The following is a 56956-nucleotide window of genomic DNA, read 5'->3' on the forward strand; positions in this document are numbered from 1 at the left end:
ACCCCAGCCCGCCGAGGGTGAGCGCGGCGGCCGTGCACCGCGGCCGAGCCACGGCGGTCACGTGGAAGACCGCCACCATGGCCAGCCCGCAGGACACCGCGGCCAGCAGCGCCCAGGCGGCATCGCCAAGCGCGGCGGGGGCCACCCAGGACAGGGCACTGTGGATTACCAGCGCGGGCCCGTCTAGCTGCTGGTGGGCCGCCTGCCACGCGGGTGGAAGCGTCCCACCCGGCGGGGCGACGGCCCACCAGCCGGCCAGCGCCCCGGCGAAAACCAGCGCCGGGACCAAGGGGCGGGTCGCGGGTTGATAGATGACCAGCGCGGTGCCCAGGGCTAGCGCGATGGCGACCGCGGCGGAGGCGGGCAGCACGCCCGCGAGCAGGGCGGCGACGGCGACCAGCCCGATACCCGCCCAGACCGCGGCCAGCCCCGGCAGTTCCGAGGGGCGGCCGGCCGCCACGAGGGCCTCCGCCGAGTCGCGGATGACCGGCGCCGGGGTGTCCTCCTGCGGGGTGAGGATGACGACCGCGCCGTCCGTGAGCCGGGTGGCTGCAAGCGGCTGGGCCATGTCCAACCCGCGCCCGCCCGCGGTGGACGCCCGCCACGGCTTGGACAGCTGGGGCGCGTCGACCATATAGCCGATATCGTCAATCATCTCGCCTAAACTGCCGGTCACCGGCAAGGACAGGTCCGCTTCTTTCCGAAAATTACCTGCGTGGACGCGCACCGTCACGCGGACGGTATGCGGGATCGCAGCCGTCATAACACTTCACCCCCGAAGTAGTAGATCCCCGAATTCTCAGGCCGGTGGCCAAGAAAAATTTTCTTCCCCACCTTGCCCGTCGCGCTCAATTGTGGCTTACTGTGGGCAGCGTGTCCACCGCTAGGGGAGGTGGCCGCCAAAAACTTTTCGGGGGTGTATCAGCCGTGCTGGATCAGCGCGAGAGTATCCAAGTAATCGAGCCAACAACCTTAACGCAGCGCCAACCGGTGCCGCCGGCGCCGACCGGGACCATCACCGCAGAGGCGGTGCCGGAGGCCCAACGCAAACAACCCGTGCCGCTGGTGCGCATCATCATGCCCATCGTCATGGTCGCCGCCATGCTAGGCATGGTCGCGTTCATGGTCTTGAGCGGCGGGTCGGATCGGACCTTCAGCCCGCTCATGCTGATGTTTCCCATCATGATGCTGGCCAGCATGTTCATGATGTTCAGCCCGACCACCGGCGGCCAGGACCCGGACGAGACCCGGCGGACCTACCTGCGCCACCTCAAGGCGCTGCGCGAGAAGGCCCTGGACAACGGCGCCGCCCAGCGGGCCCACGAGCTGCACCGCCACCCGCCGGTCGAGCAGCTGCCCGCCTTCGTCCACAACCAGCGGCTGTGGGAGCGCAGCGCGGGCGACCCGGACGCGCTCGAGGTGCGCATTGGGGTGGGAGAGACCAAGCTCGCCACGGAAATCCAGGTGCCGGAGGCGGCCGCGGCCGAGGACCTCGACCCGGTGTGCGCGGTCAGCCTGCGCCGGACCATCCAGGCGGTCGAAACCCTGCCGGAGATGCCCGTGGTCATCCAGCTCCAGGCCTTCGGCGTGCTGGGGATCGCGGGCGCGGGTGCGGCGGACCTGGCTCGGGCCATCGTCATCCAGCTGGCCTGCGCGCATGGGCCCGACACCCTGGGCATTTCCGTGCGCTCCGTGCGCGGGGCCGGCTGGGAGTGGGTCAAGTGGCTGCCGCACGCCCGCCGGCCGGAGCAGGCGAACTACCGCGTGCTCATCGTCGACGGCGTGGCGACCACCGGGGTGGAAGACTTCCTCGACGAGGAGGGGGTAACCACCATCATCGATGTCGGGTCGCGGCGCAACACCGCACTCGGCCTGCGCGCCGAGCACGAGGGCCTGTGCCTGAGCCTGCGCGACGAGGCGGGCGGGGATGCGGGCACAACGCTGTTGGTCTCCACGGCCGCGGGCGAGGAAGAGTTGGGGCGCGCGGACCAGCTGGCCGAAGAGGGCGCGGTGCTCATCGCGCGCCGCATGGCCCGCTGCCGCCGCCCGTTGGCCGAGCCGGGGCCCAAGCTCGGCTCCGGCGGCGGCGACTTGGTGGCCCTGCTCGGGCACCGCGACATCGCCGAGCTGCGCGGCGAGAACCTCTGGCCAGGGCGCGCCGGGTCGCAGCGCCTGCACGTGCCGGTGGGGCTGGACCCTAGCGGCCAGCCGGTCTACCTCGACCTGAAGGAATCTGCCCAGGGCGGCATGGGCCCGCACGGTCTGTGTATCGGCGCCACCGGCAGCGGCAAATCGGAGTTGCTGCGCAGCCTGGTCACCGCGCTGGCGGCCACGCACTCGCCCGAGGAGCTGAACCTGGTGCTCGTGGATTTTAAAGGCGGGGCGACCTTCCTGGGCTGCGAGCAGCTGCCGCACACCGCGGCGGTGATTACCAACCTGGAGGAAGAATCCGTCCTGGTCGAGCGTATGTACGACGCCATCTCCGGGGAGATGAACCGCCGCCAGGAGATCCTGCGCCAGGCCGGCAACTTCGCCAACGTCGGCGACTACAACGCCGGCCGCGACCCGGACCAGTTCCCGCCGCTTCCCGCCCTGGTCATCGTGGTGGACGAGTTCTCCGAGCTGTTGGGCCAGCACCCGGACTTCGCCGATCTCTTCGTCGCCGTCGGCCGCCTGGGCCGTTCGCTGCACGTGCACCTGCTGCTGGCCTCCCAGCGGCTGGAGGAGGGCCGGCTGCGCGGGCTGGATTCGCACCTGTCCTACCGGATCGGGCTCAAGACCTTCTCCGCCGCGGAGTCCCGCCAGGTCTTAGGCGCTACCGATGCCTACCACCTGCCCGCCCGGCCGGGTGCCGGCTACCTGAAGACCAACGGCGACGCCCTCGAGCGCTTCCAGGCCACCTACGTCTCCGGGCCGCTCGCTCGCCCGGCCGAACCAGCCGAAGGGGAAAGCGTACCGCCGGCCCGGGTGTCCGTCTTCGACGGCTGGGACGCTCACACCACCGAGGACAGCGAGCCGGAGCTTGTCTGGGACGAGTCGACCACGCTGCTCAACGAGGTCGTGGCCGTCGCCCGCGCGGAGGCCGACCACCGCGGGCACAGCGCCCACCGCATCTGGCTGCCGCCGCTGCCCGCCGCGGTCGAGCTGCCCGAGATCCTGCACCGGGCCGGCCAGACCACCCACCTGCAGGCCGCGGTCGGGCTCATCGACCGTCCCTACCACCAGCGCCAGGATCCCCTGGTGGTCGACTTTTCCACCGCCGGTGGGCACGCGGCCGTCTGCGGCGGCCCGCAGACAGGCAAGTCCATGGCGCTGCGCACCATCGTCGGCTCCCTGGCCGCGACCCACGGCACCGAGGCCATCCGCTTCTACGTCATTGACCTGGGCGGCGGGGCGCTAGCCAACCTGGACCGCCTGCCGCACGTGGCGGGCGTGGCTGGCCGCGACGAGCCGGACACGGTCCGCCGCATCATCGACGAGGTCACCGGCCTGGTCGAGCGCCCCGAGCCCCGCCACACCTTCCTGGTGCTAGACGGCTGGCACCACGTGGGCACCGCCGGCGCGGAGTTCAACGATCTCACGGAGAAGATCACCGCCCTGGCCGCCGACGGCCCCAGCGCCCGCGTCCACCTGGTCTTGTCCACGCCGCGGTGGACCACCCTGCGCCCGTCGATTAGGGACCTCATCGCCCACCGGTTGGAGCTGCGCCTGGGGGAGGCCATGGAATCCCTGGTGGACCGCAAGGCCCAACAGAAGCTGCCGGCCCTGCCCGGCCGCGGGCTCACCGAGACCGGGGAGATGATGCTGCTGGCGCGCACCTCCAACCAGGACGTGGCACACCTGCAGTCCCGCGGCGGCGAGCCGGTGCCCCGGCTCAAGACCCTGCCCGCCCAGCTGCGCCCGGCCGACCTGCCCCGCCACGCGCTGACCGCCGGGCTGGTTTGGGGAATTGGCGGCCGCGACCTGGAACCGGTGGCCTGGGACCCGGCCACCAGCGCCCACGTGGTCTGCGTCGGCGCCAGCGGGTCCGGCAAGTCCACCTTCGTCCGGGTCATCGCTGATGCTGTGGCCGGCCTGCCCCGGGAGGACGCGCGCCTGGTGGTCATCGATCCGCGCCGGGCGCACCTGGGCGCGCTCGACGAGGACATGCTCGCCGCCTATGCCGCCACGCCCGCGGCGGCGGAGAAGGCCCTGCGCGATACCGCGGCGACTATGCGGCAGCGCCTGCCGGGGCCGGATATCACCCCGGCGCGCCTGCGCGCCCGCGATTGGTGGAGCGGCCCCGAGATCTACGTGGTCATCGACGACGCGGAGCTCACCAGCGAGGCCGCCCTGCACCCGCTGGTGGAGCTCATCCCGCACGCCCAGGACATCGGCCTGCACGTCATCTTCGCCCGCAAGGCCGGCGGCATCGGCCGCGCCATGTTCGGCAAGTTCTGCTCGGCGCTCAAAGATACCCAGCCGGCCGTCCTGCTCCTGGACGCCGACAAGGAGGAAGGCCCCATCTTCGGCATGAAGCCGAAGCGCCAGCCACCCGGCCGCGGCCGCTACCACCTCCGCGGCGAGGAACTGGGCCTGTGCCAAGTCATCCGCGCCGACGACCAAGAAGACACACCACCAGCCGCCGAAGAACGAGACGAGAGCCACCAAGCAGCAAGCAACCAAGCAGAAAGCAAGCGAAAGGACACGCCATGACGACCGCCGCACCCGCTTTGTTGACCATCACCATCTTGGATACCGCCACCATTTTCGAAGGCCCGGAAACCGTGTACCGCTACGACCTGCCCGGCACCGGGATTGTGGAGGGCTGGGCCCTGGACGGCGCGCTCGAGCAGGCGGAGAAGATCCTGGGCGCGCACTGGCCGGAAGCCCCCGTGAAGGTCTGCGCGGACTCCAGCGCGACTGCGGTCTCAGCGGAAGCCGTGAGCATCATTACCCGGCAGCTCGAGGGCCGGGAGGTGCCGGTGGTGGACACCGCCGAGCACGCGGTCTCCCACCCGGAGACCGAGGTCTTCGCCCCGCTCGCACCGGCTGCCGATGCCGCCGCTCCCGGCGGCTCACACCCGGACGCGCCGCGCGCCGAGCCGCTGCGCCCGAGCACGGACAACACCAGCAAGGGCGGGTGGTTCCAGCCCTTCTACGCGCTGCTGGCCGTGGTGGTGCTGATCGTGGCCGGCGTGGCCTGGTTCGTGGTCGGCCGCGGCGGCGATGCGAACGAGGAGAGCGCGGGCGGTGAGGCAACCGATAACGCGGTGGCGGCCGCCCCGGGCGGTCAGGACGGCGGCCCGCCGGCGCCCGGGGAGGCGGGCAGCGACGGGCCGGCAAACGAGCCGCCGCCCGCACCGGAGCAGTTAAGCGCGGCGGGACTGTCGGTGCAGCTGCCGCAGGGCTTTCACGCCGAGGAATCCGCCGAGGGCGATGGGCTGGTCACGGCCACGGGGCCGGACCCGGACCTGCGGGTGCTCTTTGCCGCGGATCCGCTCTATTCGGTGCCCGCGGACTACCTGCTGGAACAAATCCAGGAAGAAATCGCCGGCGACGACGCCCTGTCCCACCCGCAGGAGCACGACGGCCGGCTGACCTACGTGGAAAAGCCCGGGGACGACTCGCACGTTGTCTGGACGACGTGGGTGGACGGCGATCACCAGCTGTCCGTGGGCTGTCACACCCGCGAGCTGCCCAGCGTCGCGCAGAAGGCGGCCTGCCGCATGGCCGAAGAATCCCTGGTCCGTCAGGGCTAAAACTTTTTTAAAAACTCCGGGAACCGATTGCCCGGCGGGGCAGTCCAATAAAGATGAGGAAGGCACCGCGTCGGAAAGAACGCGGCGGCGGGGGACTTCCTCCACCAGTCTGACAAGTAACCGCGACACACAATCCGTGACACAAGACCGTGACACCACACTGTCAACCCGTTCGAGGAGGGGCGAACACTATGCACACTACGTTCAAGACCGAAGCCGAGGTCATGCAGGCCACGGCCGGGCATGTCGATTCGACCAATGAGGAAGTCCAGGGCGAGCTGACCCGCCTGCACAACGTTGTGGAGGGCACCCGCGCGAGCTGGGAGGGCCGCGCGCAGCTGTCCTTCGACAACCTCATGCAGCGCTACAACGCCTCCGCCCAGCAGCTGCGCGAGGCCCTGTCCGCCATCTCGGACAACATCCGCAGCAACGCCCGCAACTTCGACGACGTCGAGGCCCAGAACGCGCAGGTCCTCAACAACGTCGGCGGCGCCGGCTTGGCCCTGTAGCCGCCCGGCACAACACCCACCGCGCGAGCGCACACCAGATAAACACCAGGAAGGAAAAATTCCCGCATGACCGCTATCAAGTACGAATTCGGCGCCATCGAGGCCGCCGCTGCCGATATCAACTCCACCTCGGCCCGCATCAACGGCCTGCTGGACGAGCTCAAGTCCATCATCGAGCCCATGGCCGCCACCTGGGAGGGCGAGTCCGCAGCCGCCTACCAGCAGGCCCAGCGCAAGTGGGACAACGCCGCCCTGGAGCTCAACCAGGTGCTGATGACCATCTCCCGCACCGTCTCCGAGGGCAACGACGCCATGAGCGACGTCAACCGCCGCGCCGCCGCCAGCTGGGGCTAAACGCACCCACCACACAATCCCGTCTGTCACCCCGCCTTCCCCGGTAAATGGGGAAGGCGGGTTTTGTGTGTAGTGGGGGAGCGTCTCCGCCGTCTAACGGCGTTTTGGGATTTTGGGGCGAAACCACTAAAGTATTAGACCTATGTGTCTGAGCGAGACAGCCCTGCTTTGGGGCTGGACGCGGCGCCTAGTGCAGGTCTCCACCGGCCGCTGTATCTAGGGGCAGTCGAAGGACCATGGCGTTGGCCGGCAGTTCCGAGACAGACTTTCAAGGAGTCATTTTGTCTACTTTCCACCCTAAGAGCGGTGACATCACCCGCAAGTGGTACGTCATCGACGCTACTGACGTGGTGCTGGGCAAGCTCGCTTCCACCGTGGCAGACCTGCTGCGTGGCAAGCACAAGCCGCAGTTCGCACCGAACGTTGACTGTGGTGACCACGTCATCATCATCAACGCTGACAAGATCCACATCTCTTCCAACAAGCGTGACCGCGAAAAGCGCTACCGCCACTCCGGCTACCCGGGTGGTCTGAAGACCATGACCCTGGGTCAGTCTTTGGACGCCAACCCGGTTCGCGTTATCGAAGAAGCTGTCACCGGCATGATGCCGCACAACAAGCTTTCCCGTTCTTCCGCCCGCAAGCTGCACGTCTTTGCAGGCGAGGAGCACCCGTACGCCGGCCAGAAGCCGGAATCCTACGAGCTTAAGCAGGTGGCACAGTAATGACCGAGCAGAACAACATCGATAACAACGTGGCAGACGCTGCCGACATCGCAGCCGCAGCCGCCGCAACCGAAGAGTTCACCAACACCATCGGTGACGTCGTTGCTCCGGAAGCCGCTGAGGAGACCGAGGCTGCTGCCCCGGCTATCCACGAGGGCCCGATCCAGACCGTTGGTCGCCGTAAGCGCGCCATCGCTCGTGTCCGCCTGATCGCCGGCTCCGGCGAGATCGTGGTCAACGGCCGCACCCTGGATGACTACTTCCCGAACAAGCTGCACCAGCAGGACATCCTCACTCCGCTGACCCTGCTGGACCGCGAGAACCAGTTCGACATCAAGGTCACCGTCAACGGCGGCGGCCCGACCGGCCAGGCCGGCGCTCTGCGTCTGGCTATCGCCCGTGCACTCAACGTCTACAACCCGGCTGACCGCGCCGCCCTGAAGAAGGCCGGCCTGCTCACCCGTGACGCCCGTGCCGTCGAGCGCAAGAAGGCTGGTCTGCACAAGGCACGTCGTGCCCCGCAGTACTCCAAGCGTTAATTCTTCGCTGGTACTTACACTTACGCCGCTTGGGCCCTTCCCTTTGGGGAAGCCCAAGCGGCGTTTGTGTTTTCTAGTCCCGGGGTTGGCCGGGGCCTAGGACACCCGGGTCCTTTGCCGGGGCCTAGGACGGCGAGGGTCTAGAAGACCGAGTCGTTCCACCAGCGGCGTTCCGGGGTGCCGCAGCGGGAGCCGGTCTTGTCCAGCTTGATGCCTACGACCTGGTGGAGCTGGACGATGTTGTGCTCGAAGCCCCACTGGGAGCCGGCCATGTACATGCCCCACAGGCGGGCGGTCGGCAGGCCGACCAGGCTGACGGCCTCCTCCCAGTTGTCCTTGAGGTTTTCGCACCAGGCCGACAGCGTGCGCATGTAGTCGAAGCGCAGGTTTTCCTCGTGGAAGACCTCGAAGCCGTGGTCCTGCATCTTGCGGACGATGGTGCCCGAGCCGGTCAGCTCCCCGTCGGGGAAGATGTAGCGGTCGATGAAGGAACCGCGCGGGGTCTTGTGGTTGTCCGGGTAGGTGATGCAGTGGTTGACCATCACGCCGCCTTCGCGCAGCTTGCCGGACAAGAAGTCGAAGTAGCTGGCGTAGTTCTTCACGCCGATGTGCTCCATCAAGCCGATGGAGGAGATGGCGTCGAAGTTCTCCTCCGGCACGTCGCGGTAGTCCATGTAGCGGATCTCGGCCAGATCCTCGAGGCCTTCCTCCAGAATCTTCTTCTGGCCCCACTCGGCCTGCTCGCGCGAGAGCGTCACGCCGATGGACTTCACGCCCTGGCGGGCGGCGTAGCGGACCATGCCGCCCCAGCCGCAGCCGATGTCCAGGTGGCGGTCGCCTTCCTTCAGGTGCAGCTTCTCAAAGACCAGGCGGTACTTGTTGTCCTGGGCCTCGTCCAGCGACGCGTCCGGGCTGGGGTAGTAGGCGCAGGTATAGGTCATGGAGTCGCCCAGGAAGAGCTCGTAGAAGTCGTTGCCCACGTCGTAGTGATCGGAGATGACATCCGCGTCGCGTGCCTTGGAGTGCCGGGACAGGCCCTGGCGCAGCATGCGCTCGAAGCGGCCGGCGCGCTCGGCCTCCGGCACCGGCTGGATCTGGATAGCTCCCATCGACGCCAGCGAGCGCACGATCTTCAGCAGCGTGCTGGTATCCGGCCGCTCGAATTTCCGGTACATCTCGTGCAGGGCGTCGAAGATGCCGTAGGGGTGCGCCAGGTGCTCGCCCTTGACCGTGATGCCGTCGGTGACAAAGGCGCGGGCCAGGCCGACGTCGCCCGGGGCGGTGGCGATATAGGACAGGCCCTCTACGTTGTTGATGGACACGTGATACTGCGAGTCCGGGTTGCCGGTGGAAGAACCATCGAACGCGGTCCAGTAGAAGGGGTTGGCGGCGGGGACGAAGGCATCGATAATCTCGGCTACCGTCATCGGCTGAAACTTACCGGGCATGGATAGGGCTTCCTTTCGTTGGTTTAAGAGTTGTTCACGGTCTTGTCGTAGAGGGTGGGGAAACGGCCCGCCGGGTCGGCCTGCTGTTTCATCTTCTCCGGCAGGTCGCCGCCGTAGAGCTCGGCGAACTGCTCCGGGGTATAAAAGGCCTCGGAGTACAGGGACTTGTGCCCGCCCAGCTCGCTGACCTTGGCCTCGATGACCTTGTTGAAGGCGCCGGGCTCCTGTGCCGGGCTGACGTGGTCGGCCGGGACCCCGGACCAGAACCCGACGTTTACCCAGGTCGTTCCCGGCTTCAGGGGGTACAGCGGCCAGGGCGCGTCCGACTCAGCGGTAACCTCTCCGGTGCCGACTAGGTCCTCGACGCCGTCGCGCAGCCGGATGGGGCAGAGCCACACCGGCTGGATATCGCTGGCGGAAAAGAACCAGTCGAGCCACTGGGCGGTCTTGTCAGCGGTGACTTCCACGTCCTGGACCACCCGCTCGGAGGCCGGCAGGCCCTTGGGCTTTTTGAGGAAGTTGTATTCCAGCTGGTACTTGCGGTCCAGGCGCACGATCTTCCAGTAGAAGGAGCTGCGGCGCCACTGGCGCGGCCAGATCTTGCGCACCGTCGGGTTCTGCGCCCCGAAGGCCCGGGAGCACCAGAACCAGTCCGTGTCCCAGCGCCAGATGTAGTCGCGGATGCTCAGCAGGTCGTGGCTCGTGCCGTTAGGGTGCTGCAGGCTGCGGTAGTAGATGGCCTGGCCGGTGTAGTCCGAGGTGTGGACGGCGGCATCGCCAGCCGCGACCGCCAGCACCAGGTAGGCCTCCTGCGGGCTGAAGGCCACCCCGTCGAGGCCGTGCAGGCGGGTGCCGTCGAATTCCCCGCTGGCGGAGGCCTCGGCCAGGGCGTCCTGGAAGCTTTCCAGGTCGTGGAAGCGCACGGAGCGGACCTCGATGAGGGAGGGGACTTCCTCGAGCTCGATGGTCAGGCGGACCGCGTAGCCCAGCGAGCCGTAGGAGTTGGGGAAGGTGCGGAACAGGTCCACGTTTTCTTCCCGCGAGCAGGTCACGATCTGCCCGTTGCCGTCGAGGACGTCCATCTCCAGCACGGATTCGTGCGGCAGGCCGTTGCGGAAGGAGGTGGATTCCACCCCCATGCCGGTGACCGCCCCGCCCAGGGTGATGGTTTTCAGCTGCGGGACCACCAGCGGTGCCAGCCCGAAGGGCAGGGTCGCGTCCACCAGGTCCTCGTAGGTGCACATGCCCTGCACGTCGGCGGTCTGGGCCACCGGGTCGATGGCGATGACCCCGCCCAGGCCGCTCACGTCCAGCCCTGGGGTGGTGGACTCGCGGCCGCGGAAGAGGTTGGAGGTCTTCTTCGCCAGGCGCACCCGCTTGCCGGCGGGGACGGCCTGGAAGCTATCCAGCAGCCGGCGCACGCCTTCTGCGTGGCGGTGCCAGCCGATGGGTTGAATGCTTTCCGCGTCGACAGTGCGGCCGGGTAATGCGCTTGCTAGCGCATTAGTAGCTCGACCGGTGACGTTAATCAGTGATTCTCTTAAGGTTCCGCCTGCGCTCATATGGGGCCATTTTAAGCGTGTCCGGGCGCGGCGCTATTCGGTGCTGGCGCGGCTACCCCACTTTAGGTGAGTGGAACGAGTGGGAATAGGTCCGGTCCGGTCGCGCGAAGCATAACGCTAGGGGCATAATGTTGGACATGACTCGACTATTTGGCACCGACGGAGTACGGGGTCTGGCTAACCAGAAGCTGACCCCCATGCTGGCACTGAAACTTGGCCAAGCGGCGGCGGAGGTTTTTACCGCCAACCGGGAATCCTACGAGCGCCGCCCGCTCGCTATCATCGGCCGCGACCCGCGCGTGTCCGGGGAGATGCTCGACGCGGCGATCGCCTCCGGGCTCGCTTCCCGCGGCGTGGACGTGCTGCGCGTGGGCGTGCTGCCGACCCCGGCTATTGCCTTCCTCACCGATGACTACGGGGCGGACCTGGGCGTGATGATTTCCGCGTCGCACAACCCCATGCCGGACAACGGCATCAAGTTCTTCTCCGCCGGAGGGCGGAAGCTGCCGGACGCGGTGGAAGACGAAATCCAGCAGGCGATGGACACCCTGAGCGAGGAGGGCCCGACCGGCACCAAGCTGGGCCGCATCATCTCGGAGGCCCCCGATGCCCGCGAGCGCTACCTCAAGCACCTGGCCGAGGTCGTTACCGCCGACCTATCGGGTATCACCGTGGTGGTGGATACCGCCAACGGCGCCGCCTCCAAGGTCGCCCCGCAGGCCTACGAGGCCGCCGGCGCGACGGTGATTCCGATTCACCACAAGCCGAACGCCTTCAACATCAACGAGGACTGCGGCTCCACCCACATCGAGCAGGCCCAGAAGGCCGTCGTGGAGCACGGCGCGGATCTCGGCCTGGCCCACGATGGCGACGCCGACCGCTGCCTGGCTGTCGATGCCGCCGGCAACGTCGTCGACGGCGACCAGATCATGGCCATCCTGGCCGTCGGCATGCACGAGGACAACGACCTGCGCCACAAGACCCTGGTCGCTACCGTCATGTCCAACCTGGGCCTGACGCTGGCGATGCAAGAGCAGGGCATCGAGGTTGTCCAGACCAAGGTGGGCGACCGCTACGTGGTCGAAGAGCTCATCCGCGGCGACTTCTCCCTGGGCGGCGAGCAGTCCGGGCACATCGTCCTGCCCGACGACTGCACCACCGGCGACGGCACCCTGACCGGCCTGTCGCTCATGGCGCGCATGGCCCGTTCCGGTAAGTCCCTGCAGGAGCTGGCCAGCGTGATGAAGGTCCTGCCGCAGGTGCTCATCAACGTGCCGGTCTCCGACAAGTCCGCCATCATGGGCAACGACGAGGTGAAATCCGCCATCGCCCAGGCCGAGGAGGAACTCCACGGCACCGGCCGCGTGCTGCTGCGCCCGTCGGGCACCGAGGAACTCTTCCGCGTCATGGTCGAAGCCGCCGAGGAAGAGCAGGCCCGCAAGGTCGCCGGCCGGCTCGCCGCCGTGGTCGCCGGCGTCTAAACCACCCGCACCACCGGCACCCGAAACCCTAAAAAGTTCCCGCAGAAATTGGCGGGAACCGCCGGGGACTTCCGGCAGTCCAAATAAGGTGAAGCTGCTCCCACCGGGGCGGCCAAAACCTTAAAAAGACGAGACTGCAAGAAAGGGAGTCCCTCGGTGCCGGAAATCGAGTTCGACCACACTGATATTGTCGCTCGCCTCCGCCAGGTATCCACCGGCGTGAGCGCACAGCGCCAGGCCCACCTGCGCCGCGTGCCGGAGTACCCGCAGGCCGCCGCCGGCCGCGACTTCGCCGGCCACGGGCAGCGCATCCAGCAGTTGCTCAACCGCCTGCATGAGCAGGGCGGCTGGCGCATTAACAACATGGACGACACCGTGCGTGCCGCGGCCGACCAGTTCACCGCCCTCTACCGCGGTGACGACGCGTTCGGCGCCCGGCTGGGGCAGGGGGATAGCCATGAGTAGCACCAGCGCCATGGCCCGCAGCCAACTGGCCGATTATTCCCGCTCGGTAAGCAATTTCCAGCTAGCCAGCCAGGGCGCGTATTCCGGCCCCAGCCTGCCCGTCGGGGTGCTGCAGCGGATGGTCGCTTCCGTCGACGGGCTCAGCAGCGCCGACCTGGTGGCGGGCACCCGCGCGGCCGTGGGAGCGGACCGGCCCAACCGCGGCGGCGGGGAGCTGCGCGAATTCCTCTTCGGCGGCGGCTTCCTCGCCGCCGGCGATAAGCTGCTGGACCGCCTGCGCACCATCAACGACGACCACGAGGAGGACCGCACCCAGGCCGACGAGCTCGCCCGCGACGCGGAGCATTGCGCCCAGGCCATCGACGACGTGGTGCACATCTCCGACTCCGCGATTGGGGAGCTGCTCAGCGCCGCCATCGGGCTGCTGGACATCCTGGCCATGGTGCTGCGCCGCCACCCCGTGGCCCAGTTCCTCATCCCCGCCATCTCCGCCATCGGCGGCCGCGTCATCGAGGACACCAACAAGCAGGTCGCCGGCACCTGCCGGGAGCGTGACGAGGCCATCGACAGCTGCTACGAGGAATTCGAGCGCCGCTGCGAGTGCGCCTGCGAGCGCCCGCTACCACCCGAACCACCGCAAGCCCCCGCGGAAGCCGAGCCCTGCGCCGAGGGCCAGCCAGAGCCCAAGCCAGAGGCCGAGCCCAAGCCTAAACCAGAACCGCAACCCAAGCCCGAGCCCAAACCGCAGCCTCAGCCCGCTCCGGATGCCGGCCCACCACCGACCGAACCGTCGTCCCTGGACCCTGCGCCCAAGCCGGCCCCAGAGCCGGAACCAAAACCAGAGCCAGAAAAACAACCAGAACCGCAACCGCAGCCCAAACCTAAACCGGAACCCAAGCCTGAGCCCTGCCCGGAACCCGAGCCTGAGCCGTGCCCGGAGCCAGAACCTAAACCAGAGCCAGAACCCGAGCCTGAGCCCTGCCCGGAGCCGAAGCCAGCACCGGAGACCGAACCGGCCGGACAGCCCGCACCCGAGCCTGAACCCGAACCGGAACCTGAGCCAGCACCTGAGCCAGCACCCGAGCCCTGCCCGGAACCGGTCCCGTGCGAACCCGCACACAGCTGCTGCGGCGCACTCGGCGTCGCCGGCGCTGGCGTGGCCCTCATCGGGGCAGGCCTGCTGCTGGCGGCCGCGGCCGAGTGCCTGGAGGGCATGGACTGCCCGGAACCAGAACCAGCTCCTGAGCCAGAGCCAGAACTCGAGCCTTGCCCGGAGCCGGAGCCTAAACCACAACCCGAGCCGGAGCCTGCGCCTAAGCCGTCGCCGCCGGACCTGTCAGAGGTACCAGAGCCGGAACCGCCGGCAGGCAAGCTGGCCCATATGGATGCCGCGCCGCCGGCGCCTGAGCCGGCGCCTGAGCCGGCGCCCGAGCCTGCTGCCCAGCCGGTAGCGCCCGAACCGGCGACACCGCCGGCTGCGGACGCCGGTGGCCGGGCGGGCCCTGCCCCGCAAGAGCCGGAGGCGCCGGAGGAAGAAGCTGGAGATGAACCGCAAGAGCGAGCCCGAAAGGCAGGACGATGGTAAACGACTTCGACGAATTTGCCCGGCAGTTCCGCCAGCGCACCGCGGCGCGGCTGTTGGAATTTGAACGCACCCTGGCCAAGGCGCAGGAAGACTTAGAAAAGGCCGCGGACAATGCCAAGCACCAGGCCAGTGCCGAGGCGAAGGCGACCGGCAAGACGGCGCGGGCATCGGCGGCGCGGCCCGGGGTGGGGCGGGATGAACGCAGAAAGCCCCAGCGCACCAGTGCGCCGGGGCAGGTTAAATCCGTGCTGCGGAGGGGCTAGTCGTCGCGGGTGACGCCGGCCTTCTCACTGAGGTCTTCGCCGATGAAGCTCTCCACGTTCTTGCCGACGGCCTCCGGATCGGAGAAGTCGGAGTACTTGCTGTCGTTGTTGAGCTGGTGGAGGAAGAAACCGGTGATAAGGCCGCGGGCGGTCTCCGTGGGGCCGCCCTCAAAGGCTGGGGTGCCGAGCATGAGCTTGGTCAGGCGGTCTTCGCTAAAGCCCTGCTGGGTGCCCTTGGCGATCTCCCGGTAGGAGCAGTCGCCGGCCCAGTTGTAGGCCAACTTTGCCGGGTTGCCGGCGCTGAAGATATCGGAGCGGCCGGAGCCGATGACCAGGCCGGGGATCTCCAGGCGGCGGGCGGCGCGGGAGGCCGACGGGGCAGTGGAGGCGGGGTAAATGGCCGCGACAGCGCGCACCTTCTCGTTATCAACGCTGGCCAGGACTGCGGCGCCGCCGCCCATGCCGTGGCCGACCATGCCGAGCTTGCCCGGGCCGACGGAGATATTGCCCTGGCCCAGCTTCACGCCGGCGGCGATCTGCAGGGCGGTTTCCATGTCAGCGGCTAAGTTGCGGTGGTTCGGGTGAAAGCCGGTCTCCGTGTCCGGGGCGACCGCCACGATCCCCCACGAGGCCAGGTGGCGCAGCGTGGCGTGGTAGCTTTTCACCTTCTTCATCCAGTCGTGGCCGAAAGCCACGGCGGGCAACGCGTTGCCTTCGGCAGGGGCATACACCTTGCCGTTCAGGCCGGCGTACGACAGATCGCCGACGAGTACCCGGTGCGGGCCGCGCTTGGACAGGGTCGATAGATGCTTCTTCAAATTCGCAGACACATCTACCAGGATAGAGCAAACCTTGGCGCGGTAGCACCTGACCGGGGCCGAAAACTTCGGGCAATTATTACGGCGAGGTGAATATACAACCTGAATCCGTCGGAGTGCTGGATGATGCTGTAACATCTGGGGCTATGTGTGGAATCGTCGGATACGTTGGTCAATCGGGAAACGACCGTGAATATTTTGCCCTCGACGTCGTGCTGGAGGGGCTGCGCCGCCTGGAATACCGCGGCTATGACTCCGCCGGCATCGCGATGTACGCGGACGGGGAAATCAGTTGGCGCAAGAAGGCCGGCAAGGTAGCCGAGCTGGATAAGGAGCTGGCCAGCCGCCCGGTGCCGGACTCGGTCCTGGGTATCGGCCACACCCGCTGGGCCACCCACGGCGGCCCCACCGACATCAACGCCCACCCGCACGTCGTAGACGGCGGGAAGCTCGCCGTCGTGCACAACGGCATCATCGAGAACTTCTCCGAGCTGCGCACCGAGCTCATCGACAAGGGCGCCCACTTCGCGTCGGAGACCGACACCGAGGTCGCCGCCACGGTGCTCGCCGACGTCTTCCACGGCGAGGCCGAGGGTGACCTGACCCGCGCTATGCAGCTGGCTTGCCAGCGCTTCGAAGGCGCCTTCACGCTGCTGGCCATCCACGCGGATCAGCCGGACCGCATCGTGGCTGCCCGCCGCGACTCGCCGCTGGTCATCGGACTGGGCGAGGGCGAAAACTTCCTGGGCTCCGACGTGTCGGGCTTCATCGACTACACCAAGTCCGCCGTTGAGATCGATAACGACCGCGTCGTGACCATCACCGCGGACGAGGTCGCCATCACCGATTACGACGGCAACCCGGCCGAGGGCAAGCCGTTTGAAATCAAGTGGGACGCCGCCCAGGCAGAAAAGGGTGGCTTCGACTCCTTCATGGACAAGGAGATCCACGACCAGCCGAGCGCGGTCCGCGACACCCTGCTGGGCCGCTTCGACGAGTCCGGCAAGCTGATCCTGGACGAGCTGCGGATCGAGGAATCCGTGCTCAAGTCCATCGACAAGATCATCGTCATCGCCTGCGGCACCGCCGCCTACGCCGGCCACGTGGCCCGCTACGCCATCGAGCACTGGTGCCGCATCCCCACCGAGGTGGAGCTGGCGCACGAGTTCCGCTACCGCGATCCGATCGTCAACGAAAAGACGCTCGTGGTGGCCCTGTCCCAGTCCGGCGAGACCATGGACACCCTGATGGCCGTGCGGCACGCCCGCCAGCAGGGCGCGAAGGTCATCGCCATCTGCAACACCCAGGGCTCGTCCATCCCGCGTGAGTCCGACGCCGCGCTGTACACCCACGCCGGCCCGGAGATCGCGGTGGCCTCCACCAAGGCCTTCCTGGCGCAGATCACCGCCACCTACCTGCTGGGCCTGTACCTGGCGCAGCTGCGCGGCAACAAGTTTGCCGACGAGGTCGAATCCACCCTGCGCGAGCTGCGCGCCATGCCGGACAAGATCCAGGAGGTCATCGACGGCGAGCAGCAGGTCGCGGACCTGGCCAAGTCCATGCAGAACGCGACCTCCGTGCTCTTCCTGGGCCGCCACGTCGGCTTCCCCGTCGCCCTGGAGGGCGCGCTGAAGCTGAAGGAAATCGCCTACCTGCACGCCGAGGGCTTCGCCGCCGGCGAGCTCAAGCACGGCCCGATCGCGCTCATCGAGCAGGGCCAGCCGGTCTTCGTTATCGTGCCGTCCCCGCGCGGGCGCGACTCGCTGCACTCCAAGGTGGTCTCCAACATCCAGGAGATCCGCGCCCGCGGCGCCGTCACCGTGGTCATCGCCGAGGAAGGCGACACCGCGGTCGAGGACTACGCGGACTACATCATCCGCATCCCGCAGGCCCCGACCCTGATGCAGCCGCTGCTGGCTACCGTGCCGCTGCAGATCTTCGCCTGCAACGTCGCCGCCGCCAAGGGCTACGACGTGGACCAGCCGCGTAACCTCGCAAAGTCGGTGACGGTAGAGTAGCTTCCATGTCGTTACTCACCACCCGCATCGATTTGGATGCCATCGCCCACAATATTGCCTATCTCAAGGACAAAGTGGGACCGGGCACCCGGCTGATGTGCGTGGTGAAGGCGGACGCCTACGGGCATGGAATCGAGAAGGTGGCCCCCGTGATGGCAGCCGCCGGCGCGGACGCTTTCGGCGTGGCCACCACGGCGGAGGCCGTGCGCCTGCGCCAGGTCGGCGTCAACCAGCCGATCGCGGCGTGGATCTGGGCCCCCAGCGACGATCTCTCGGAGGTCTTAGCCCACGGGATCACCGTCGGCGTGCCCTCCCTGGAGCACGCCCGGGCACTCATCAACCAGGAGACCCCGGCCAGCGTCATCATCGGCGTGGAGACCGGGATGCACCGCTCCGGCATCCAGCGCGCGGACTGGGCGGAGGCCTTTGAGCTGCTGCGCGACTGCCCCTTCCTGGAGGTCACCGGCCTGATGTCGCACTTCGCGTGCGCCGATACCCCGGATCATCCGCACAATGACCACCAGGAACAGCAGTTCCGCGACGCGCTAGAGCAGGCGCGGTCGATGGGCCTGGAGTGCCCGGTCAACCACCTGGCGAATTCCCCGGCCACCCTGACCCGCCCGAGCGCCTACTTCGAGCAGGTGCGCGTGGGCCTGGCCTGCTACGGCCTGGAGCCCATCGAGGGCCTGGAACACGACCTGCGCCCGGCGATGACCTGGGCCGCCACCGTCATCAACGTCAAACCGATCGAGCCGGGGGAGGCCACCTGCTACGGCCTGACCTGGAGCGCGTCCGAGCCGGGTTACCTGGCCACCGTGCCCGCCGGCTACGCCGACGGCCTGCCGCGCAACTTCCAGGACAAGCTGGAGGTGGGCATCAACGGCCACCTCTACCCGCAGGTCGGCCGGGTGTGCATGGACCAGGTCGTGGTGGACCTAGGTTCCAACCCGCACGGGGTGGCCATCGGGGACGAGGCCGTGCTTTTTGGCACTGGCGGGCGCAGCGCCACGGATCTGGCGAACGCCGCCGGGACCATCAACTACGAGGTGGTCTGCCGGCCCACCGGGCGCACCCAGCGGACCTACCTGCCCCGGCAGGAGGCCTAGGATGCGCAGCGATTTTCCCGCCCAGGGCAGCGAGACCCTGAGCACCCGCGAGCAGACCCAGGATCTAGGTGCGCGGCTGGGACGCGCGCTGGAGGCCGGCGACGTGGTGATCCTGGACGGCCCGCTGGGCGCGGGCAAGACCACCCTGACCCAGGGCATCGCCGAAGGCATGGGTGTGAAAGGCCGGGTGACCTCGCCGACCTTCGTCATCGCCCGGGAGCACCGCGCGAAGCAGTCCGGCCCGAACCTGGTGCACGTGGACGCCTACCGCCTGCTGGATGACTTCGGCGCCGGCTCGGGCGACCCCATCGGGGACCTGGACGCGCTGGACCTGGACACGGAGCTGGCCGACGCCGTCGTCGTCGCCGAGTGGGGCGGCGGGCTGGTCGAGCAGCTCAGCGACGACTTCCTGCTCGTGCGCATCGACCGCGAGAGCGCCCGGGCCGACGATGCCCCGCTGGACGAGGACGGCCCCCGCGTCATTTCCTGGCAGTGGCACAGCCGCTAGCGGCCCGCGCCCGCGGCTACCGCGGAGGCGCCACACACTCGCGGAACCTGCACGATGTACCATTACAGGGCGTAAAAACAATGCCCAAGCCTGTCTAGGCACTTAATCCCCATAGAACTAATCCGATAGTCGGGCGTACGACTGTCGCGCAGAAGGAGTCACCATGATGAAACTGTCCAAGTCAGCCGCCGCACTGGTGGCCGTCGTCACCATCGGCTTCCTCATCGCCATCCTGGGCCTGGTCGGCTGGACCGCCGCCCGCGCAGACGAGCCGGTCGGCCGCGTGGGCCATATCCTGGAAGAGACCAAGAACAAGGGCCTGCACGGCACGGCCCTGTCCCCGGCGGATGTCTACGGCGAGGAGTGGAGCGCCGCGGCATTTGTCTGCCCGGGCGTTTCCGGCGATGAGCTGCAGGAGGCCTTCGGTCTGAACCCGGACAAGCTGGACCTGGTGGACGGCAAGGTCCCGGAGGACACCAACTACCTGGTGGCCCTGGACGAGGACCTGAACAGCTTCCCGGAGAAGCTGGACCGCAGCGAGGTTGACCTGTGCTCCCAGCAGGTCCCGCCGGTGATCAACGGCTTCTCCCTGCTGCCGTTCATGCAGAACCAAGACGGAACCTGGGTCCTGGCGTCCTAATGCGGGTTCTGTGCATCGACACCTCCACCACGGATCTGGTCACCGGTCTGGTGGACATCGACCCGGCCCAGCCGGGCAACGCGGCTGGTGCCCAACCGTCGGCGGTCCAGGACGCGACCGTTGAGGACACCCGCGCCCACAATGAGCTGCTGATGCCCACCATCGACCAGCTGCTGGGCGGGGACTATTCCCAGCTGGACGCCGTCGTGGCCGGCTGCGGTCCGGGGCCGTTTACCGGCCTGCGCGTCGGGATGGCCACGGCCTCGGCCCTGGCGCAGGCGCGCGGCATCCCGGTCTATGGGCTCTGCTCGCACGACGCCATCGCCGTGGCCGCAGCCGCCCAGGACAGCGGCGAGTTCGTGGTGGCTACCGATGCCCGCCGCAAGGAGATCTATTACTCCGTCTACCGCGGCACCGAGCGGGTCAGCGGGCCGGACGTGGCCCGGCCGGAGGAGGTGGACTTCCCGGATACCGTGACTGCCGTCTATATCCCGGCGGCGCTGGGGGAGCGGCTGCCGGAGAAGTGGCACGACGCCGTGCGCCCGGCGCTCAACCCGCGCCCGGCCGCGCTGGCAGCGGCCGTGGACTTTAGCGCGCAGCCGGAGCCGCTGGTGCCGCTGTACCTGCGCCGGCCCGACGCCAAGGAGCCGGCGCCGAAGCCGCGCTCGGCGGCCATCCCCGAGGTCGAGCTGTGAGCCTCGTCCTGCGGGAGTTAGAAGCATCCGACGCCGCCCGGTGCGCCGAGCTGGAAACCGTGCTCTTCCCGGGGGAGACCCCCTGGTCGCAAGAGGTCTTCCAGGCGGAGTTCCGCCAGCCGCACACCTTTTACCTAGGCGTGCAGGATACCGAGGCGGATCTGTTGGTCGGCTACGCGGGCATCGGGCGGATGGGCCCGGCCGATGACCCGGAGTACGAAATCCACACCATTGGCACGGATCCGGCGCACCAGCGCCGCGGTATTGGCCGGATGATGATGGACAATATCTGCTACATCGCCGACCGTGAGAAGGCCCCGATCTTTTTGGAAGTGCGCGTGGACAACGTGCCGGCGATTAGCCTGTACGAGGCCTATGGCTTTGACCGGCTGGGCGTGCGCCGCAACTATTACCAACCCTCCGGCGCGGATGCCTACACTTATAAGCGAGAAGGCGGGCAGCCCGCCAGCAACCAGAGAACCAGCAACTAGAGAACAACAACCAGCCTGGTGCCGGGCCCCAGCGCGGCCGGGTGGGAATGACAAGAAACTAAAGAAGGCGAACGGCAATGATCGTATTGGGAATCGAGTCCTCCTGCGACGAGACTGGCGTCGGCATCGTGGAGGTCGACGAGGCCGGGCAGATGCACGTGCTGGCGGACGCGGTGGCCTCGTCCATGCAGCAGCACGCCCGCTTCGGCGGCGTCGTGCCGGAGATCGCTTCCCGCGCCCACCTGGAGGCCATGCCCCAGGTGATGGAGGAGGCCCTGCGCCAGGCCGGTATTGAGCGCCCCGATGCCGTGGCCGCCACCGTAGGCCCGGGCCTGGCCGGCGCGCTGTTGGTCGGCGCCTCCGCGGCGAAGGCCTATGCCGCCGCCTGGGGCGTGCCCTTCTACGGGGTCAACCACCTGGGCGGCCACGTCGCCGTAGCCAACCTGGAGGGCAAGCCGCTGCCGCACGCGGTGGCCCTGTTGGTCTCCGGCGGGCACACCCAGCTGCTGGAGGTCGAAGCCGTCGGCCGCCCCATGCGGGAGCTAGGCACCACGCTTGACGATGCCGCCGGCGAGGCCTATGACAAAGTCTCCCGCCTGCTGGGCCTGGGGTATCCGGGCGGGCCAGTCATCGACAAGCTCGCCGCCCGCGGCGAGCCCACCATCATGTTCCCCCGCGGGCTGAGCAAGGCCGAGGATCTGCGCGGCGACCACCGCCACGACTTCTCCTTCTCCGGCTTAAAGACCGCCGTGGCCCGCTACGTCGAGCAGGCCGAGCGCAACGGCGAGGTCATCTCCGTGGAAGACACCTGCGCCTCCTTCCAGGAGGCCGTCTGCGACGTGCTCACCGCCAAGGCCGTGCGCGCCTGCCAGGACACCGGCGCCGGCGTCCTGCTGCTGGGCGGCGGAGTGGCCGCCAACTCCCGGCTGCGCGAACTGGCCGCCGAGCGCTGCGCCGCAGCCGGCATCGAGCTGCGCGTCCCAAGCTTCAAACTCTGCACCGACAACGGCGTCATGATCGCCGCCGTCGTCGCCCAACTCATCACCGAAGGCGCCGAGCCCTCCGGCCTCGCCACCGCCACGGACACCCAGCTGGAGGTTGAGACCCCGCTGGTGGTGGCGGGTTCCTAGACTCCTGATCTCTCTTTCGGAGTAGCCCCCTGGGGTATTGCGCGAGGCGCAGGCCCTCTTCGAGAAATTCCTATTGGAGGTTATCCCGAGGTGAACGAGGTTTCTGCTGGTTTCGACTCTTTAAGCAGATGTTGACTCGCGTGGGGAGTTGAGTTCTAGTTCGGTCTTCTGCTTGCTCAAATTTTCTTCTCTTAGCAGATGGGCGAAATGGCTAGCAGAAGATACTTTGTTCTGGTGGAGCACTTGTTTTTAGGGAGAGTGGCATGGAATCTGAATCGCTAGACCTTACTGGAAAAGTAGATAGCATTGAGCGAGGGCAAATGACGAAGCACCGTGTTGGTAAATGGGGATTGATCTTCTACCAAGTGTTTCTCTTTTTCTGGACCAACTTCGCCGCGTTTTTTAGTAATTGGTTTCTTGGGGATTGGGGCCGACAGCACTGGATCATCTTTGGTGTTGCCTCGTTGACATTAGCTATCGTAGCTTTCTGTTACTTTGGAGTGTCAATAGATCAGACCTCTGAAAGGGATCAGAATAGGCCCCCTATTACTTTGTTTTACTTTTAGCTTTAACGTTCTTGTCGGTAATTATTTCCTCGATAACACTGTCTTCGGCACCTTGGGTTTTGGTCAAACTTTTTCTGATGACTGCCACGTATTTATGGGCGGCCGTTGTGGCTTGGGACGCAGCAAACTATATACCTTCGAAGTTGGAAAGAGGGCTGAGTCAACAGGGGAATGTAGATGAGAACTCCAATGGCCAGTTTGCTGAACAGTCTGCTTCTGTCCGGAAGTGCGAGAAAGGAGTTACGGATACAGGCACCAGTGGTCTACGGATTGTTGGTATCTCTGCGTTTCTGTTTCTGGCTGGTCTCGTATTGACCCAGTTACAACGCAAGAAGGGCGATAAACCTGACAAGTAAATGGCGCTAGGAACCGCCGTGCCTGTGTCCCAAAGGATCAGTTCAAACTAGTTGTTTGCAATTGAGTATAAGAGAGTCTGCCGTCGAGATTATTGACCCCTGGTTCACGGAATGTTAACCCAAAGTTTTCCCTGCTCAGGGTGTGGTTTTCTGGTGGGCCGGCTAGTTTTAGGAATTATGACTATTGGATTCCTTGTCAACCCGGACCTGACCCGCCGCAAGATCACCTTCGAGCTGGAGCATGCTAACCAGTTCCTGGGTGGGGCCACTGAAGACCGCGTGGCGGTGGCCTTCCAGGAAGATGGCTCGACCTACGCTGCGCTGTTCAACCCGGATGCCCGCGCTGAGGGCGCGGAGCCGAACCCGGTGGCATCGTTGGCGCGTATTACCGCTGATACTGGCAACTCGGCCTTCCTGCAGGACCCGATTCGGGCGATTTCCGGCTCGGTGATCTTCGTGGGTGCCGAAGGCGACGACATCACTGATGACATCGTCGAAGGGGTGGAAAACTCCATTCGCGCCGTGCTGAACTACCGCGAGGACAACCCGGAGGAATACCAGCTCTGGCGCGCGGCCGTGATCAACACGGACAAGCAGGCCTAAGGCCGCGGGCGCGGTTTTGCTGCGTCGCGCGACCTTCACTCACCGGCTCCTGACAGGGGTCGGTGATAATTTTTGTGCAATTGGCGAAAGTGGCAGGTCAACGGCTCAAAAACTTGAGCTAGATGACAATCTGTTGCGAACGTGCCTAGCGTCGCTTTTGCCGTTAGGATGGGCGGTGAGAGGCGGCGCGCCCGGTCGCGATAATTTCTTCGCACCCCTACCTGGTTGCGGCAGGCGCGCGAGCCACGAGTGGAGCAACCAAAAGGAGTACCTCATGACCCTGACAGTGACTGACATCTTCAGTATCGGTATCGGCCCGTCGTCCTCGCACACGGTCGGCCCCATGCGCGCGGCCAAGGCCTTCGTGGACTCGCTGGTCGAATACCCGGCGCTGGTGCGCTGCGAGCTGCGCGGCTCCCTTTCGGCCACCGGCCTGGGACACGCCACGGACCGCGCGGTCATCCTCGGCATGGTGGGCTGGACTCCGCTGGACGTGCCGCTGGACGCGGAGCCGGTCGCCGGCACTAACATCCCGCGCGAGGGTAGTGTCACCGGCCCGACCGGGACCATGGACTACAGCCTGGTCTTCGACAACGAGCCCTTCCCGGGCCACCCGAACTGTATGTTGTTCTCGGCCTACGACGCCGACGGCAAGTGCATTGCTGAGGGCGTGCCGTACTTCTCCGTTGGCGGCGGCTTCATCCAGACCCGTGCGGAGCTGGAGGCGTCCAAGCTGGCCGCGGAGAACCCGACGCCCATGCCGGAGAACATGCGCGCGCCCTACGAGTTCGACACTGGCGATGAGCTGCTGGAGCTGTGCGAGAAGCACGACCTGGCAATCTGGGAGATCATGCTGGCTAACGAGGCCTTCCTCCACGCCGACGAAGGTGGCGAGGACTTCGTGCTGGCCCACCTGGACCAGGTCTGGGAGGTCATGCAGCAGGCCGTATCCCAGGGCATCGAGACCGACGGCATCCTGCCGGGCGGTCTCCTGGTCCCGCGCCGTGCGCCGAAGCTCTACCAGGACCTGCTGGCTCAGCGCGAGGAGGAGGACTCCGGCCTGGAGGCCATGGACTGGGTGGACCTCTACGCGCTGGCCGTCAACGAGCAGAACGCTGCCGGCGGCTGCGTGATTACTGCCCCGACCAACGGTGCCTGCGGCATCCTGCCGGCCGTGCTGCACTACGCGCGGGACTTCCAGCGCGGCTTCAACAAGCACAGCGTGCACCGCTACCTGCTGACTGCCGGCGCGGTGGCCATCATCATCAAGACGAACGCTTCTATCTCCGGCGCCGAGGTCGGCTGCCAGGGCGAGGTCGGCTCTGCTTCCTCCATGGCGGCCGCCGGCATGGCTGAGCTGCTGGGTGGCACGCCGGCCCAGGTGGAAAACGCCGCCGAGATCGCGCTCGAGCACAACCTCGGCCTGACCTGCGACCCCATCGGCGGTCTGGTGCAGATCCCCTGCATCGAGCGCAACGCCGTCGGCGCCGTCAAAGCCATCAACTCCGCCCGTCTGGCCAAGCGCGGCGAGGGCTCCCACGTTGTCTCCCTGGACAACGCGGTCACGACCATGGCAGAAACCGGCCGGGACATGCTCTCCAAGTACAAGGAGACCTCCCTGGGCGGGCTGGCCAAGACCATGGGCTTCACCGTCGCCCAGGTCTCCTGCTAGTAGCACCCTGACGGTTTAAAGCGCAGGGCTTGCTCTTGGCCCCGCTGGTGGCTTGCACGAGCTGCCGGCGGGGCTTTTTGCGTGTTTTGTTGGGCCGCGGCCGGGGAGGGACCCGGCAGTGTGGCTGGGTGGGGCAGTATGGCTTTGCGGCCCGGTGGTGCAGGGGAGTGGCGGGCGTGTGCGCGGCGGGGGAATGGTGTTGTTGTCGGTTAGCAGTCGCGCGGGTAGAGTGCTAGATAGGTTGTTTGACCCACAGTTGTTCACCCGCGACGACGGCTGTGCTGGCAATGCATGCAACCGGCACATACAACTCATTGATTCATAAACGGAGGAATCACACCATGGCAAACATCAAGCCGCTGGAAGATAAAGTTCTGGTCCAGATCGTCGAAGCGGAAACCACTACCGCTTCCGGCCTGGTAATCCCGGACTCGGCTAAGGAAAAGCCGCAAGAAGCGACCGTCATTGCCGTCGGCCCGGGCCGCACCAATGACAAGGGTGAGGTCGTCCCGGTGGGCGTCAACGAAGGCGACACCGTTATCTTCTCCAAGTTCGGTGGCACCGAGCTGAAATACGACGGCCAGGAGTACCTGCTGCTGTCCGCTCGCGACCTGCTCGCCGTTATCGAAAAGTAAAAGGTGGTGTAGCCACTAATGGCAAAACTCATTGCATTTGATCAGGAGGCCCGCGAGGGCATCCAGCGCGGCGTCGACACCCTGGCCGACGCCGTCAAGGTCACCCTGGGCCCGCGCGGCCGCAACGTGGTTCTGTCCAAGGCCTTCGGCGGCCCGACCGTCACCAACGACGGCGTGACCATCGCCCGCGACATCGACCTGGACGAGCCCTTCGCCAACCTGGGCGCCCAGCTGGTCAAGTCCGTGGCTGTCAAGACCAACGACATCGCCGGCGACGGCACCACGACCGCGACGCTTCTGGCCCAGGCGCTGGTCTTCGAAGGCCTGCGTAACGTGGCCGCCGGCGCTAACCCGGTCGAGCTGAACCGCGGCATTGCCGCGGCCGCCGAGAAGACCGTGGAAGAGCTCAAGAAACGCGCCACCCCGGTTAACTCCGCCTCCGAAATCGCCCAGGTCGCCACGGTTTCTTCCCGCGACCCGGAGATCGGCGAGATGGTCGCCGGCGCGATGGAAAAGGTCGGCAAGGACGGCGTGGTCACCGTGGAGGAATCCCAGACCATGGAGTCCACCGTGGATGTCACCGAAGGTATCTCCTTCGACAAGGGCTACCTCTCCCCGTACTTCGCGACGGAGGAAGAGACCAACCACGCCGTGCTCGACGACGCCCAGATCCTGCTGGTGCGCAACAAGATCTCCTCCCTGCCGGACTTCCTGCCGCTGCTGGAGAAGATCGCCGAGTCCGGCAAGCCGACCCTGATTATGGCCGAGGACATCGAGGGCGAGCCGCTGCAGGCCCTGGTGGTCAACTCCATCCGCAAGGTCCTGAAGGTCGTGGGCGTGAAGGCCCCGTACTTCGGCGACCGCCGCAAGGCCTTCATGGACGACCTGGCCGTCGTCACCGGCGCCACCGTCGTGGACCCGGAGCTGGGCATCAACCTCAACGAGGTGGGCCTCGAGGTTCTGGGCTCCGCACGCCGCGTGACCGTGACCAAGGAAGACACCGTCCTGGTCGACGGCGCCGGCACCGCCGAGGCCGTCGAGGAGCGCCGCGGCCAGATCCGCCGCGAGATCGAGCGCACCGACTCCACCTGGGACAAGGAAAAGCTCGAGGAGCGCCTGGCCAAGCTGTCCGGCGGCGTGGCCGTCATCCGCGTCGGCGCCGCCACCGAGACCGAGGTCAACGAGCGCAAGCTCCGCGTCGAGGACGCCATCAACGCCGCGCGCGCCGCGGTCGAGGAAGGCGTCATCGCCGGCGGCGGCTCCGCCCTGGTCCAGATCGCGCGCGAGCTGGAGACCTTCGCCCAGGACTTCGAGGGCGAGGCCAAGACCGGCGTGCTCTCCGTAGCCAAGGCGCTGTCCCGCCCGGCCTACTGGATCGCCACCAACGCCGGTGAGGACGGCGCCGTGGTCACCAACCGCGTGGCCGAGATGCCCAACGGTGAAGGCTTCAACGCCCACACCCTGGAGTACGGCAACCTCATCGACAACGGCATCATCGACCCGGTCAAGGTCACCCACTCCGCCGTCGTCAACGCCACCTCCGTGGCACGCATGGTGCTGACCACCGACGCTTCCGTCGTGGAAAAGCCCGCCGAGGAAGAAGAGTCCTCCCAGGGCCACCACCATCACTAAAACCGCGTGAGCTCACGCGCGCGGGAGACCGGCTCCGCCGAGTAATCGGCGGACCTTCCGCTTGAAAAGAGCCCGAGGGCCCCGCCCGGCTAGCCAGCCGGCGGGGCCCTTCATCGTGCTTTAAGCTATGTCTCGTGCCACAACAAGAATTCATCCGCGTCACCGGCGCGCGGGATAACAACCTGCGCGATATCAGCGTCGATATCCCGAAGCGCCAGCTGACCGTCTTCGTCGGGCTGTCGGGCTCCGGCAAATCCAGCCTGGTCTTCGACACCATCGCGGCCGAGTCCCAGCGGCTGGTCAATGAGACCTACCCCGGCTTCGTCCAAGGCTTTATGCCGCAGACCGCCCGCCCCGATGTCGACCGCCTCGAGGGCCTGACCGCCGCCATCGTGGTAGGCCAGGAGCCGCTGGCGGCCAACGCGCGCTCCACCTTCGGCACGGCCACGGATATCACCGGTATGCTGCGCGTGCTGTTCTCCCGCATCGCGGAGCCGAACGCCGGCGGCCCGGCCGCCTATTCCTTCAACGTGCCCTCCGTGAGCGCGCAGGGCGCCATCCAGGTCGAGAAGGCCGGCGCGAAGAAGGAAGTCACCCATTTCCAGCGCACCGGCGGCATGTGCCCGGACTGCAGCGGCACCGGCCGGGTCACCGACATTGATCTCACGGCGCTAGTGGATGAGACGCTCAGCCTCGACGACGGCGCCATCATCGTCCCGCGCCTCAAGGTCGGCTCCTGGACCTGGCAGAGCTACGCCCAGTCCGGGCTGTACCCCACGGACGTGCCCGTCGCCGAGTTCACCGACGAACAAAAGCACGCGCTGTACTACCTCGACGACGTCAAGGTGAAGGTCAACGGCATCAACATCTCCTACCAGGGCCTGGTACCGAGGCTGGAGGGCTCGACGCTGTCCAAAGACCCGCAGCAGCTGCCCAAACAGATGCGGGAGTTCGTCGAGCGCGCCGCCCGCTTCGTCGACTGCCCGGCCTGCGAGGGAACCCGCCTGGCCGAGCACGCCCGCCGGTCCTATATCGCGGGTGTTTCCCTCGCGGAGGTCTCCCAATGGGAGCTGACCGAGGTCTACTCCTGGCTGGAGAGCCTGGAAGATGCCCGCGTGGCCCCACTGGTGGACAACCTGCGCCAGGCGGTCAACAGCGCCGTGGAGATCGGCCTGGGCTACCTCAGCCTAGACCGGCCGGCGGGCACCCTCTCGGGCGGGGAAGCGCAGCGCACCCGCATGGTCCGGCACTTGGGCTCGGCGCTGACGGATATCACCTACGTCTTCGACGAGCCGACCGCGGGCCTGCACCCGCAGGACATCGAGCGCCTCAACCGCCTGCTGCTGCGCCTGCGGGACAAGGGCAATACCGTCCTCGTGGTCGAGCACAAGCGCGCGACCATCGACATCGCCGACTACGTGGTGGAGCTCGGCCCCGGCGCCGGGCAGAGCGGCGGCGAGGTCGTCTTCACCGGCACCGTCGAGCAACTCGCAAAGGCGGACACGGCTACCGCGCGGGCGCTGGGCCTGCAGACCGGCCTCAAGGAGGAGGTCCGCACGCCCACCGGGGCCATCGAGGTGCGCGGCGCGAGCGAAAACAACCTGCGCGACCTCGACGTCGACATCCCCACCGGGGTGCTCACCGCCATTACCGGCGTGGCCGGCTCGGGCAAGTCCTCGCTGCTGGCCTGCCTGCCGCAGCAGCTTATAGAGGACGGCCGCGTCCTCATGGTCGACCAAGCCACCATCACCGGGTCGAGGCGCTCGAACCCGGCGACTTACACGGGCGCGCTCGAGCCCATCCGCAAGGCCTTCGCCAAGGCGAACGAGGTTAAGCCCGCGCTGTTTTCGGCCAACTCCGCCGGCGCCTGCCCGAACTGCAACGGCGCCGGGGTGGTCTACGTGGAGCTGGGCGTGATGACCGGGGTCGACGTGCCCTGCGAGGTCTGCGAGGGTAAGCGCTTTTCCGCGGAGGTGCTGGCGTATACCTTCGGCGGCTTAAACATCGCCGAGGTCCTTGACATGCCCGCCGCGGAGGCCGCCGAGTTCTTCGCCGCCAAGGAATCCCGGGTGCCGGCCGCGGCGAAAATCTGCGAGATCCTGCGTACCGTCGGCCTGGGCTATATCCACCTAGGCCAGCCGCTCAACACCCTGTCGGGCGGGGAGCGCCAGCGGCTGAAGCTGGCCGTGCATATGGCCGATAAGAAGGCGACGGCCGACGTGCTCATCTTGGACGAGCCGACCACCGGCCTGCACCTGCTGGACACGCAGGTGCTGCTGGAGCTTTTGGACGAACTCGTCGACAGCGGGCACACCGTTGTCTGCGTCGAGCACCACCCGGCGGTTATCGCCCACGCCGATCACGTCATCGATTTGGGTCCCGGGGCCGGCTCGGCCGGCGGCCGCCTCGTGGCCAGCACGAGCCTGCGCGGGCTCACCGAAGTCGCGGACTCGGTCACCGGCAGCTACCTGGCCCGTTACCTGGCCCACGAGGTCTAGGCAGCCACAAAAAGGCGCCACCGGGCGCAGGGCAGCAGGCTGCACTATGGGGCAGCGCGGTGGCCTGTGCGCCAGTGGCGGTAGGGGTCAAGCCCTAACGGGAAACCGCCTAGACGGAAACCGGGGCGACCTTGGTGACCTGGGCGCGCTTGTTACGGGCGCGCAGGGCGTGGGAGCGCTCGGACTCGGACATGCCGCCCCAGACGCCGTAGGGCTCAGCGGACTGGAGGGCGTGCTCGCGGCACAGCTCGATGACCGGGCACGCGTTGCAGATGGCCTTCGCGCGGTTTTCACGCTGCGCGCGGGCACGGCCGCGTTCCCCGTCCGGGTGGTAGAAAACATCCGAGTTCTTCCCGCGGCATGCTCCATGCAGTTGCCATTCCCAAAAATCTGCGTTGGGTCCGGGAAGCAGATGCGGCTGTGACACGACGAAATCTCCTCAATTGGTTAATTCGGGACTTGAAGTATTCCGATTTGGCAGTGTGGTCCGGATTGGTAAACGTTTGGTTGCCAGCTGGTTGCCAGCTGGTTTTCTGGTTATGTAAATCTTGGTAATTAGTTGCCTGGCCTGGCCATATGTGCAAAGGTTAAAGTTTGGTGAACTTTGTCTACCACGGCGTGGGCTACTACCTTCGGGGTAGAAAGAGCCAGGTGGCAGACTCCGTGCCGTAACTAAAAGTAAAATCACGATGATGAATTAGACGCTGATCATCGGTATAGTTCTGAGACGGCTAATTTCCGAACCGAGCCCGCGCCCGCTCCCGCACCCCTTCCCGGGTGCCCGGGCCGAGGCGATGCTGTGAAACCGTAACTGAGAAAGTAGAGCCCAACCGTGAGTGATTCCGAGACCGAGCTAGCGGCCCTGGTGCCGTCGGCGGTATCGGGCGATCGCCGGGCTCTGCAAGAGGTCATCCGACTGATCCACCCCCAGGTGGTGCGGTACTGCCGCGCCCGGATCGGCGGTCACCGCCATCCGACGGCCGACGACGTGGCGCAAGAGGTCTGCCTCGCCGTGGCGACCTCCCTGCCCAAGTACGAGGACAAGGGGCGGCCGTTCATGGCCTACGTCTACGGCATCGCTTTTAACAAGGTGGCGGACGCGCACCGCAACTTGGGGCGCGACCACTCGGTGCCCACCGAGGACCTGCCGGAACAGACGGCCTCCGGCCACAGCCCGGAGGAATACGCGCTGGTTACAGATGGAAGTAACAGAGTTCGCGAGTTACTCGATACATTAAGTGAAAAGGCTCGCAACATTGTGATTTTAAGGGTGTTCGTGGGCCTTTCCGCGGAGGAAACAGCCGCAGCCGTAGGTTCTACTCCGGGCGCGGTCCGGGTAGCTCAGCACCGAGCCCTCGGGCAGTTGCGCAAGCGGCTGGCTGAATCTCAATAACAACTAAAAACCAGATTTTTTTAAAATATCCTGCACGGCAGGATCGGAAAGGAGGGATGATCATGTCAAAGCGACGTCGGCCCGATGACACTAATGACTTGGCCGATCAGCTGCAGCCCTTAGTTGATGACGATCACTTCCTGACCGATCTATCCGCAGGAAAAGACCCCAGTGACGGCAGCGACGAGCTAGCAGCGTTGTTCATGGACCTGCGTAACGAGGTCCACCGGCCGCTGCCGCCGGTGCCGGTGGTGGCTCCCCTCGAAGGCGCTGAGTCGGCCGAGGACGCGGGGAACGCCGCGGGGGCCTCCGTGGCCTCGCTGGCGGATCGCCGTAAGGCCAAGCGCCCGCGCCCGTTCGTCCACGGCCTCATTGGTGCGGCCGCGGCCACCCTGGTTATCGCCGGGGCCGGCGCGGTCGTCTACAACACCCAGGGCTTTGGTGCCCAGCACGATCCGCAGTCGGTCGAGCTGGCCGGCAAGCTGGATGAGATCGAGTCCCGCGCCGCCAGCGGCGACTGGGAGGGCGCGCAGTCCCTGCTGGCCGAGGCCCGCAAGATGCTCAACCTCGCTGAAGAGAAGGAAGCCGACGCCGAGGTCAAGCAGAACAAGGCCCGCTCGTCGCGGGTGGCCCGCCCGCGCCCGACGGAGACGGTGACCGAGACCCTGCCGCCCGAGCAGGACGCGGAGGCCAACAAGCCGGCTCCTGCCCCGGAGCCGACCACGGTGACGGAGAAGGCCACCCAGACCGTGACGGTTACGGTGACCGAGACCGGGCTGCCCAACCCGCTGCCCGCACCGGTAGAACCCACGGAGGAGCCGAGCGCTTCCCCGGAGGAAAACGACGGTGAACTCGCTCCGCCGCAGGTGCAGCAGTAGCAGCTAGGTCCTTTTAGAAAACGTCTTTTAACTAAACCGCTCTTGGCGGGGTGGGGTGGAGCCCACCTTTCGCCGGGGGCGGTTTTAGCGTGCGTCGAGGCCGTCCAGGTAGCCCAGGGCGTAGTCCCAGGGCACGTAGCGGTTCGGGTCCGGCTCAGCGCCCGGCTCGTGCACCGGGGCGAGCTCGTTGTTCAGGGTTGCCCGCATGTTGGCGGCCATGATGTCCCACTCGTAGAAGTGGTTTTCCTGGCAGTCCTCGCAGTAGAAGAAGATTCCGTCCACTCCGCGGGGCCCGAGCGCGCGGGCGAATTCCTGGACCAAGGCGAGGTCGTGGATCACGGCGGCGCGCTCCTCTTGGCTCAGCGGCTGTGCCTGCTCGTCTTCTTCCAGGAAGGAGGCGGGATCATTGGGGTCGTCGGCAAATGGGTCGCGGGGCATATTGGCGAAAAAGTTCACAGTTTAGAAGCCTATTTACTCAACCAGACTTAGGCAATTCTCCCCCGGACTCACGATGTGGCGCTAAAAGGCACTACAGTTAGGGTGCATACCACCAAAATTCGGCTTCGTGTTAAGGAGATGGGCACTCAAGATGACTGACAACCGCGTGCAAACTGGGGGAAACGACCCGGATAAGATCCTGCTCAATGGGCTGACCTTTGATGATGTGCTTCTGCTGCCGGCCGAATCCAATATCGTGCCTTCGGAGGTAGACACCTCGGCGCAGTTTACCCGCAACATCCGGCTGGGCATCCCGCTGTCCTCGGCGGCCATGGACACGGTCACGGAAGCGCGCATGGCTATCGCGATGGCCCGCCAGGGCGGCATCGGCGTGCTGCACCGCAACCTGTCGACCCAGGAGCAGGCCGAGCAGGTGGAAACGGTCAAGCGTTCCGAGTCCGGCATGGTTACCGACCCGGTGGTGGCCTCGCCGGACATGACCATCGAGGAAGTCGACGCCCTGTGCGCGCGGTTCCGCATCTCCGGCCTGCCGGTGGTCGATGACAAGGGTGTCCTGCTGGGCATCTGCACCAACCGCGACATGCGCTTCGAGCCGGACTTCCAGCGCAAGGTCTCGGACATCATGACCTCCATGCCGCTGGTGGTGGCCAAGGAGGGCGTGTCCAAGAGCGAGGCCCTGAAGCTGCTGTCGAACAACAAGGTCGAGAAGCTGCCCATCGTGGACGACAACAACGTGCTGGTCGGCCTCATCACCGTCAAGGACTTCGTGAAGTCCGAGCAGTACCCGAACGCCTCCAAGGATTCCTCCGGCCGCCTGCTGGTCGCCGCCGGCATCGGCACCGGCGAGGAGTCCTACGAGCGCGCCGGCGCCTTGGTGGACGCCGGCGTCGACGTGCTAGTCGTCGACTCCGCCCACGCCCACAACAACCGCGTGCTGGAGATGGTCTCCCGCGTGAAGAAGGACTTCGGCCACCGCGTCGACGTCGTGGGCGGCAACCTGGCCACCCGCGAGGCCGCCCAGGCCATGATCGACGCCGGGGCCGACGCCATCAAGGTCGGCATCGGCCCGGGCTCCATCTGCACCACCCGCGTGGTCGCCGGCGTGGGTGCGCCGCAGATCACCGCCATCATGGAGGCCGCCGCCGTAGCCGGCCCCGCCGGCGTTCCGATCATCGGTGACGGCGGCATGCAGTACTCCGGCGACGTCGCCAAGGCCCTGGCCGCCGGCGCCGACACCGTGATGCTGGGCTCCATGTTCGCCGGCACCAAGGAAGCCCCAGGCGACATCGTCGTCGTGGGCGGCAAGCAGTACAAGCGCTACCGCGGCATGGGCTCCATGGGAGCCATGCAGGGCCGCGGCCTGAGCGGCGAGAAGCGCTCCTACTCCAAGGACCGCTACTTCCAGGCCGACGTCAAGAGCGAGGACAAGCTGGTGCCGGAAGGCGTGGAAGGCAAGGTTCCTTACCGCGGCGAGATCGACGCGATCACCCACCAGATCATCGGCGGCCTGCGCGCGGCCATGGGCTACACCGGCTCGGCCTCCATCGCGGATCTCAAGACCAAGCGCTTCGTCCGCATCACCGCGGCCGGCCTGCGCGAGTCCCACCCGCACGATCTGCAGCAGACCGCCGAGGCCCCGAACTACCGCTAAGCAGCGCGTAGAAGACCCGTTAAACGACACGTAGCACTACCCGCAACGTCGCAACACTCACAGACAAGGAGCAGCACATGCGCGACTACGTAGAAATCGGACTGGGGCGGCAGGCGCAGCGCACCTACGACCTGGACGATATTTCCCTGGTGCCCACCCGGCGCACGCGGTCCTCGAAGGACGTGGACACCACCTGGCACATCGACGCCTACACCTTCGACATCCCGTTCGTCTCCCACCCGACCGACGCCCTGGCCACGCCGGAATTCGTCATCGAGATGGGCAAGCAGGGCGGCCTGGGCGTTATCAACGCCGAGGGCCTATGGGGCCGGCACGTGGACCTGGAGGCCGCGCTCGAGCAGGTCTATTCCCAGCCGGGGGATAACTCCGTGCTGCAGGAGCTGCACGCCGCGGACCTGGACACCGACCTGCTGACCGAGCGCATCCGCCAGGTGCGGGAGGCCGGCGTGACCGTGGCGGTGCGCGTGTCCCCGCAAAACGCCCGCGAGCTGGCCCCGGTGGTCATCGCGGCCGGCGCGGAGCTGCTGTTCATCCAGGGCACCCTGATCTCCGCCGAGCACGTCAGCACCGGCGGCGAGCCGCTGAACCTGAAGGAATTCATCGGTTCCCTGGACGTGCCGGTCATCGCCGGCGGCGTGGCGGACTACACCACGGCCCTGCACCTGATGCGCACCGGCGCGGCCGGCGTCATCGTGGGCGGCGGCGTGAACACCAACCCGGAGACCGTCGGCATCGACGTGCCCCTGGCCACCGCCGTGGCGGATGCCGCGGCCGCGCGCCGGGACTACCTGGACGAGACCGGCGGGCGCTACGTGCACCTGTTGGCCGACGGCGACTTCGTCAACTCCGCCGAGATCACCAAGGCCGTGGCCTGCGGCGCCGACGGCGTCGTCCTGGGCCCGCTTCTGGCCTCGGCCCGCGAGGCCGGCGGCAAGGGCTGGTACTGGCCGGCCGCGGCCGGCCACCCGCGCTTCCCGCGCGGCTTCGTGGACTACGCCGCCGCCGTCCCGGGCGACCTGGACGTCGACTTCCTGGACGGCGAGGTCGAGCACAACGCCCCGAGCCTCGAGGTGGTCCTGCACGGCCCGTCGAACGAGCCCTTCGGCCAGTTCAACCTGGTCGGCGGCCTCAAACGCGCCATGGCCAAGTGCGGCTACACGGACCTGAAGTCCTTCCAGAAGGTCAACCTCGCCATCCGCGGCTAAGCCGGGAAGGCACGCGGCACAAAGTACGACCCCGGAAAGCTAGAGCGCCCGAAACCCGGGAGGCACTGGTCGAGAAAGTAAAGGAGGGCATCGCCAAGCACGGCGATGCCCTCCTTCGCGTCTTTGCGCGCGGACTCCCGGGCCTGCGTGCAGACTCCCGGTCCAGTCGCGTCGGACCGTTTAAGCGCGGCGGCGGTCCTAGCTGCCGGCGACGATGTCCCAGGCGGAGACGGCCATGATGACAAGGCCCACAACGAAGACGAAGATGGTGTCCGGCCGGGTGGCGTAGTGCTTGAAGGCAGTGGCCTTGCGGAAGAGCAGCATGGGCACGATGTAGACCAAGAAGGCGACGAAGATGCCGCCGACGACGGAGATGAAGTCCAGGATGGACGGGTTGTAGACCGCCACGGCGACCGACCCGATAAAGACCATCACGTAGATGACGTAGGTGAGCTTTTTGCCCGTGAGCTTGTCCGCGGTGCGCGGGGCGAGCACGCGGAAGATGTACTTGGTGCCCTCCTCGGTGCCCAGCATGTGGCCGGAGAAGGACGAGGCGATGGCGCAGATGGCCACCACGGGGGCGAGGAAAGCCATGAACGGGGTGTGGGTAACGTTGGCGAAGTAGGACAGGATCGGGATGTTGGCCTCGCCCGCGGCGTCCATGCCTTCCGCGCCCATGGCCATGGAACAGGACCAGACGAAAAACATCGTGAAGGTCACCAGCAGGCAGGCGGTGATAAGTTCCACCCGGGAGACCTGGCGCTCGGTGCTGGCGACGTCATCGCCGTGGCCCTGCTGGGCATCAAGCGCGAACTGGGACAGCGCCGCCATGTGGCTAAAGGAGAAGACCAGCACCGGCAGGATAAGCAGCAGGGACTTCCACAGGGGCGTGTCCGACTGGTAGCTGTAGAAGCTGGCCAGGTCCCACTGCGGGATGAGGTAGATGGAGACCACCGCCAGGGCGATAATCAGCGGGTAGACCAGCGCGTTGCCCAGCCAGAGCACGGCCTTCTTGCCGGCGGCGAAGGCGAGGGTGAGCACGCCGATACAGACGCTGGCCAGCACCCAGCGGTTGATTTCCGGGCCGCCGAGCTGGTTGACGATGAAGCTGTCGACGGTGTTTGTGATACTGATGCCGTAGATCAGCACGGTGGGGTAGATGGCCAGCCAGTACAGCAGCGCCGTGGCTAGCCCGCGCTTGCGCCCGGTCAGCGCCGTGATGACCTGCAAAACGTCCAGGCCCTTGATGGGGGAGGCGGCGACGATGCGCGCGTAGGTGCGGTGGGAGAAAAACACCACGGGCCCGATGAAGGCGGTGGCGATAAGCAGCGGCCAGAAGCCGAAGCTGCCGGCGTTAATCGGCAAAAAGAGGATGCCCGCGCCGACCGCGGTGCCGAACAGGGTGATAGCCCACGTCAGATCGGAGCCGGCGGGGGAGTCTTCGCCCTCCACCGGGTCTTGGATGTCCTCTTCGTGGATGTGCTCTAAGTCGAATTCTTCGCGCGACTGCGCAATATGCTCCGGGCTATGTTGCTCAGGCAGCTCGTCGCCGTGGATGGGAGTGCTCATTACCTCTCCTCCTCGTCTGGTGTGAAATATGACACTCTAGCATAGACGAGTGATAAACCGCGGGGCATGAGTTCGGGGGAATTGCTTGATTCTGCAACCGGGCGCGAGGCGGGGAGGTTGCGGGGGATGGCCAGGCTATAGCGTCGGGCCGTCTATGCGTTAAACTGGCGGGGTGACTAAGCCTTCCACTACCCCTCGTCCAGTCCTCGTGGTGGATTTCGGGGCTCAGTACGCGCAGCTTATCGCCCGTCGCGTGCGCGAGGCCCAGATTTACTCCGAGGTAGTTCCCAACTCCGCCACCGTGGAGGAGATCAAGGCCAAGAACCCGGCCGCGCTGATCCTTTCCGGTGGTCCTTCCTCCGTCTACGCCGACGGCGCCCCGGCCCTGAAGCCGGAGCTGCTGGAGCTCGGCGTGCCGGTCTTCGGCATCTGCTACGGCTTCCAGGCCATGAACCACGCTTTGGGCGGCACCGTCTCCTCCACCGGGGAGCGCGAGTACGGCCGCACCGACCTGCACGTGGATGACCAGTCCGGCGTGCTGCACGCCGGTCTGGAAGCAACCCACAAGGTCTGGATGTCCCACGGCGACGCGGTCTCGGCCGCCCCGGAAGGCTTCACCGTGACCGCCTCCTCCGCGGGCGCCCCGGTGGCCGCCATGGAGTGCGTGGACAAGAAGATGGCCGGCGTCCAGTACCACCCGGAGGTGCTGCACTCGCCGCACGGCCAGGAAGTGCTGACCCGCTTTCTGACCGAGATCGCCGGCCTGGAGCAGAACTGGACCGCCGATAATATCGCCGAGCAGCTCATCGACGACGTCCGCGCTCAGGTCGGCGAGACCGGCCGGGCCATCTGCGGCCTGTCCGGCGGCGTGGACTCCGCCGTGGCCGCCGCCCTCGTGCAGCGCGCCATCGGCGACCGCCTGACCTGCGTCTTCGTGGACCACGGCCTGCTGCGCGCCGGGGAACGCGAACAGGTGGAAAAGGACTTCGTGGCCTCCACGGGCGCCAAGCTGGTCACCGTGGACGAGCGCGCCTCCTTCCTGGAGAAGCTGGCCGGCAAGACCGACCCGGAAGACAAGCGCAAGGCCATCGGCGCGGAATTCATCCGCTCCTTCGAGCGCGCCGTCGCCGGCGTGCTGGATGACGCCCCGGAAGGCTCCACCGTGGACTACCTGGTGCAGGGCACCCTGTACCCGGACGTCGTGGAATCCGGCGGCGGCGACGGCACCGCGAACATCAAATCCCACCACAACGTCGGCGGCCTGCCGGACGACGTGGAATTCGAGTTGGTCGAGCCGCTGCGCCTGTTGTTCAAGGACGAGGTCCGCGCCGTGGGCCGCGAGCTGGGCCTGCCGGAAGAGATTGTCAACCGCCAGCCCTTCCCGGGCCCGGGCCTGGGCATCCGCATCATCGGCGAGGTCACCGAGGACCGCCTGGAGACCCTGCGCCAGGCGGACCTCATCGCCCGCACCGAGCTGACCAACGCCGGCCTGGACGCTGAGATCTGGCAGTGCCCGGTGGTCCTGCTGGCGGACGTGCGCTCCGTCGGCGTCCAAGGCGATGGCCGTACCTACGGCCACCCGATCGTGCTGCGCCCGGTCTCCTCCGAGGACGCCATGACCGCGGACTGGACCCGCATCCCTTACGACGTGTTGGAGAAGATCTCCACCAAGATCACCAACGAGGTCGAGGAAGTCAACCGCGTCGTGCTCGACGTGACCTCCAAGCCGCCGGGAACCATCGAGTGGGAATAAGCCGGAAAGCTTAACCGGCTTCAGCTGAAGGCACGCGCCTTTCAGCATAAAAACCTGCCGCCGCTACCTCAGGAACGTGTCCTGGTAGCGGCGGCGGGTTTGTGTATTTTCGCGGTTTTAGCAGTCCGGCGGGGCCAGCTACTCGTACCGCAGGGCCTCAATGGGGTCGAGTTTAGCGGCCTTGCCGGCGGGGTAGTAGCCGAAGAACAGGCCGATGGCGAGGGCGAAGAGCAGGGAGATGACCACGGCGGACAGTGGCGGGAAGGCGAGGAGCCCCATCGCGGCGGAACCGGCCATGCCGGCTAGGGCGCCGAGGATGATGCCGATGACGCCGCCGACCAGGCAGACGATGATGGCCTCGGTGACGAACTGCCAGCGGATATCCCGGCGGGTTGCCCCCAGGGCCTTGCGCACGCCGATCTCCCGGGTGCGCTCGGTGACGGTGATCAGCATGATGTTCATGACCCCGATGCCGCCGACCAGCAGCGAGATGCCGCCGATGGCGGCCAGGCCAATGCTCAGCGAGGTAATGACCTGGTTGAAGCTGGCCATGTCCTGGCTAAAGTCCGTGACCTTGGCGTGGTAGGCGTCGTTGTCCGCGTAAATCTCGTCTAAGGCCGCGCGCAGGCGGTCGGCCGCGGCCTGCTTGTCGACCGAGTTGGCCACCTGGACCGTCAGGTGGTTGAAAGCCTCGCCGGCGCCGGGCTGCTTCGAGTAATTCGCCGCCAGCGGGTAGGGGACCGTCAGGCTGAGATCCTCGGCGTTGACGCTAAGCAGGCCGGCGGATTCCTCCCGGGCCTTTACACCGACGACCATCAGATCTACCGCGTTGCCTTCCTCCGGGGTAAATTCCACGAATTGGCCGAGCGCGTTGTGCGGGTCCGCGCCGAAGAGTTTTTCCGACAGGTCCGCGTTGAGCACGGCCACCGGGCGGGCGCCGTCGATGTCGGCGTCCTCGATGTCCCGGCCGGCCGCCAGCGGGTCGCCGTTAATCAGCGCCGTGTCCGGGTTGATGCCGCGGGTGGTCGCGGAGAACTCCTGGGGCACGAGCTGGTTGTCCATGGAGACCTTGCCGAAAGTGGCGGAGTTTTCTCCCACGCCGATCCCGGTGACCATGTCGCCCATGTGCTCCCGCAGCTGCTCGAGCTGATCGGGGCTAATCAGCGAGGCGCTATCGATGCTCTCGCCGGAGCCGTACATGGCCGCCGGGTCCTCGGCGTCCTCCTCCCCCTCGGCGGGGCGGGAGGTGACATCGACGTTGAGGTTGTTGATGCCCGCGTCGTCCAGGTTTTGCTGGAACTGGTTTTTCAGCGAGGCGCTCAGCGTCATGATGGCGATGACCGCGGCGATGCCGATGATGACCCCAGCAGCGTCAAAAACGAGCGCATCTTGTTGGTGCGCAGGCTGGTTAGCGCCAGGAAGACGGATTCCTTAATGCTCACGGGGCTCCTCCTGCAAAATGCCGTCGCGCATGGTGACGGTGCGTTCGGTCTCTTCGGCCAGTTCCGGGTTGTGGGTGATGAACACGATGGTCTTGCCGTGCTCGCGGTGCAGCGTGTGGAAAAGGTCCATCACGCGGCGGCCGGTGTGCGAGTCCAGCGCGCCGGTCGGCTCGTCGGCGAGCAGGATATCGGGGTCGTTGGCCAGCGCGCGGGCGATGGCCACGCGCTGCTTCTGCCCGCCGGACAGCTCGTTGGGCAGGTGGTGGGCGCGGTCGGCCATGCCGACGAGCTCGAGCAGCTCCGCGGCCCGCTGCGCGCGCTGCTTGGCGGGCACGCCGGCGTAGACTAGGGGCATTTCCACGTTCTTGGCGGCGCTGATGCGGCCGACCAGGTTGAAGTTCTGGAAGACGAAGCCGATGGCCTGGCTGCGGTAGTGCGCCAGCTGGTCGTCGGTGCTATCGAGCACGTCGATGCCGTCGAGCAGGTAGGTGCCCGCGCTCGGCCGGTCCAGCAGCCCGATGATGTTCATCAGGGTCGACTTGCCGGAACCGGAGGCGCCGACCACGGCGGTGAATTCCCCGCGGGGGACCTGGAAGTCGCAGCCCGGCAGGACGGTCAGTCCCCCTTCGGTGCCGACGTTGAAGCTTTTGACGATGCCGCGCATGTCGATGAGGGCGTGGTTCTCGGTCACTGTTGGCTGCCTTCGAATCCGGCGATGGTGACGTTCTGATCGACCAGATCCTCGTGGTCGCGGGTCTGGGTGAGCACGATCTCGCCGGGCTTGACCTCCGTGCCCTTGAGCTCCGCGGCGAAGGCACTGGTAATGCCCACGGTCACGGGGCGCTTGACCACGCGGTAGCCGTCCTCGTCTGGGTTGTCGCCGGCGGGCTCGGCCACGAGGACGAAGGCGCGCTGCCCCTCGCTGAGAATCGCGGTCAGCGGCACGGTGGGCACGTGTTTTTCCTCCGCGGAGACGATCTTGGTCTTTGCCGTGGAGCCGATGTGCAGGCCCTCGGTGTCGCGGTGACCTCGATGGTGACTGGGAAGGTCGCCTTGGTGGCCCCGCCCTGTCCGGCCAGCGCGGCGCTATCCCCGCCGGCGCCGGCGCCAGCGGCGGCCTTGGGCTGCTGGGCGACCGGAGAGATGCCGGTGACCTTGCCGGCAAATTCCTTGCCCGGGGCGCTCGGGGAGGTAAACGTCACCCGGTTGCCCGGGCGCAGGTTGGGCATGTCGACCTCGTTGACGGTGGTGCGGATTTCCAGCGTGGAGTCGTCCGCCACGGTGGCCACCGGCCCTTCCGCGGGGCTGCCTTCCCGGGCGTTCAGGGCGGTCACCACTCCCTCGAAGGGGGCGGACAGCGTGCCGGCGTTGATGGAGTTTTCCAGCCCGGCGTTGGCCAGGTTGGCCGACTCCTGCGCGGCAGAGACGTCCTCCTGGGCGCGGGCCAGGGCGCGTTCCTGGGCGGCGATCTGGGTCTGGATGTCGCCGGCTGCGGCGGCGGCGCCCTCCTCGCCCTCGCCGGTCGCCCCGGTCGCGGCGGATTCGGTCTCCCCGTTGGCGGCGGCGGTGTAGAGGCGATCCAGCTCGGCCTGGGCGTCGGCCACCTGGTTCTGGGCGGAGCGCAGCTCGGTGCGCTGGGTGGCGCGCTGGCCGGCCAGCTCCTGCTCCTCCGGGGTGGTGTCAATGACGGCCAGGGGCTGATGGGCCTGGACGCGGTCGCCCACGCGCACGCTGGAGACCGGGCCGGTCAGGCGCGTGGACAGTACGGCCTCTTCGCGGGCGGCCACGGTGCCGTTGGCGCTGACCGCGTTGGTGACGTCCCCGCGGGTGACCTCGGTGACGTCGTCGGCCTGCAGGACGCTCCCGCTGGCCACGCTGGCGTACCAGGACCAGGCAAGCGCGCCGAGGATGAGGACAACCACGGCGATAATGGCGCCGATGATCAGCGGCTTCTTGGTTTTCCTCTTAGCGGTAGCGGGCTCGATGGCCATAACAGCTAGTACTCCTTTTGAGTAAAGGCCTTGGGGCAAAGGCAGGATTTAAGGCTCTGGCACCGCGGGGGTGGCAGACGGGCAAGTTTTTGGCAGCTCCTAACTATGGACGCGAAAACCCTCACCTTAATCCTCCCTGAGAATGATTTCCCGGAAAAATACATAGCCGGGTGAAAATCACGTCGGGGAGGATGGGCGAGGGAGAGGGGCGTGAGGAATTGGGGAGCGGGAGCCGGACCGAGGGAAAGCCCGAGCCTAGGCGGAGGTTTTAAGAGCGGAGGGGTTAACCTGCGCGCCTAGGAATTGGCAGCGGCGGTGGGGTAGTCGATGGTGACGTTGCCAACGCCGGCGTCAACGTGGACGGCGAACTTGGCGTCGGGGTTGTCCTGCTCGCGGCAGTTGGTGGTACCCACGCCGTCGTCACAGGTCAGGCTGTAGGAGACCCCCTTCGGCAGGACGATGTCGAGGTTGCCAACCCCGGCGTCGATGGTGACCTCGGTGCGGTGGTTGAGCTGGTCCCAGTCGCGGATTTGGCTGAAGTCCACCTTGCCGTAGCCGACGGAGAAGTCGTAGGTCTGCGGCAGGCCGTTGACCGAGGTGGGAGTGTATTCGCGGTCGTCGAAGACGAAGCCGTCGGTGACCGTCAGCCCGTCGGTGGGGTTGTCGACGTGGCGGACCACCCCGAAGCCCACGGTGGCGGCGATGACGAGGGCGGCGGCCAGGGCCACGCCGAAGAAACTCAAGGCGATGACCAGGAGGGTCTTGAAGAGGGATCGCTTCTTCTTCGGCTGCTCGGCCGGGCGCGGGTCCGGCAAGTGCCAGGTGTCCGGGGCGGCGCCCAGCGGGTCCCAGGCCGGCGGGGTGTTCCGGCCCGGTGGGAAGGGGTAGCCGTCCACCGGGGTGAACATCGACATGTCCACCTCCGGGTCCGCGGCCGGCTGCGCCTGCTGCGCGTCGGTCTGGGCGAGCTGCCCGGCCGCCAAAAGTCCCGCCGGCGGGGTCGGGCGGTGGCGGTACAGGAAGAACCAGATGAGGCCGGTGAACAGGGCAATGCCTAGGGCCGAGGAGCTAAAGGAGGGGAAGAAGGAGTCTTCCATGATGGTTACCGACCAGGCCCCGGAGGTCATCAGGAAGCCGATGAGCAAGGCGATGGCAAGCCCCGACTCGGAAGTCTCCCCGTCCCGGCGGCCGAAGAGATCCTCGACCGGGGAAGAGGCCTTGGAATAGCGGGGCATCAGCGCCCAGGCTAAGAAGTAGGCCGCCAGCCCGCCGCCGAAGGCGAGGGTGGTGGCGACGAAGGCCACGCGGGGCAGGACCGGGTCGATGCCGAAGCGGGCGCCGATGCCCTCGCACACGCCGGCTATCTTGGCGTTGCCGCCCTGCTCGGCGGGGATGCGCGGCGGGCGGGTGGCCCACATGGCGCGCAGGGTCTCGCCCAGCCCGTCGGTGGAATCGGAGTGGGTGGGGGCGGAATAGGGGCTGGCGGGGGCATCGTTAGCGGAGGCGGCAGCGTGGGGATCCGAATGAGATTCGGAGTGGGGTTCGGAGCGGGGCGTGGAGTGGAAAGGCTCGTATGGGGAAGTCATGCTTTAAGTATGGTCTGCGTGCCTGCCCCGCACATCGGGGAGCGCCCTGATCTTTGCCCGGATTAGACCTCTCAGGGTGATCCCGGATGTGGTCTGCGCGGGAGCGTGGCACGATATTGATCTATGAGTACTCCCCCGTCCGAGCCCGCCGCGTATTCCCAGCGGCGCGCGGCACCCTACCCGGCCATGGTGCGCCCGCAGCAGGGCAAGATGGTCGCCGGCGTGGCCAGCGGTGTGGCCGAAAACCTAGGCGTGGACATCCTCTGGGTGCGCCTGGCGCTGGCCGGGCTGGCGCTGGTCTCCGGGGTGGGGCTGATTTTGTACGCGGGCCTGTGGATCTGCACCCCGGCCCGGGAGGGCGCCCAGGCCCCGGCCTCGCAGTGGGAGATCCCGCGCTGGGGCTGGGGGCTGGTGGTGGCCCTCGCGCTGGCGGCCGGGGTCGCAATCGCGACGGTGGTGCTGGGCGTGCCGCCGCAGGTGCTGATGCCGCTGGCTTTCGTCGCGGTGGGCGCCTTGCTGGCCTGGCAGGCCTACGATCGCGCGACGAATACGCTGCTCGGCATGGGCAGCCTCGCGGCCGGCTTTGCCCTGGTGCTGGCCGGCACGGTGGTCATGGCGGTGTTCTGGGACCGCGAGCACGGGTTCAGCTCGGCGCTGGTGGCCTCCCTGCTGACCATGCTGGGGCTGGGCGTGCTGGTCATCCCGCTGGTGCTGAAGCTGTGGCGCTCGCTGGCGGAGGAAAAGGCGGCGAAGGCGGCGGCGGACGAGCGGACGGCTATCGCCTCCAAGCTGCACGACTCGGTGCTGCAGACCCTGGCGCTTATCCAGAAACGCGCCGACGATGGCCCGGAGGTCGCGCGGCTGGCCCGCTCCCAGGAGCGCCAGCTGCGGGCCTGGCTTTTCGATGCCGACTCCGCCACCCCGGAGACCATCTTCGGCGCGGTGGAAGCCGCCTGCGCCGAGGTCGAGGACCTATTCAACGTGCGGATTAGTCCGGTGACCGTGGGGCAGGACGCGCCCCTGAGCGACAACACCAAGCTGGCGGTCGAGGCGGCCCGCGAGGCGCTAGTCAACGCCGGCAAGCACGCGCAGGTGGACACGGTCGACGTCTTCTGCGAGGTGCTGGCAGGCGAGCTGACCCTGTTCGTGCGCGACCGCGGCGTGGGCTTTGACCCGACTGCGGTGGCGGCCGACCGCCACGGGATCCGGGACTCCATCCGGCAGCGCATGGAACGCGCGGGCGGTGCGGCACGGCTGGATAGCCAGCCCGGGGCCGGCACGGAAGTGGAGCTCACGGTAGCGTTATAGGCATGGTTACTGTCTTCTTGGTCGATGATCACTCCGTCTTCCGCGCCGGGGTGCGCGCGGAGTTGGCCGACAAGGTAGACATCGTGGGGGACGCCGGGACGGTCGCCGAGGCCATCCGTGGCATCAACGAGACCCGGCCGGACGTGGTCCTGCTGGACGTGCACATGCCGGACGGCGGCGGGCTGGCCGTCATCCAGGGCATTGAGCCGGGCCCGAAGTTCTTGGCGCTGAGTGTGTCCGATGCCGCGGAAGACGTCATCGCTCTCATCCGCGCCGGGGCGCGCGGATACGTGACTAAGAATATCGACGGCGCGGAGCTGGCGCGGGCGGTCGAGCAGGTCTACGGCGGGGACGCGTATTTCTCCCCACGGCTGGCCGGCTTCGTGCTGGACGCCTTCGCCGCCGGCGAGCAGGCGCCGGAACCGGAGGGCGAGCCCAAGCCCCTGCCCGCCCAGGGCGAGGATCCGATAGTCGACGCCCTGACCCCGCGCGAGCTGGAGGTACTGCGCCTGCTGGCGCGCGGCTATACCTACCGCGAGATCGGGCAGAAGCTGTTCATCTCCATCAAGACGGTGGAAACGCACGCCTCCAATATCTTGCGCAAGACCCAGCAGTCCAACCGCTATCAGCTCACCCGCTGGGCGGCCAGCCGCGACCTGGACTGATTAATCCCAGGTGAGGCGCACACCCCTTGCGCCAGTCGAACGGACGTTTGCATGTGTCCGGGGGAGAGTTCATACTTGAGGGGTGCAGCAAACAAGTGTTCCCCAAGTGGTGGGCCAGTCGGTCGAGGACCGGGTGGCGGCCCTGCGCGCGCAGATGGAAAAGATGGGCGGCGGCTCCGCCCTGCCCGCGCGCGGGCCTCAGCAGCGCGCTGCACGCTCCGCCGAAAGCGGTGCTGAACAGGGAAGTAACAAAAGTTCCGGGGGGTCCGGCGGGCAGGCCGCACTGGCCGGCGGCGTGGCGCCCCGCGGGGCGCAGGCTGCCGAGCAGCAGATTGAGCTGGGCGGCGCGCTGGCCGGCGCCCTCCCGGCGGGCGGCCTGGTGCGCGGCAGCGCGGTGCGGTGCAGCGAGTGCCCGGCCTTCATAATAGAACTGGTGTGCCAAGCCACGGAGGAAGGCTACTACGTGGCCCTGGTCGGCTGGCCGGAGCTGGCCCTGGCCCAGGTGTGCGAGCGCGGGGATATCAGCAAGGTCGTCGCGGTGCCGGACCCGGGCACGGATCCGTGGGCGGTCAGCGCCACCTTGGTCGAGGGCATGGATTTTGTCATCCAGCGCGTGCGCGCGGCCTCCCAGCAGCGGGTGCTAAGCCCCGCGCGGGCGCGCCCGGTGGCGGCGCGGCTGCGGCAGGGGCGCGCGGTGCTCATTACCGTCGGGCAGCACGTGCCGTCCGCGGCGCTGCGGTTGGACGCCCAGGTGGAGTCCTACCCGGGGATCGGGCGCGGGTGCGGGCGCATCCGCGGGGTCGAGGTGCGCGTGCAGGCGTATTCGAAGTACCTGTCGCGCCCGGCGCAGTCCGTGGTGAGGTGCGCATGAGCGCGCCGGCCGTGCGGATTGCTGCGCTCTGGTTTCCCGACTGGCCCATCCAGGCCGCCCGCTACGCCGAGACCCTGCCGGAGGGCGCGGGGGCGGGCAGCCCCATCGGGGTCCTCGCCGGCGGGGCCGTGAAGGTCTGCAATACCGCCGCGCGCCGCGCCGGGGTCCACCGCGGCATGCGGGTGCGGGCGGCCCAGGCGGTCTGCCCGGAGCTTTTAGTCTGGGAGTCCCAGCCGGAGCGCGAGGGCGCCGTCTTCGCCGAAATCGTGGAATCCCTGGACGCGGTGGCCTCGTCCATCGAGGTCATCCGCCCCGGCCTCGTGGTGGTGGACGCCGCCGCGGCCGCCCGCTTCCACGGCGGGGAGGCCATCGCGGTGGAGATGTTGGTCGACGCCGCCGCGCGCCAGGGCCTGGACATGACGGTCGGGGTGGCCGATGAGCTGGCCACCGCCATCATCGCGGCCCGGGACCGCGGGCTCGGCGTGGTGGTGGAGCCAGGGGCCTCCCGGCAGTTCTTGGCCCCGCGCAGCGTCCAGGTGCTGGCCGCGGAGGTCTCCCTGGGCTGCCCGCCGGAGCTGGTCGCCCAGTTCGTGCGGCTGGGTCTGCCCACCTTGGGGGATGTGGCGCAGCTGCCGCTGCACCAAGTCACCAGCCGCTTCGGCCACGCCGGGCGGCGGTGCCACGCCATCGCCAGCGCGCAGCTGGACCGGCGGGTCGCCCCGGAGCTGGCGGGTGCTGAACTGGACGTGTGGATGCGGCCGGAGGATCCGCTGGAGCGCGTGGACGCCGCCGCGTTCGCCGCCCGCCAGCTGGCCGCCCAGCTGCACCAGCGCTTGAGCGCGGCCGGGCTGTCGTGCCTGCGCCTGCGCGTGAGCGCGCAGTGGGCCGACGGCACGGAGCTGCGGCGGGTCTGGCGCACGCGCGCGGCGCTGAGCGAATCCGCCACCGCGGACCGGGTGCGCTGGCAGCTCGACGGCTGGCTGGTGGGCAACCAGGCCGAGGGCGGCATCGTGGGGCTCGGGCTGGAACCGCTGGAGGTCGCCCAGCCGGAGCAACACAGCCTGGTGGAATCCGGGGCGGGTTCGGCCGCCCACGCCCAGCAGGTCATCGAGCGCGTCCAGTCCCAGCTGGGCATCGACAAGGTGGTCCAGCCGGTAGACCGCGGCGGCCGCGGGGTGGCCGAGCGGGTCGATTTTGTGCCTTACGGCGAGCGGGTCGAGCCCGTGCCGCCGGGCAGTTGGCCGGGCCGGATTCCGGCGCCGCTGCCGGCCCAGCTGGAGCTCGATCACCCGAGCGCGAACCACCCGGCCGCCCGCATCCGGATGATCAATGCCGAAGGCCACGACGTCTTCGTCACCGAGGAGGCGCTGCTCTCGGCTGAGCCGGCCGGCCTGGCCTGGGGTAAAAACCGCTACCTGGTCACCGCGTGGGCAGGCCCGTGGCCGGTGGACACGGGCTGGTGGACGGGCGCCGGCACGCGCCTGGCGCGGCTGCAGATAGTCGGCACGGATCAAGAAAAGACGCGGGCCTGGCTGCTCAATTGGCAGGCCGGGCGCTGGACGGTCGAAGCCAGCTACGTCTAGGAAGGCGGGGCCAGTGCCGCGTCTCTGCGCGGTACGGGTTAGCGGTCGAGGATGTCGATGACCACGCGCTTCGGGTTGTCGAGGACCTCCACGGAGTAGGGGTGGGCCTGGTCGAGGCCGATGATGAACTGGGAGCGGCCCTCGAAGGTGCCGGCGCTGGTGACCTCGGTGATCAGGCTGCCGTAGCCGGTCATGGTGCCGAGCGCCGGGTCGTCCTTGCCCAGCTCGTAGGGCAGGACGGTGCCGTCGATGTTGACGTTGAGGGCGGTCGCGCCGTAGTAGTTGATGCGCTTGCCGGAGCCCTGCTGGGTGGGCTGGTCCTGGAAATCGACGAACCAGCCGGGCTGGCCCTCGCCCTCCAGGTCGAAGACCACGCGCTCAAAGCCGGGGTGCTGGCCGATGCGCATGTTGGTCACCATCAGGCGGGCGGGTGCCGGCGGGCGCTGGGTCTTCATCTCCTTGTTGGCGTCGCCCAGGGGGCTGGGGCCGGAGACGTTGTGATCCTGCTTGTCGGAGTCCGCCGAGGAAGAATCCGTGGGGTGGGCGTCGCCAATCCCGGCGAACATGTCCCGGGAGCCGTCCGTCGAGCAGGCAGACAGGCCACACGCAGCGGTGATAAAAATTGCTGCAATTTGGGCCCGGCGGGCTCGGTCAGGGACAGACATAGTGCCTACGGTAGCGGTTTTTCCAGGGAGAAACAAAATACGAGTTCGATTTCACTCGAAAGGAAATAAAATTATTGCAGTGCCTTGGCTAGGGGTTTTCGGCGGGCCGGCGGGAGGTAGAATGACGGTCATGTCAACAGCTGAAAAGATCGGGGCAGCTGACGCGCTGTGTTCCGACGTCGACGTCGAGCCGCTGGCTGGGTCCGCGAAGCAGGAATCCGTCTATGTCCTCTTCGAGTGGCCCGGCGGGTGGTCCCACGACATCCTGGACGGCGGCACCTTTAGCCCAGAGCTCACCGCCCGGCTGAAAGAGAAACTCGACGGGCAGGCGGGCCTCCAGCTCATTCGGCGGCCCGGGCGGGCCGGCCACCAGGTCGGCAGCGTGCACCGCTGCTACCTGGTCTGGGCCGAGCGCGGGGAGATGGAAATGCTCCTGCTGGAAGGCCCGGAAGACATCCTCAACCTGGATCTTTCCGGCCCGGGCCGTAACGGCGGCGGTGAGCTGGACACGCCTTTGGTGCTGGTGTGCACCCACTCCAAGCGCGACAAGTGCTGCGCCATCAAGGGCCGCCCGCTGGCCGCGCAGCTGGGCGAGATATTCCCGGCGATTGTCTGGGAGACCTCCCACACCAAGGGCCACCGCTTCGCCCCCTCGGTGCTGCTGATGCCGTGGGGCTACTCCTTCGGCCGCCTGAACCTGGAGGCCGCGCGCGAGATGACCAAGCAGGCCTTGAACGGCAGCTATTTCTACCCGGCCAACCGTGGCCGCGGCCTGTATTCCCAGCGCGGGCAGGTAGCCGAGCTGGAGGTCGCCCGCCGCCTCATCGAGGCCGGCGAGGAGCTGGGATACGCGGATCTGCGCCCCACGGACACCGGCTCCGGGCCCGTGCGCGTTAGCCACCGCGACGGGCGGCACTGGGACATCGAGCTGGTCCAGCGCGAATACGACGGCATCGTCGCCTCCTGCGGGAAGGAACCGAAGTCCTCCCTCATCTGGGAAGTCGCCTAAGCCTGCCCCCGGAGATAAACCAACCCCCGGCCGGCACCAGCTTTAACTGCTAGGTGCTGGCCGGGGGTTGGGGGTTGTGGCGGGGACTGGTTAGCGGCGCATGATCTTGGCCGAGACCCAGTTGCCCAGGAACTGGGCGGCCTGGACCAGGACGATGATGATCAGGGTGGCCACGACGGTGACCTGCCACTCGTAGGCGCGGTAGCCGTAGACGATGGCGAAGTCACCCAGGCCGCCGCCGCCGACGTAGCCGGCCATGGCGGACATGTCGACCACGGCGATGAACAGGAAGGTGTAGCCCAGCACCAGCGGGCCGAGGGCCTCCGGGATGATGACGCTGGTGATGATCTTCCAGGGGCTGGCGCCCATCGCGCGGGCGGCCTCGATGACGCCGGGGTCGATGCCCACGAGGTTTTGCTCGACGATGCGGGCCACGGCGAAGGTGGCGGCAAAGGCCATGACGAAGGTGGCGGGCTCGCGGCCGATGGACGAGCCCATCACGGCCACGGTGACCGGTTGCACGAACGCCAGCAAGATGATGAACGGGATGGGCCGGATGATGTTTACCGCGATGTTGAGGATCGTGTAGATAAACCGGTTGGCCAGGATTCCCGACGGGCGGGTGGTGTAGAGGAGGATACCGAGGATAAGACCCAGGATGCCGCCGATGATCATGGTCAGCGAGACCATGATGAGGGTGTCGACGACCGCCTCCATGAGGGTACCGGACAGGCGGTCCCAGTCCGCGGCGGCCAAGATAGTTGTCGTCATCGCTTGATCTCCTCAATGTCGGTGGTCTGGGACATGGTGTGGTAGAACTCCTCGATGGCCTCGTCAGAGCCGTTGAGGCGGACGGTCATCTTGCCGAAGGAGTGCTGCTGCAAGGTGGTCACGCCGCCGTGGACGATGGAGATGGACACGCCGCGCTCGCGCAGCTGGGCGGCCGCGCCGAAGAAGCCGGAGTTTTCCGTCAGGTTGATGGTGAACAAGCGGCCCTCGTGGGCCAGCAGGTCGTCGGCCTCGACGTGGTCCGGGGTGTTGCGCAGGGAAGTGGACACGAAGCGCTGCGCCACCGGGGTCTGCGGGTTGGAGAAGACCTCGTAGATGGAGCCTTGCTCGACCACGCGGCCCTGCTCCATGACGGCGACCTTATCGGCGATGGAGCGCACGACCTCCATCTCGTGGGTAATGACCACGATGGTGATGCCGAATTTCTGGTTGACCTGGCGCAGCAGCTCGAGGACCTCGTGGGTGGTCTGCGGGTCCAGCGCGGAGGTGGCCTCGTCGGCCAGCAGGAGGCGCGGGTTGGTGGCCAGCGCGCGGGCGACGCCGACGCGCTGCTTCTGCCCGCCGGAGAGCTGCTCCGGGTAGCTCGAGCCCTTGTCGCCCAGGCCGACGAATTCCAGGAGCTCCTGCACGCGGCGCTTGCGCTCGGCCTTGGCCACGCCGGCCAGCTGCAGCGGGTATTCGATGTTGCCGGCGGCCGTGCGGGAGTTGAACAGGTTGAACTGCTGGAAAATCATGCCGATGGAGCGGCGCAGGGAGCGCAGCTTCTTCTCCGACATGCCGGCGATGTTGGTCTCGTCCAGCAACAGCTCGCCCTCGGTCGGGGTGTCGAGCCCGTTGATGAGGCGCACCAGGGTGGACTTGCCGGCGCCGGAGTAGCCGATGATGCCCATGATTTCGCCGGGCTCCACGGTCAGGCTGACATCGTCGAGCGCCCGGGTGGTGGTCTTTTTATGCTCAAAGATCTTGGATACGTGGCGGAACTCGACGCGGGTTCCGGTGGTGGGTGATTCGGTCACTAAAAGCCCCTTGGTTGTTGCGTGTGCAGTAGCGGGTTCATTAAACGTGGTACAACCCCGGCAACGCGGTAGCCAGTGGGCTGGGCGCGTCGGCGGGGTGGAAGGTGCCGGGAGTTAAGTTTAGAGGTCTTCTTCCAGGCGCTTGAGGATGTCCTGCAGTTCCTCCGGGGTGCGCTCCACGGAAACGGAGGTGCCCTTGGAGTCTTCCTGCACGGCTTCCTGGACCTCGGGGGTGTGCCAGATCTTGACGAGCTCCTTGAGGGTCTCGTTGTCGGCGTCCTCCGAGCGCACGGCGAAGACGTTGATGTAGGGCTCGGCCTCCTCGGAGTTCGGGTCGTCCTGGACCACCGCGGTGGTCGGGTCGATGCCGGCGCGCTCCAGGAAGGAGTTGTTGATGACGGCCGGGGTGCCCTCGCTGTAGGCGGAGGTGGTCTGCTCGGCGCCGACCGGGGTGACCTTGACCTTGGAGGCCTTCTCGTCAATGTCGGCCGGGGTCGGGGTAATAAGCCCGTCCTGCTTCAGGGTGACCAGGTCCTGCTGGACCAGCAGGTTGATGGCGCGGCCCTGGTTGGTGGAGTCGTTCGGGATGGCGACGTTTTCGCCCTCGATGCCGTCCAGGGAGTTGTGGTCCTTCCAGAACAGGGCCAGCGGCACGATCTCGGTGGCGGCGATCGGCACCAGGGCGGTGCCGTTGCCCTTGTTGTACTCGGCCAGGAACTTCAGGTGCTGGAAGTTGTTGGTGTCCAGCTCGCCCTGCTCCAGGGCCTGGTTCGGGGTGGTGTAATCCGAGTAATTGACGATATCCAGGTCGAAGCCCTGGTCCTTGGCGGCGGTCTCGAATGCCGCCCAGGCCTTCTTGGAGGCGTCGGTGGTGCCGACGGCGATCTTCGAATCCTTGGTAATTTCCCCGCCCTCGGAGTCGGAGGAGCAGGCAACCAGGCCGGTCGCTGCCACGACGGTGGCGGCGGCTGCGGCAAGTGCGCGACGGATCTGCATGAGAATGGTCCTTTTCTGTGTGACTTTTATAAGGCCGGGCGGTGTCTCGGGGCAGTGCCCGAGCGCCGTCGGCAGGCGTAATAAAGCGGGTTGCGGGGCGCGCAACCTCGATGGGTTATAACCTAACAGTCTGTATACCGCTTTGTCTATTTACTTGCAGATTTTATGCATATTCACAGACTGCTCGGTTTGTAAGGTGTGAGTAATTAGAACACGAGTTCGTATCTTGCTAGGCTGTGCGGTGTGAGATTCAACGGTGGACGGGCGCTGAGCTGGTCGCGGCTGGAGCGGATCCTTTCCGGCCGCCCGGCGCTCACGCCTGTGCCCGTAAACCACAGCGCTGAGCAGGACGTACCGCGGGCTAAGGGGAAATCCGCGGTGCCGTTTGCGGAGCTGCACGCCGTGTCGAGCTATTCCTTCCTGCAGGGCGCCTCCGAGCCGGAGGAGTTGGTCGAACGCGCAGTTGAACTAGGCCTGGAATCCCTGGCGCTGGTGGACAGGGACGGGTTCTACGGCCTGATGAAATTCGCCGAAGCCGCCGCCCGCGCGGGCCTGCCCACGGTCTTCGGCGCCGAGCTGAGCCTGGACGAGGGCGTCCTGACGGTGCTGGCGCGCGGCCCGGAGGGCTACCGGCGCCTGTCGCGGCTTATCGCCCAGGCCAAGATGGCGGCCGGGGAGAAGGGCAAGACCGCCTACCCGCCGCTGGCGCAGGTCGCCCGCGCCCTGGGCGAGGAGGTGGTCTACCTCGCCGACGTGGACTGGGTGGACCGGTTGGAGCAGCTGGTGGGCGCCGCCGGGGCCGACAACGTGGTGCTTGAATACGCCAGCACCATGGTGCCGGCGGACGCGGACCGCCACCGCCGGCTGGATGCCGCCCGGGACGGCTGGGGGCTGCGGGCTATCGCGAGCGCCCGCCCGGCGGCGGCGCGGCGCACCCAGGCCCGCTTGGCGGCGGCGAAAAACGCCTTGGCCCACCGGCAGTCCCTGCAGCAGGCGGACCCGGACCAGCACCCGATGGGGGCGAGCTGGCTGCGCTCCGGCGAGGACATGGCGCGCCTGCTTCCCGGACGCGAGGATCTGCTGGCCGCCGCGGCCCAGCTGGGGCGCGACTGCAGCTTCCGCTGGGACGTTTTGGTGCCCAACCTGCCGCACTTTGACGTGCCGGACGGGCACACGGAGATGACCTGGCTGCGTACGCTGGTTTACGTGCGGGCGCGCAAGCGCTACGCGAGCCGGCCGGCCGATATCCGCGAGCGCGCGAAAAAACAGATAGAACACGAGCTCGCCGTGGTGGAGCAGCTGGGCTTTCCCGGATATTTCCTCATCGTCACGGACCTGGTGGATTTCTGCCGCCGGGAAAACATCCTGTGCCAGGGCCGCGGCTCCGCCGCCAACTCCGCGGTCTGCTTCGCTCTCGGCATCACGAACGCGGAGCCCATCTCCGCGGGCCTGCTCTTCGAACGCTTCTTGTCCCCGGACCGGGACGGCCCGCCGGATATCGACGTTGATATTGAGTCCGGCCGCCGCGAGGAGGTCATCCAGTACGTCTACTCCGCCTACGGGCGCCAGCAGGCCGCGCAGGTGGCCAACGTCAACACCTACCGCCGCAAGGGTGCGACCCGGGACGCCGCCCGCGCCCTGGGCTACCCGCAGGGCAGCGCGGACGCCTGGTCGAAGGGCACCGACGAGCCCCCGGCGGACGTGGTCGCACTCGCCGAGGAATTCCTGGGCCAGCCGCGGCACCTGGGCATCCACTCCGGCGGGATGGTGCTGTGCGATAGGCCTATCGCGGACGTGGTGCCCATGGAGTGGGCGCGGATGGAGGGTCGCTCGGTGCTGCAGTGGGACAAGGACGACTGCGCGGCCGCCGGCCTGGTCAAATTCGACCTGCTGGGGCTGGGCATGCTGGAGGCCCTGCACCACATGCAGGACCTGGTGGCCGAGTCGACCGGCCGTGAGGTCAACCTCTGGGAGCTAGATCTGGCGGAGGAGGCCGTCTACGACATGCTCTGCCGGGCTGATGCCGTCGGCGTCTTCCAGGTCGAGTCCCGTGCGCAGCTGGCCACCCTGCCGCGGCTGAAGCCCCGCGTCTTCTTCGACCTGGTCGTCGAGGTCGCCCTCATCCGCCCGGGCCCCATCCAGGGCGGGTCCGTGCACCCGTACCTGCGCCGCCGCGACGGGCTGGAGGAGGTCACCTACGATCACCCGGTGCTGGAAAAGTCCCTGGGCAAGACGCTGGGGATCCCGCTGTTCCAGGAACAACTGATGCAGATTGCCGTCGATGCCGCCGGTTTTACCGGCGCCCAGGCCGACGATCTGCGCCGCGCGATGGGCTCGAAGCGCTCGCCGGAGAAGATGGCCGCGCTGAAAGACCAGTTCTTCGCCGGCCTGGCCGCCACCCACGGGATCACCGGGGAGACGGCGGACAAGCTCTGGAACAAGATCGTGGCGTTTGCCGCCTACGGCTTCCCGGAGTCGCACTCCCAGTCCTTTGCCTCCTTGGTGTATTTCTCCGCCTGGTTCAAGCACCACTACCCGGCGCAGTTCTGCGTGGGCCTGCTGCGCGCCCAGCCGATGGGCTTTTATTCCCCGCAGTCGCTCATCCAGGACGCCCGCCGCCACGGCGTGCCGGTGCGCCCGGTCAGCATCAACGCCTCCGGCAAGGAGTCGAGCGTGGAGACCTGCGAGCCCACCCCACCCCGGCCGGGCGGCCCACCTGGTCCCATGGCCATCCGCCTAGGGCTGGGTTTGGTCAAGGGCTTGGGCGACAAGGCGGCCGAGCGGGTGGAGGCCAACGCGCCGTACACGGACATCCCGGACCTGTCGCGCCGGGCGGGGCTAAAGGTCGCCCAGGTCGAGGCCCTGGCCGAGGCCGGCGCCCTGGACTGTCTGGGGCTAAGCCGCCGGCAGGCGCTGTGGCAGGCCGGGGTGGCGGCCACCGAGCGCGCCGGCATGCTGCCCGGCATGTCCGCCATTTCGGCGCCGGCCCTGCCCGGCATGTCCTCCTTCGAGCTGCTGGCCCAAGACATCGCCGCCACCGGGGTCAGCCACGACCGGCAGCCGATGTCCGCGGTGCGCGGGGCCCTGGATGCCGCCGGCATCCTGCGGGCGCGCGACCTGGCCGCGGTCCCGGACGGCACCCGCGTGCGCCTGGCCGGGATCATCACGCACCGGCAGCGCCCGCAGACGGCCGCCGGCCTCATCTTCTTAGGGATGGAGGATGAGACGGGGCTGATGAACGTGATGGTCTCGCCCGGGCTGTGGAAGCGGCAGAAGGTGCTGGCGCGCACGGCCAAGACGCTGGTCATCCGGGGTATTGTCCAGAACGCCACGGGCGCGGTCAGCGTGGTGGCGGACAAGCTCGAGCCGCTGGATATCGGAGAGTATTTCAGCCGCGGCTCGCGGGACTTCCGCTAGGCGGGCGCCAGCCGCCGGAGGCGCCGGGGAGGGCCCGGCTAGATCCGCTGGTAGAGCTCGCTGGACAGCGGGGTGAACTCGGTGCGGGAGAAGACGGCCTCGACGGGCAGGTCGAAAAACTCGCAGATGCTAAAGGCCAGGTCCAGGCTGGGCGAGTGGTCGCCGCGCTCGAGCGCCCCGATGGACTGGGGGTTCACATCCACGGCCGCGGCCAGCTCGGCGCGGGAGACGCCGCGCTCGACGCGAAGCAGGCGCACGCGGTTGTAGATGGGGCGGCGCGGCTTCTTCTTCGGGGACATGCAAGAAATTATTATATAAACATAACGGCTAGTCAAGGTGTAGTTTTCCGGCGCGCGGCACCCGCCCGGGCGTAGCACCGCGGCTATCACCCGGCAGTCGCGCCCAGGATTGTTAGGCTAAAGCGCATGAACGCTGTCGCCTCGCCGGAGCTCAACCCGGTCTCCCAAGCCTTGGTCAAGGCCCGCTACATCAATGCCGCGATCTGGCTGATAGCCCTGGCCCTGGGCGTAGGCGCCCTGGGATTTTTCTGGGCCAGCTGGTGGTACTGGGGCCTTATCGTCATTGCCGCCTTCGGCGCGTGGCTGGCCTGGCTCATCCCCGCCCAGGTGCGCAACCTGGGCTGGCTGGA

The 56956-nt window shown here is 67.2% G+C and carries 50 protein-coding genes and 1 pseudogene (1 of these 51 cut by a window edge); 34 read left to right on the forward strand and 17 right to left on the reverse strand.

Annotated elements, in window-relative coordinates:
* A pseudogene (locus ACEE23_RS08370) lies at window positions 1–763 on the reverse strand (hypothetical protein); the annotation flags it as partial.
* Window positions 764–1077: 314 nt separating this feature from the next.
* On the opposite strand from ACEE23_RS08370, the gene eccCa reads away from it, so the two are divergent.
* From eccCa to rpsI, 6 genes are all read left to right on the forward strand, one after another.
* Complete coding sequence (gene eccCa, locus ACEE23_RS08375; RefSeq protein WP_448872963.1) at window positions 1078–4695, forward strand: type VII secretion protein EccCa; 3618 nt, start codon at window positions 1078–1080, stop codon at window positions 4693–4695.
* Window positions 4692–5741, forward strand: a complete 1050-nt coding sequence (locus ACEE23_RS08380) for a type VII secretion-associated protein (protein WP_368520802.1) — start codon at window positions 4692–4694, stop codon at window positions 5739–5741. Before eccCa ends, ACEE23_RS08380 begins: the two co-directional genes overlap by 4 nt.
* Window positions 5742–5932: 191 nt before the next feature.
* Complete coding sequence (locus tag ACEE23_RS08385) at window positions 5933–6250, forward strand: WXG100 family type VII secretion target (RefSeq protein WP_368520803.1); 318 nt, start codon at window positions 5933–5935, stop codon at window positions 6248–6250.
* Window positions 6251–6316: 66 nt separating this feature from the next.
* Window positions 6317–6604, forward strand: a complete 288-nt coding sequence (locus ACEE23_RS08390; RefSeq protein ID WP_070769165.1) for a WXG100 family type VII secretion target — start codon at window positions 6317–6319, stop codon at window positions 6602–6604.
* A 281-nt stretch (window positions 6605–6885) separates the two neighbouring features.
* Window positions 6886–7329 carry a 50S ribosomal protein L13 gene (rplM, locus tag ACEE23_RS08395; protein WP_070769166.1) on the forward strand — a complete coding sequence of 148 codons (444 nt, stop codon included), beginning with the start codon at window positions 6886–6888 and terminating at the stop codon, window positions 7327–7329.
* A complete protein-coding gene (gene rpsI / locus ACEE23_RS08400) occupies window positions 7329–7868 on the forward strand; it encodes a 30S ribosomal protein S9 (RefSeq protein ID WP_368520804.1) in 540 nt (179 codons plus the stop codon). The genes rplM and rpsI overlap by 1 nt, the downstream gene beginning before the upstream one ends.
* Before the next feature lie 140 nt (window positions 7869–8008).
* On the opposite strand, the gene ACEE23_RS08405 is transcribed toward rpsI, so the two are convergent.
* On the reverse strand, window positions 8009–9316 hold the full coding sequence (locus ACEE23_RS08405; RefSeq protein WP_368520805.1) for a class I SAM-dependent methyltransferase: 1308 nt from the start codon (window positions 9314–9316) through the stop codon (window positions 8009–8011).
* Between the two features lie 23 nt (window positions 9317–9339).
* Window positions 9340–10878, reverse strand: a complete 1539-nt coding sequence (locus ACEE23_RS08410) for an FAD-binding oxidoreductase (protein ID WP_368520806.1) — start codon at window positions 10876–10878, stop codon at window positions 9340–9342.
* 137 nt (window positions 10879–11015) lie between these two features.
* Between ACEE23_RS08410 and glmM the strand changes: the two genes are divergently transcribed.
* From glmM to ACEE23_RS08430, 4 genes are all read left to right on the forward strand, one after another.
* Entirely contained in the window at window positions 11016–12359 is a 1344-nt protein-coding gene (glmM, locus tag ACEE23_RS08415) for a phosphoglucosamine mutase (RefSeq protein WP_368520807.1), read from the forward strand.
* 156 nt (window positions 12360–12515) lie between these two features.
* The gene (locus ACEE23_RS08420; RefSeq protein WP_368520808.1) at window positions 12516–12824 is read left to right on the forward strand and encodes a hypothetical protein; all 309 of its coding nucleotides are present in this window, start codon (window positions 12516–12518) and stop codon (window positions 12822–12824) included.
* Entirely contained in the window at window positions 12817–14409 is a 1593-nt protein-coding gene (locus ACEE23_RS08425; protein WP_448872270.1) for a zinc metalloprotease, read from the forward strand. Before ACEE23_RS08420 ends, ACEE23_RS08425 begins: the two co-directional genes overlap by 8 nt.
* Window positions 14403–14672, forward strand: coding sequence for a hypothetical protein (locus tag ACEE23_RS08430; RefSeq protein WP_368520810.1), 270 nt, complete (start codon window positions 14403–14405; stop codon window positions 14670–14672). The genes ACEE23_RS08425 and ACEE23_RS08430 overlap by 7 nt, the downstream gene beginning before the upstream one ends.
* Here the strand turns inward: ACEE23_RS08430 and ACEE23_RS08435 are convergent.
* Complete coding sequence (locus tag ACEE23_RS08435; RefSeq protein ID WP_368520811.1) at window positions 14669–15502, reverse strand: poly(ethylene terephthalate) hydrolase family protein; 834 nt, start codon at window positions 15500–15502, stop codon at window positions 14669–14671. The two genes, ACEE23_RS08430 and ACEE23_RS08435, sit on opposite strands and share 4 nt — an antisense overlap.
* Window positions 15503–15636: 134 nt before the next feature.
* Here ACEE23_RS08435 and glmS point away from each other — a divergent pair, with 134 nt between their 5' ends.
* From glmS to ACEE23_RS08495, 12 genes are all read left to right on the forward strand, one after another.
* Window positions 15637–17508, forward strand: coding sequence for a glutamine--fructose-6-phosphate transaminase (isomerizing) (gene glmS, locus ACEE23_RS08440; protein ID WP_368520812.1), 1872 nt, complete (start codon window positions 15637–15639; stop codon window positions 17506–17508).
* 5 nt (window positions 17509–17513) lie between these two features.
* A complete protein-coding gene (alr, locus tag ACEE23_RS08445; protein ID WP_368520813.1) occupies window positions 17514–18614 on the forward strand; it encodes an alanine racemase in 1101 nt (366 codons plus the stop codon).
* Between the two features lies 1 nt (window position 18615).
* On the forward strand, window positions 18616–19122 hold the full coding sequence (gene tsaE / locus ACEE23_RS08450) for a tRNA (adenosine(37)-N6)-threonylcarbamoyltransferase complex ATPase subunit type 1 TsaE (RefSeq protein WP_368520814.1): 507 nt from the start codon (window positions 18616–18618) through the stop codon (window positions 19120–19122).
* Between the two features lie 163 nt (window positions 19123–19285).
* Window positions 19286–19762, forward strand: a complete 477-nt coding sequence (locus tag ACEE23_RS08455) for a hypothetical protein (RefSeq protein WP_368520815.1) — start codon at window positions 19286–19288, stop codon at window positions 19760–19762.
* Window positions 19762–20457, forward strand: coding sequence for a tRNA (adenosine(37)-N6)-threonylcarbamoyltransferase complex dimerization subunit type 1 TsaB (gene tsaB / locus ACEE23_RS08460; RefSeq protein WP_368520816.1), 696 nt, complete (start codon window positions 19762–19764; stop codon window positions 20455–20457). The genes ACEE23_RS08455 and tsaB overlap by 1 nt, the downstream gene beginning before the upstream one ends.
* Complete coding sequence (rimI, locus tag ACEE23_RS08465; protein ID WP_368520817.1) at window positions 20454–20948, forward strand: ribosomal protein S18-alanine N-acetyltransferase; 495 nt, start codon at window positions 20454–20456, stop codon at window positions 20946–20948. Before tsaB ends, rimI begins: the two co-directional genes overlap by 4 nt.
* Window positions 20949–21025: 77 nt before the next feature.
* Complete coding sequence (gene tsaD / locus ACEE23_RS08470) at window positions 21026–22078, forward strand: tRNA (adenosine(37)-N6)-threonylcarbamoyltransferase complex transferase subunit TsaD (protein ID WP_368520818.1); 1053 nt, start codon at window positions 21026–21028, stop codon at window positions 22076–22078.
* A gap of 1099 nt (window positions 22079–23177) precedes the next feature.
* Window positions 23178–23603, forward strand: coding sequence for a hypothetical protein (locus tag ACEE23_RS08475; protein WP_368520820.1), 426 nt, complete (start codon window positions 23178–23180; stop codon window positions 23601–23603).
* 274 nt (window positions 23604–23877) lie between these two features.
* A complete protein-coding gene (locus ACEE23_RS08480) occupies window positions 23878–25275 on the forward strand; it encodes an L-serine ammonia-lyase (protein WP_448872275.1) in 1398 nt (465 codons plus the stop codon).
* Window positions 25276–25616: 341 nt separating this feature from the next.
* A complete protein-coding gene (groES, locus tag ACEE23_RS08485; RefSeq protein ID WP_070769183.1) occupies window positions 25617–25910 on the forward strand; it encodes a co-chaperone GroES in 294 nt (97 codons plus the stop codon).
* Between the two features lie 18 nt (window positions 25911–25928).
* Window positions 25929–27542 carry a chaperonin GroEL gene (gene groL, locus ACEE23_RS08490; RefSeq protein WP_368520822.1) on the forward strand — a complete coding sequence of 538 codons (1614 nt, stop codon included), beginning with the start codon at window positions 25929–25931 and terminating at the stop codon, window positions 27540–27542.
* Window positions 27543–27676: 134 nt separating this feature from the next.
* The gene (locus ACEE23_RS08495; RefSeq protein ID WP_368520823.1) at window positions 27677–30040 is read left to right on the forward strand and encodes an ATP-binding cassette domain-containing protein; all 2364 of its coding nucleotides are present in this window, start codon (window positions 27677–27679) and stop codon (window positions 30038–30040) included.
* 109 nt (window positions 30041–30149) lie between these two features.
* Here the strand turns inward: ACEE23_RS08495 and ACEE23_RS08500 are convergent, their stop codons facing one another.
* Entirely contained in the window at window positions 30150–30467 is a 318-nt protein-coding gene (locus tag ACEE23_RS08500; protein WP_368520824.1) for a WhiB family transcriptional regulator, read from the reverse strand.
* Window positions 30468–30872: 405 nt separating this feature from the next.
* On the opposite strand from ACEE23_RS08500, the gene ACEE23_RS08505 reads away from it, so the two are divergent.
* Together ACEE23_RS08505 and ACEE23_RS08510 are read left to right on the forward strand one after the other, a co-directional pair.
* On the forward strand, window positions 30873–31433 hold the full coding sequence (locus ACEE23_RS08505) for a sigma-70 family RNA polymerase sigma factor (protein WP_368520825.1): 561 nt from the start codon (window positions 30873–30875) through the stop codon (window positions 31431–31433).
* A 62-nt stretch (window positions 31434–31495) separates the two neighbouring features.
* Window positions 31496–32311, forward strand: coding sequence for a hypothetical protein (locus tag ACEE23_RS08510; RefSeq protein WP_448872279.1), 816 nt, complete (start codon window positions 31496–31498; stop codon window positions 32309–32311).
* Between the two features lie 84 nt (window positions 32312–32395).
* Here the strand turns inward: ACEE23_RS08510 and ACEE23_RS08515 are convergent, their stop codons facing one another.
* Window positions 32396–32767: a DUF5319 domain-containing protein gene (locus ACEE23_RS08515; RefSeq protein WP_368520827.1), complete on the reverse strand. Its 372-nt coding sequence runs from the start codon at window positions 32765–32767 to the stop codon at window positions 32396–32398.
* Between the two features lie 133 nt (window positions 32768–32900).
* Here ACEE23_RS08515 and guaB point away from each other — a divergent pair, with 133 nt between their 5' ends.
* Both guaB and ACEE23_RS08525 read left to right on the forward strand, forming a co-directional pair.
* Entirely contained in the window at window positions 32901–34421 is a 1521-nt protein-coding gene (gene guaB / locus ACEE23_RS08520; protein WP_368520828.1) for an IMP dehydrogenase, read from the forward strand.
* Between the two features lie 77 nt (window positions 34422–34498).
* Window positions 34499–35647 carry a GuaB3 family IMP dehydrogenase-related protein gene (locus ACEE23_RS08525; protein WP_368520829.1) on the forward strand — a complete coding sequence of 383 codons (1149 nt, stop codon included), beginning with the start codon at window positions 34499–34501 and terminating at the stop codon, window positions 35645–35647.
* A 198-nt stretch (window positions 35648–35845) separates the two neighbouring features.
* Here the strand turns inward: ACEE23_RS08525 and ACEE23_RS08530 are convergent, their stop codons facing one another.
* Window positions 35846–37216: an amino acid permease gene (locus ACEE23_RS08530; protein WP_448872282.1), complete on the reverse strand. Its 1371-nt coding sequence runs from the start codon at window positions 37214–37216 to the stop codon at window positions 35846–35848.
* Between the two features lie 172 nt (window positions 37217–37388).
* On the opposite strand from ACEE23_RS08530, the gene guaA reads away from it, so the two are divergent.
* Window positions 37389–38969 carry a glutamine-hydrolyzing GMP synthase gene (gene guaA, locus ACEE23_RS08535; protein WP_448872284.1) on the forward strand — a complete coding sequence of 527 codons (1581 nt, stop codon included), beginning with the start codon at window positions 37389–37391 and terminating at the stop codon, window positions 38967–38969.
* Between the two features lie 138 nt (window positions 38970–39107).
* On the opposite strand, the gene ACEE23_RS08540 is transcribed toward guaA, so the two are convergent.
* The 5 genes from ACEE23_RS08540 to ACEE23_RS08560 all read right to left on the reverse strand — a co-directional run bounded on the left by ACEE23_RS08540 (window position 39108) and on the right by ACEE23_RS08560 (window position 43988).
* On the reverse strand, window positions 39108–40298 hold the full coding sequence (locus ACEE23_RS08540; protein WP_448872286.1) for an ABC transporter permease: 1191 nt from the start codon (window positions 40296–40298) through the stop codon (window positions 39108–39110).
* Between the two features lie 102 nt (window positions 40299–40400).
* Entirely contained in the window at window positions 40401–41075 is a 675-nt protein-coding gene (locus tag ACEE23_RS08545) for an ABC transporter ATP-binding protein (protein ID WP_448872293.1), read from the reverse strand.
* Window positions 41076–41098: 23 nt separating this feature from the next.
* The gene (locus tag ACEE23_RS08550) at window positions 41099–41365 is read right to left on the reverse strand and encodes a hypothetical protein (RefSeq protein WP_368534286.1); all 267 of its coding nucleotides are present in this window, start codon (window positions 41363–41365) and stop codon (window positions 41099–41101) included.
* Window positions 41347–42402, reverse strand: a complete 1056-nt coding sequence (locus ACEE23_RS08555; RefSeq protein WP_368520834.1) for an efflux RND transporter periplasmic adaptor subunit — start codon at window positions 42400–42402, stop codon at window positions 41347–41349. Before ACEE23_RS08555 ends, ACEE23_RS08550 begins: the two co-directional genes overlap by 19 nt.
* A 296-nt stretch (window positions 42403–42698) precedes the next feature.
* On the reverse strand, window positions 42699–43988 hold the full coding sequence (locus ACEE23_RS08560; protein ID WP_368534288.1) for a PspC domain-containing protein: 1290 nt from the start codon (window positions 43986–43988) through the stop codon (window positions 42699–42701).
* A gap of 123 nt (window positions 43989–44111) precedes the next feature.
* Between ACEE23_RS08560 and ACEE23_RS08565 the strand changes: the two genes are divergently transcribed.
* The 4 genes from ACEE23_RS08565 (at window position 44112) to ACEE23_RS08580 (ending at window position 48415) form a co-directional block, all read left to right on the forward strand.
* Window positions 44112–45296, forward strand: a complete 1185-nt coding sequence (locus tag ACEE23_RS08565; RefSeq protein ID WP_368534289.1) for an ATP-binding protein — start codon at window positions 44112–44114, stop codon at window positions 45294–45296.
* Window positions 45297–45298: 2 nt separating this feature from the next.
* Entirely contained in the window at window positions 45299–45961 is a 663-nt protein-coding gene (locus ACEE23_RS08570; RefSeq protein ID WP_448872289.1) for a response regulator, read from the forward strand.
* Between the two features lie 106 nt (window positions 45962–46067).
* Window positions 46068–46832 (forward strand): hypothetical protein, encoded by a 765-nt coding sequence (locus ACEE23_RS08575; RefSeq protein WP_368521345.1) that lies wholly within the window; start codon window positions 46068–46070, stop codon window positions 46830–46832.
* The gene (locus ACEE23_RS08580; RefSeq protein WP_368520839.1) at window positions 46829–48415 is read left to right on the forward strand and encodes a Y-family DNA polymerase; all 1587 of its coding nucleotides are present in this window, start codon (window positions 46829–46831) and stop codon (window positions 48413–48415) included. The genes ACEE23_RS08575 and ACEE23_RS08580 overlap by 4 nt, the downstream gene beginning before the upstream one ends.
* Window positions 48416–48453: 38 nt before the next feature.
* On the opposite strand, the gene ACEE23_RS08585 is transcribed toward ACEE23_RS08580, so the two are convergent.
* The gene (locus ACEE23_RS08585) at window positions 48454–49080 is read right to left on the reverse strand and encodes an AMIN-like domain-containing (lipo)protein (RefSeq protein WP_368520840.1); all 627 of its coding nucleotides are present in this window, start codon (window positions 49078–49080) and stop codon (window positions 48454–48456) included.
* 130 nt (window positions 49081–49210) lie between these two features.
* On the opposite strand from ACEE23_RS08585, the gene ACEE23_RS08590 reads away from it, so the two are divergent.
* Complete coding sequence (locus tag ACEE23_RS08590; protein ID WP_448872752.1) at window positions 49211–50089, forward strand: sucrase ferredoxin; 879 nt, start codon at window positions 49211–49213, stop codon at window positions 50087–50089.
* A 90-nt stretch (window positions 50090–50179) separates the two neighbouring features.
* Here the strand turns inward: ACEE23_RS08590 and ACEE23_RS08595 are convergent, their stop codons facing one another.
* The 3 genes from ACEE23_RS08595 to ACEE23_RS08605 all read right to left on the reverse strand — a co-directional run bounded on the left by ACEE23_RS08595 (window position 50180) and on the right by ACEE23_RS08605 (window position 52890).
* Window positions 50180–50860: a methionine ABC transporter permease gene (locus ACEE23_RS08595; protein ID WP_296202927.1), complete on the reverse strand. Its 681-nt coding sequence runs from the start codon at window positions 50858–50860 to the stop codon at window positions 50180–50182.
* Complete coding sequence (locus ACEE23_RS08600; RefSeq protein WP_448872754.1) at window positions 50857–51894, reverse strand: methionine ABC transporter ATP-binding protein; 1038 nt, start codon at window positions 51892–51894, stop codon at window positions 50857–50859. The genes ACEE23_RS08595 and ACEE23_RS08600 overlap by 4 nt, the downstream gene beginning before the upstream one ends.
* Window positions 51895–52014: 120 nt before the next feature.
* A complete protein-coding gene (locus tag ACEE23_RS08605) occupies window positions 52015–52890 on the reverse strand; it encodes a MetQ/NlpA family ABC transporter substrate-binding protein (RefSeq protein WP_368521342.1) in 876 nt (291 codons plus the stop codon).
* A 243-nt stretch (window positions 52891–53133) separates the two neighbouring features.
* On the opposite strand from ACEE23_RS08605, the gene ACEE23_RS08610 reads away from it, so the two are divergent.
* On the forward strand, window positions 53134–56307 hold the full coding sequence (locus ACEE23_RS08610) for an error-prone DNA polymerase (protein ID WP_368521341.1): 3174 nt from the start codon (window positions 53134–53136) through the stop codon (window positions 56305–56307).
* 38 nt (window positions 56308–56345) lie between these two features.
* On the opposite strand, the gene ACEE23_RS08615 is transcribed toward ACEE23_RS08610, so the two are convergent.
* Entirely contained in the window at window positions 56346–56606 is a 261-nt protein-coding gene (locus ACEE23_RS08615; RefSeq protein ID WP_368520049.1) for a helix-turn-helix transcriptional regulator, read from the reverse strand.
* 126 nt (window positions 56607–56732) lie between these two features.
* Here ACEE23_RS08615 and ACEE23_RS08620 point away from each other — a divergent pair, with 126 nt between their 5' ends.
* A protein-coding gene (locus ACEE23_RS08620; RefSeq protein ID WP_368521340.1) for a PH domain-containing protein crosses the window boundary here: on the forward strand, window positions 56733–56956 show its start. 250 nt of this gene lie beyond the right edge of the window; 224 of the gene's 474 nt are visible here — the first part of the coding sequence; the start codon lies at window positions 56733–56735; the stop codon falls past the right edge of the window.

This window comes from Corynebacterium sp. 32222D000AT, from assembly GCF_053546955.1.

What these genes read in the sequence shown, in the direction of transcription:
- eccCa (WP_448872963.1), top strand. Translation starts at nt 1,078, where the DNA reads ATGCCCATCGTCATGGTCGCCGCCATGCTAGGCATGGTCGCGTTCATG.
- ACEE23_RS08380 (WP_368520802.1), top strand. Translation starts at nt 4,692, where the DNA reads ATGACGACCGCCGCACCCGCTTTGTTGACCATCACCATCTTGGATACC.
- ACEE23_RS08385 (WP_368520803.1), top strand. Translation starts at nt 5,933, where the DNA reads ATGCACACTACGTTCAAGACCGAAGCCGAGGTCATGCAGGCCACGGCC.
- ACEE23_RS08390 (WP_070769165.1), top strand. Translation starts at nt 6,317, where the DNA reads ATGACCGCTATCAAGTACGAATTCGGCGCCATCGAGGCCGCCGCTGCC.
- rpsI (WP_368520804.1), top strand. Translation starts at nt 7,329, where the DNA reads ATGACCGAGCAGAACAACATCGATAACAACGTGGCAGACGCTGCCGAC.
- ACEE23_RS08405 (WP_368520805.1), bottom strand. Translation starts at nt 9,316, where the DNA reads ATGCCCGGTAAGTTTCAGCCGATGACGGTAGCCGAGATTATCGATGCC.
- ACEE23_RS08410 (WP_368520806.1), bottom strand. Translation starts at nt 10,878, where the DNA reads ATGAGCGCAGGCGGAACCTTAAGAGAATCACTGATTAACGTCACCGGT.
- glmM (WP_368520807.1), top strand. Translation starts at nt 11,016, where the DNA reads ATGACTCGACTATTTGGCACCGACGGAGTACGGGGTCTGGCTAACCAG.
- ACEE23_RS08425 (WP_448872270.1), top strand. Translation starts at nt 12,817, where the DNA reads ATGAGTAGCACCAGCGCCATGGCCCGCAGCCAACTGGCCGATTATTCC.
- ACEE23_RS08430 (WP_368520810.1), top strand. Translation starts at nt 14,403, where the DNA reads ATGGTAAACGACTTCGACGAATTTGCCCGGCAGTTCCGCCAGCGCACC.
- glmS (WP_368520812.1), top strand. Translation starts at nt 15,637, where the DNA reads ATGTGTGGAATCGTCGGATACGTTGGTCAATCGGGAAACGACCGTGAA.
- alr (WP_368520813.1), top strand. Translation starts at nt 17,514, where the DNA reads ATGTCGTTACTCACCACCCGCATCGATTTGGATGCCATCGCCCACAAT.
- tsaE (WP_368520814.1), top strand. Translation starts at nt 18,616, where the DNA reads ATGCGCAGCGATTTTCCCGCCCAGGGCAGCGAGACCCTGAGCACCCGC.
- ACEE23_RS08455 (WP_368520815.1), top strand. Translation starts at nt 19,286, where the DNA reads ATGATGAAACTGTCCAAGTCAGCCGCCGCACTGGTGGCCGTCGTCACC.
- tsaB (WP_368520816.1), top strand. Translation starts at nt 19,762, where the DNA reads ATGCGGGTTCTGTGCATCGACACCTCCACCACGGATCTGGTCACCGGT.
- tsaD (WP_368520818.1), top strand. Translation starts at nt 21,026, where the DNA reads ATGATCGTATTGGGAATCGAGTCCTCCTGCGACGAGACTGGCGTCGGC.
- ACEE23_RS08475 (WP_368520820.1), top strand. Translation starts at nt 23,178, where the DNA reads ATGACTATTGGATTCCTTGTCAACCCGGACCTGACCCGCCGCAAGATC.
- ACEE23_RS08480 (WP_448872275.1), top strand. Translation starts at nt 23,878, where the DNA reads ATGACCCTGACAGTGACTGACATCTTCAGTATCGGTATCGGCCCGTCG.
- groES (WP_070769183.1), top strand. Translation starts at nt 25,617, where the DNA reads ATGGCAAACATCAAGCCGCTGGAAGATAAAGTTCTGGTCCAGATCGTC.
- groL (WP_368520822.1), top strand. Translation starts at nt 25,929, where the DNA reads ATGGCAAAACTCATTGCATTTGATCAGGAGGCCCGCGAGGGCATCCAG.
- ACEE23_RS08510 (WP_448872279.1), top strand. Translation starts at nt 31,496, where the DNA reads ATGTCAAAGCGACGTCGGCCCGATGACACTAATGACTTGGCCGATCAG.
- guaB (WP_368520828.1), top strand. Translation starts at nt 32,901, where the DNA reads ATGACTGACAACCGCGTGCAAACTGGGGGAAACGACCCGGATAAGATC.
- ACEE23_RS08525 (WP_368520829.1), top strand. Translation starts at nt 34,499, where the DNA reads ATGCGCGACTACGTAGAAATCGGACTGGGGCGGCAGGCGCAGCGCACC.
- ACEE23_RS08530 (WP_448872282.1), bottom strand. Translation starts at nt 37,216, where the DNA reads ATGAGCACTCCCATCCACGGCGACGAGCTGCCTGAGCAACATAGCCCG.
- ACEE23_RS08540 (WP_448872286.1), bottom strand. Translation starts at nt 40,298, where the DNA reads ATGACGCTGAGCGCCTCGCTGAAAAACCAGTTCCAGCAAAACCTGGAC.
- ACEE23_RS08545 (WP_448872293.1), bottom strand. Translation starts at nt 41,075, where the DNA reads ATGCGCGGCATCGTCAAAAGCTTCAACGTCGGCACCGAAGGGGGACTG.
- ACEE23_RS08555 (WP_368520834.1), bottom strand. Translation starts at nt 42,402, where the DNA reads ATGGCCATCGAGCCCGCTACCGCTAAGAGGAAAACCAAGAAGCCGCTG.
- ACEE23_RS08560 (WP_368534288.1), bottom strand. Translation starts at nt 43,988, where the DNA reads ATGACTTCCCCATACGAGCCTTTCCACTCCACGCCCCGCTCCGAACCC.
- ACEE23_RS08565 (WP_368534289.1), top strand. Translation starts at nt 44,112, where the DNA reads ATGAGTACTCCCCCGTCCGAGCCCGCCGCGTATTCCCAGCGGCGCGCG.
- ACEE23_RS08570 (WP_448872289.1), top strand. Translation starts at nt 45,299, where the DNA reads ATGGTTACTGTCTTCTTGGTCGATGATCACTCCGTCTTCCGCGCCGGG.
- ACEE23_RS08580 (WP_368520839.1), top strand. Translation starts at nt 46,829, where the DNA reads ATGAGCGCGCCGGCCGTGCGGATTGCTGCGCTCTGGTTTCCCGACTGG.
- ACEE23_RS08585 (WP_368520840.1), bottom strand. Translation starts at nt 49,080, where the DNA reads ATGTCTGTCCCTGACCGAGCCCGCCGGGCCCAAATTGCAGCAATTTTT.
- ACEE23_RS08590 (WP_448872752.1), top strand. Translation starts at nt 49,211, where the DNA reads ATGTCAACAGCTGAAAAGATCGGGGCAGCTGACGCGCTGTGTTCCGAC.
- ACEE23_RS08595 (WP_296202927.1), bottom strand. Translation starts at nt 50,860, where the DNA reads ATGACGACAACTATCTTGGCCGCCGCGGACTGGGACCGCCTGTCCGGT.
- ACEE23_RS08605 (WP_368521342.1), bottom strand. Translation starts at nt 52,890, where the DNA reads ATGCAGATCCGTCGCGCACTTGCCGCAGCCGCCGCCACCGTCGTGGCA.
- ACEE23_RS08615 (WP_368520049.1), bottom strand. Translation starts at nt 56,606, where the DNA reads ATGTCCCCGAAGAAGAAGCCGCGCCGCCCCATCTACAACCGCGTGCGC.